This window comes from Microcystis sp. Msp_OC_L_20101000_S702, from assembly GCF_007095705.1.
Taxonomy (GTDB): domain Bacteria; phylum Cyanobacteriota; class Cyanobacteriia; order Cyanobacteriales; family Microcystaceae; genus Microcystis; species Microcystis ichthyoblabe_A.
In genome coordinates this window covers 1-46213 of the sequence record NZ_SFBO01000071.1, presented here as the reverse complement: position 1 = coordinate 46213, position 46213 = coordinate 1, and the positions used below count along the sequence as shown (strand labels likewise).

The window sequence follows — 46213 nt, the reverse complement described above, 5'->3', positions numbered from 1 at the left end:
ATAACTACAAAAAAGCTAGTCAAAAATACGCCAAGGGACATTTAAAAGTAAGTAGGCAACGAGAAGAGTTTGCTAAAAAATTGGCACTCCGTTTAATTCAGTCAAACGACTTGATAGCCTACGAGGATTTAAAAGTCAAGAACCTTGTGCGTAATCGAAAACTAGCCAAGAGTATTAATGATGCTGGTTGGTCACAATTGAGAAAATGGATTGAGTATTTTGGCATTAAATACGGCCGATTAACTATTGCAGTTAATCCAGCCTATACAAGTCAAGAATGCCTTAATTGTGGTCGGTTAATCCAAAAGTCTCTATCAGTCAGAACTCATGTTTGTTCCTGCGGATATGTGGAAGATAGGGACAAGATGGCGGCATTAAATATACTCAAAAAAGCTACGATAGGGCATATCGGAAGCTGGTCGTCAGACCTAAACGCTTGGGGAGATTTAAGCTCTATTTTGGTTGGTAGAAATACCTGCTAAGACAACTTGAGTCAGTGAACCAAGAATCCCTCGCATAAGCGCGACGGGAGTGTCAATATCTCAAGTAGTCAAATTTTTGCTCACCATTTTTCGCCTAGACTTCTTGGGGTTAACCGGATTGTTGGGGAAATTAGGCAAGGAGTCTAGGTTGATCTAATGCTCAAGGACACCTCGAATAAAAGATTTTGTTAACAAAGTGTTGGTCGAGGAAATCTCCTTGATCTACATTGATGAAGAGGGAATTATTTTCAAGAACTAACAAGGCGCTCCGTCCCTCAAAATTCGATTTTTCGAGGTAGCCTAGACATAACGCCTTGGTTATTGGCTAAAATTAAACTTTTTTTGCCCATCAATTTAAAAACTTGCGTTTTTTTGATCATCTTAGCCTAGAGGACTGAGTAGTATGAGTTACAGCAAAGTTGATTTGTTAATTTTGTCCATCAGTGTAATCTGGGTTAAATCTCTCACTTTTTCCCGTTATCAATTACTCAAGGGGTAGCTCGATCAATTGGACTTATTGAGAAAATCTTCGCACTAATTGAGAGTAAACCAAGGTTTGATCAGGGTTTCAGGCGGTGCAATGCTGAAGTAAATCTATTTTTCGAGGTACCCCCAAGAGGATCGATAACCACTGATTCCGAGCCAGTAATGATACACTAGGCATGATTTAATTACAAACCTCGATCGCAAAAGGAAATAAATATCGATGAAAGCCATGATTTTGGCGGCAGGCAAAGGAACTCGTGTCCGTCCGATTACCCATACGATTCCCAAACCCCTGATCCCGATTTTACAAAAGCCGGTGATGGAGTTTTTATTGGAACTGTTGCGACAGCATGGCTTTGATCAGATCATGGTGAATGTCAGTCATTTAGCCGAAGAAATTGAGAGTTATTTCCGCGATGGTCAGCGTTTTGGGGTGCATATCGGCTATTCTTTTGAGGGTAGAATCGAAGAGGGCGAGTTAATCGGTGATGCCCTAGGATCGGCGGGCGGTTTACGACGAATTCAAGATTTTAATCCCTTTTTTGACGATACTTTTGTGGTTCTCTGTGGTGATGCGCTGATTGATCTCGATCTAACCGCAGCCGTTAAATGGCATCGAGAAAAAGGAGCGATCGCCACTATCGTCACCAAAACTGTCCCCAGAGAGGAAGTATCCAGTTATGGGGTGGTAGTTAGCGACGAGGAGGGACGGATTCTCAGTTTCCAAGAAAAACCGGCCATCGATGAAGCTTTAAGTACCTGCATTAACACGGGGATCTATATTTTTGAACCAGAAATCATTGATTTTATTCCCCCTAATAGTAAATACGACATCGGGGGCGAGTTATTCCCCCAATTAGTCGCTAAAGGTGCGCCTTTCTACGCTTTAAACATGGATTTTGAATGGGTGGATATTGGTAAAGTCCCCGACTACTGGCAGGCAATTCGCGGGGTGTTATCCAGGAAAATTAAAAATGTTGCTATCCCCGGCATCGAAGTCAAACCGGGCATCTACACGGGCTTAAATGTGGGGGTAAACTGGGATCGAGTCGATATTACCGGACCTGTGTATATCGGGGCAATGACGCGCATTGAAGACGGGGCGAAAATTGTCGGTCCGAGTATGATTGGCCCAAATTGTTGGATTTGTGGCGGCGCAACAGTGGATAATAGCGTTATTTTTGAATATTCTCGCCTCGGTTCAGGGGCGCGTTTGGTGGATAAGTTGGTCTTTGGGCGCTACTGTGTTGATAAAACCGGCGCGGCGATCGATGTGGAAGCGGCAGCCTTGGATTGGTTGATTACCGATACCCGCAAGGTTCCCCCAGAATTTGATCACCCTAAACATCAGGCAATTCGTTCTTTATTCAATGGCAAGTAGGCAACACCGCAACGGGGAACTTTTTACTTGATAAGTACCTAAGCAAAATTAATTACACATATCTAACCACTCCTTGCATGAGTGCCTTTTGCCTTTTGCCTTTTGCCTTTTGCCTATCCTAACCAAGACATTAATTTTGCACGACTACTTATCATGTTTGATTCTCCAGTTGATCTTCTCATTCTCTCCAATGGTCCTGGAGAAATATCTACATGGGTGCGTCCAGTTGTCAAGAGATTGCGACAAAACTTAACAGAAGATCGATCGCGGTTGCGGATTTCGGTGATTCTTTCCCCTTGTACTCATTCTATGGGGGCGGAAACGGAAGTAGTTAGGAAATATCCGGAAGTCGATCGAGTCCAGTCGCCAGAAAACTTCTTTAATTTTTTTTTCTGGGGAAAAACCGCCGATAATTGGGATTGGCACCCCAAGGGCATCGTTTTATTTTTAGGGGGCGATCAATTTTTTGCCCTCACCATCGGTAAACGTTTGGGTTATCGCACCGTTATCTATGGGGAATGGGAAGCGCGTTGGTATCGGGGGATCGATCGCTTTGCCGTGATGAATACAAGTGTATTAAATAATATTCCCCAACAATATCAGCATAAATTTACTGTTATCGGCGATTTAATGGTGGATTTGCCCACTGCTATCACCCCTGATGATGCTACCTTAATTGCACTCCTCCCGGGTTCCAAACCCTCGAAATTAGCCCAGGGTGTACCCCTAACCCTAGCCATTGCTGAAAAGATACACGCGCAGGCTCCCCAGACTAAATTCTTAATTCCCGTCGCTCCTACCCTAAATTTAGCTTATTTGGCGAAATTTGCCGATCCTAGCTATAATCCGATGATCACTAAAACCGGTTGGAGTGCTGCCCAATTAAAAAACGGCGAAAAACCCTATCTAGAAACAGATAAGGGGGTAAAAGTTGACCTAATTACCGATTTTCCCGCCCATAACCAGCTTTCTCGCTGTCATTTAGCTTTAACGACGGTGGGTGCTAATACTGCTGAATTAGGGGCGCTGGCAATCCCGATGATTATTTTACTACCGACTCAGCAACTCGACGCGATGAGAACTTGGGACGGTTTACCCGGTTTATTAGCTCAACTGCCGGGGGTGGGTTCTTTATTTGCTAAGATAATTAATCTCTATATGTTGCGGAAAAAGCGTTTATATGCCTGGCCAAATATTTGGGCCGGTGCAGAAATTGTTCCGGAATTATTGGGGGAATTACAACCAGAGGAAGTGGCAAATATGGCTAGATCTTGGTTAGAAAATCCCGAACAATTAGAGGCTATCCGGCAAAAATTGCGGGCAGTGCGCGGGCAAGCAGGAGCAGTGGATAAGTTAGTATCTATTATTGCCGAACAATTGTCTAGTTTTTAATCAATTAGATAATTAAGCTTGTTGGTAGTGAGGATCAATTGCGATTAATTTATTAACAGTTTGATAGAATTCCTGCTGATAAAATTCCCGTTGATTGCCGTCGAGAGCATTAATTAATTGTTCTTGACAGTAGCGACGATATTCCATTAAACTAATTTTTTCCATAGCTATAATAGCATCTTTAATTTGTTCCTCTGGTTGCAAAATTTCCTGACTGGTATGTTCATTTAAGTGAAATAAAGAATTAAAATCACGATTTTTGTCTGTAGTTATCATCAATAAATGATTCTGTAAAGCTGACATCAAATCTCTTGGTTTAGTAATTTGGTTTTCTAAATCTAGAATTACTTGCCATAACCAACGATAATCAGGGACATTAAAAATTAAATCTTTTTCATCCAAAAGTTCACAAATGAGCCTCCGATATTCGGGAGAATGGAGATAGATTAATAATAATAACCATTCGGCTTTTTCTGTGCCATTTTTTTCGGATTTATCTAAGATGTTTTTACTCTTAATTGCTGGGGATTTTCCTTGAGGTTTATTAACCTGTTTGGAGAGATTTTTTAAAATATAAGGCAAACGAGTCGCATCTTTTTGAGCCAAAATTTCAGCACAATAATCGAGGTAAAAAGTGCGTTGATTGCTATCGATTAACTTTTGCAGTAAACTCACCATACTATTAGCTATTTGTTGAAAATGTAGTCCCTGTTTTAAATCTTTATTAACCAACATTTGCGAGATTTGCCAATCAATCCAAAAAGGAGATTTTTCGATTAATTCTCGATAACTATTTACCCCGTCAGTATGGGATTTAAGAAATTCATCGGCATCTTTACCATCGGGAAGATTAAGGATTTTTAGGTTAACTTGTCCCGAATAAACTAGGGAGTTAATTTCCTCGATCGCTCTTTGTGTTGCTTTAATTCCCGCTTGATCGGCATCAAAATTAAAGATTATTTGTTTACTTTCACTGTAGCGCAAAAGTAGTTTAATTTGCTCTTGACTTAAAGCTGTTCCTAAACAGGCAACCACATTAGTAATACCGGCAGCATGGAGAGCGATTGCGTCAAAATAACCCTCCACAACTATCGCTAAATCTTGCTGAATAATTGCCTGTTTAGCTCGATCGAGAGCAAAGAGAGTTTTTCCCTTTTCAAATAGAGGAGTATCGGGAGAATTTAGATACTTTGGTTGTTCATTACCTAAACTACGACTACCAAAAGCGATCGCTCGTCCTTGACTATCAAAAATAGGAATCATTAAACGATCTCGAAATTGATCGTAATAACCGCTACCATTTTGACGCGCTTTAATTAATCCCGCTTGTTCTACTAAAGCCACAGGATAGCGCTTTTGTTCCACTAAATAACGATAGAGAGTTTCCCAACCTTCCGGAGAATATCCCAGTTGAAAAGCTGCGATAGTTTCCGCGGTTAGTTGTCGTTGTACCTTGAGATAATCTAACGCTTTTTCCCCTTGGGGTTGACTAAGAGCGTGTTGATAAAAACTCACCGCCACGGCCATTATCTCGTATAATTGTTCCTTGAGGGATAATTGCTGTTCTAATTCCTGACGCTGTTCTACTGCTAGAGTTTTAATCGGGATTTGATACCTTCTAGCAAGATCGAAAACCACTTCACTAAAAGATTGTTTCCCCACCTCCATAAAGAATTTAATCCCGTTTCCCCCCGCACCACAGCCAAAACAGTAATACATTTGTTTGGCAGGACTAACCGTAAAACTAGGGGATTTTTCCTCGTGAAAAGGACATAAACCGACGTATTCCCTTCCCCTTTTTTTGAGGACGACTCTCTCGGAAATTAAATCCACAATATCAATTCTTTGTTTAACTTCTTCGATCGTATCTGGATGTAGTCGCGGTGTATCCATAATCAGTTATCAGTTATCAGTTATCAGTTATCAGGAGATTTGCTTTTATTTATTCTCCCCGTCTCCCCAATTCATCATTCATCATTCATCATTCCCACTCCCCTCTCCTTCTCCCCCATCTACCCACTGCGATGGCGGCATTTTGTCCTCCGAAACCGAAACTAAGACAGAGACAATTGTGCAGGGAAAAATTAACAGCCGATCTAATTAAATTTAATTGAAAAGGCGACTCGCGCACACCGACACAGGGGGGAATTAGCTGATTTTTCAGAGCCATTAAACAAAAAGCCACACCTAATGCCCCCGAAGCCCCTAAAGTGTGTCCTGTTGCGCCTTTTGTCGAGCTTACAGCCACTTGCGAACCAAAAATGCTGGCGATCAGGTTTGCCTCCCGTTCATCGTTTAAACGGGTGCTAGTGCCGTGGGCGTGAATGTAATTAATTTCATCTTTTCTTAATTGACTTCTGTGCAAACATAGTTCTATGGCTTTGGTAGCGCTACGATTATCCACCGCCGGGGCGCTAACATGATCGGCATCGCAGGTAAAACCATAGCCCAAAATTTGCCCGTAGATGGCGGCATTTCTGCTTAAAGCCAGTTCTTCCGATTCAAGGACTAAAATCGCGCCACCTTCGCCCAAAACCAAACCCTCTCTAGCTCTATCAAAAGGATAACAGCCCGTTTTCGCCAAAGCTCCCATCTGTTCAAATCCCACCAGAGTTAAGGGAGTGATCGGAGTTTCGATCGCCCCGACTAAAACTCGATCGCATTCTCCCATTTTGATTAATTCTACAGCCTGTGCGAGCGACCAGATGCCCGTGGCACAGGCCGCCATGGGTGCTAAGACTGGGGCGCTGGTTTCTATCAATCTAGCGGTCAATACCGAGGCGCGATCGGGTAAACTATGTAACCAGTTTTCTACTATTCCCGTCGCTGCCATCCGTTCCCATAAACCCTGACAACCACGACTAGAACCGATAGTGACACCACAATCCTTTAAGGGAGGGGTTAATTGAGCGTCTTCAAGGGCAGCAATCAGGGCAATTTTGGTTAAATCCTCTAAAAATGCCGGTTTGTGACCGATTAAAGCCAAGGGTAAAGTGGGTAAATCAGAAAATGGTTGTTGTCTAGTTATACCAGTTTTGCCCTCTAGTAATCTTTGCCAACTCTGACTTAAATTTCCCAGAGAACTGATCAACCCAATTCCCGTCACCACAACATTCATTTATCAGTTATCAGCTATCGGAATATTAAATGATTGGGTGGGTTAGGGGGAAAATTAAATTATCGTCCCGCGAACCCACCCTAACCGATCGCTATTTTTTCAGATTTTCTGCACCAGAAATAACTTTGGCCGAGTCAATTTTATCCCCTTGTTTAATCGTATCGATCACTTCCATTCCCTTAGTGACATAACCAAAAACGGCATAATCACCATCGAGGAAATTGATATCCGACAGGGCAAAATAAAACTGAGAAGAAGCGGAATTAGGTTGTTGAGAACGGGCCATCGCGATCGCACCGCGTTTATGGGGTAAAGCGACGATGGGAGTGCGGGCCGTGGCCTGTTGACCGATTGATTTCCCATAAATCGGCTCTTTTTCGTCTTTAAGGAGAATTTCCAGGGGAACATAACGGGATTGCTTGGTTTCTGGATCAACAAAACCACCGGTTCCGCGACCTTGGGGATCACCACCTTGGGCGACAAAAGGCTGCGGTTCTGTAACCACGCGATGGAAAGTTAAACCATTATAAAAACCTCTCTCCACCAGATCCACAAAATTACCGGCAGTAACTGGGGCCGCATTGCCATCAATTTCGATCGTTACCGGGTTACCTTTGATGATCATCTCGACGACAGCAGTTCCATCTAAGCGGGGTTTGTAATTATCCATGTTGACACTGCCCGAACTGGCAGGTTGAGAGGTTTGGGTGATACTAGAATTATCGGGGGTGGAGTTAGCTTCTGGGGAAGAACAGCCGAAAAGTGTGGTCGTTGTGATTAAAAAAACACAAACCACAGACAGCCAGCCAGATTTTCTTATCTTCATCATTTTATAGCCAAAAAGAGCGAAAAAAGGCCTACAATCCCTCTAGAGGAATTTCCAGAAAACGAGCGAGTTCCGCTCCTTGATTTTCCAATTCCGAGAGGGACATCGGATCACCGACGCGAGTTAAAGGAATATCGCGACGCTGTTTAATCCGTAGGAATAGTTCCCGTTTCGGGTTGAGTCCTTCTCGCACTTCGGCCCGCACAGCTTGCACATCTTCCAGGGGCCAATCGAGATCAACGCGACGATTTTTGCCGGGGTAGCCCCAACGAAAGATTTTAAGTTTGCCAGTTTCCTTATTAAACTCGTTGTAACCACCTCCGACATTCCAGAGGAGAGATAACCAGAGATAGATGGCTAAGAGGGTCCCCGCAGTGCCATAAAAGAGGAGGGCGACCCCTTGGGGAATAAATTGTAAGGCACTGGTATCGCTAACGAGAAGTAGATTGACCTTCAAATAACTGGAAAGACCGGCAAGGAGAAACCCTAGACCGCCAATAGAGACGATTACAGCCCAAAAATAGTTACTAGGGCGACGCGCTCCCACTACTTCTTGCCGTAGGATCAGGCTATCTTTACTTGTTGTTTGCGCTTTCATGAATTCTTTTTAAGGTTGCCTAGAGTTATTTTACCAGCTTTTTTCTCGCCACTTCCCCAACCCCGACCCAGGGATGCAGCCGTTGATTTTTCTGGGTGTACCCATGTTTATCATAATATTTACTTATAGGTGAGTGGGGGAAGTTTAGGGGAAAATTCCCTAATCGTAATTCTCCTCGGCAACAATCATGCGTTAGATTTATTCGGGGTTTCCTTAATTTGTACCCAGTAAAGGCACATTCAGATACAGCACGGGTTATGGTCTTTTGTCAAGGGGGAAGTCCAATAATTAAATCTCTACTGTCAAGGGGGAAGTCCAATAATTAAATCTCTACTTTTTAAAATACAAATGGACTATTAAAAGTAAATTCGTAGTCAATTACTCATAACTTCGGTGGCCGATTGTAACCTTTAAGGTGTTTGTCCAAAGACCATATATAGACGCGGCGGCTTGGATTTTGATCACAAATTTTCTGCCAATCATGAATGATAGAAAGGTCTCCCAGTCCCCTACCTCGCATCGCTTCATCAGGAAACTCTTTTAACCATCCTTGCAGGTCTTCTTTCTTTAGAAAATTAATAGGGGTGAAGGGAGATTTTCCTTCAAGAGCTTGTGTTACCTGATTTACAAATTTTTCTGCACAAATACGTCGCTGATTGCCATCTACCTTTTTGGCCTTGGCAATATGATTGCCAGTTTCCAGAATGGTTGCCATTGGCAAAAAAAGAGATTCCCTAGCTTTAATTTTCTCTTCTAATTTTTGAAGTATTAACTCAGATTGACTCGCTTTGTGGGGGACATTAAGTATCTCTAAAAAGATCGAAGTATCGATCAGACAAATAGCTCCCATCAGGCTACTTCTCCCTGTTTTAATTGCTCTAACCAACTTAGCGCGTTTTGTTGACGTTGTTCTGCTGTGGACTTATCCTTTAAGAACTTATCTAATACTTGTTTAGTCATCAACTGACCAAGAGTTCCCTGCACAATTAATTCGGGGAAACGCTCTAAATCAGCTAATCGGACAATACGACTATCTCCTGCTTGCGGATCTCGGTAACAACAAAGTACATTTCCAATATCACTATCGGGTACTGCATCTAGTAACGCCGGGTTATGGGAGGTGATCAGTACCCTCAGTTTTCTTTCTAAGGCGATCTCCCGAATTTGCTTAACTAAATTATCTGCACGACTGGGATGAACACCATTATCGATCTCTTCAATAATTACGAAAGTTCCAGGATTTACACTTAGTAGAGTTGCAGCAATCGCTAAAACTCTCAGAGTACCATCAGACAACAAAGGAGCATCTATCTGATGTTCTTTGTTCCCAAAAGACTCTATTAGTTTCACCATAACATCCTTGCGGTCTGTAATGATAAAGCGAATATCGGTAATATCCTGTTCTGGTAATGAACGAATGAAGTCAAGCAACTTGTTTTTTTGAGTCTCTCCCTGCTGACAAACTGCGTAAAGAACACTAGAAAGGTTAGAGCCATCTTCTTTAATATCATCATCTTTAGCGTAAGCATAATCCCGCATTACTGCTGGACGAGGATCAAGAAAGACGATATTCCTCAAGGTTTCTCGAATTACTTTAGTAACTGCTGGAATAATTTTTTGTGATTTAGTATGACTTTGCTGGAACCGACTGGGAGTTTCCAATTGATAAAAAATGGCTTGTCGGTTAGAGCAAGGTATGTGGGGCTTATTTTTACCTTTGTTAAAATTGTTATACATCACCCTAATTTCATCGGTGTGTGAGTTGGGATCGCCATCAATTTTGTAAAGTGTTAATTCCTGATCTTTACTAGCTTTACTGACACTTTCTCCGATTATAATAAGTTGGTCTGATAATAGCCCAATTTCAATCTCGAAATCAGTCCAACCGTCAGGAGCGTTATCAATGTGTGTTCCCAAGGTAAAATACTGTTTTTCTGCACCGAAAAGATCGATCGCTTGTCCACGAGCAATTGCATTCCCGCTTTGAATGTTGCGTTCAATGTCATCTAACCTGCTGCCTTTCGCTAACCACGAAAGTAAGCGAATTGCTTCTAGTGCATTACTTTTACCTGACGCATTAGCACCGATTAAAAAGGTGATGGGAGCTAGAGACAAGGTTGCCTCCTGATAGCTTTTGAAATTCCGAAGAGTCAGCGATGTTAACATACTTTTCACCCATTAAATCTTGACTGGTGCAGTTTGAGCATTTGTACTAAAAGTTCCAATACCGGCGCAGCTTATAGACTCTAACAAGTACCGAAAACTAGCACCCATAACCTTGAAAACTCAAACTGTAGGGCAGGGCATATCCGAACAGTATAATCTAGGCTTGGGGAGATAAGATCGCTGTTTATTGGCATTAGGGCGGAACCCTTACCCTTACTGCATGGGGCTTCTCAGAAAAAATTGAAAAGACGCTACCGGGTACATTTTTCCCTTGAAAATGGCTGTACCGTTGACTGTATCTAGAGTAGAGCGATTCGGTGGAGTTGGCTGTATGGTGATCGCTAACCTTATGATCACAGATGATGTCATTAATCTTTAGAGTAAGCAATTCCCTCTTTAGCCATGTTTTTGCTGGTTTTCTGCCCCGAAACAAGCTATAATGGTCGAAAGGTCAAATTTGAAAATTTTTGCCGCAAACCCTATCTGCGTAAAGACTTCAGGATTTTGTGTTCAGTAGCTCATTGGTATTATATGGCTTTAACTCAGGCTCTGTAAGACTTTTAGCCATAGCTAGTATTTTTGTACGGGTAAAGTCCAGAGCTAAATGGTTGCCTTTTTTAACTTTTTTATTGATCTCATTAAGCATTTCTACTTATTGCAAGGGTGAGATGCTCCCTTATGAAATATGAAACTAGAGGCAAAGTCAAAATTAATAATCGTCTTAATTCCAATGAAATTAAAAGATATTGTCAACAAAGTCAAAATAGATTCTAGAAAATTAACCCAATATGCTCTCAATTTAGACAATCCAAAAGGATTAAATAAAGCCATCATGTTTCAACGCCACTTAGGATATACTCAAGATAATTATGAGCCACTTCTACAACAAATCGCTAACAAATCCCTTGAAGCAAAAGCTGTTTATCAAAGTACAGATCGACATGGCAAACGCTATCAAGTTGACCTAGAAATTACAGGAATTGAACCAGGGCAACAAGAAATAGTGAGGACTGGATGGATTGTTGAGCCTGATAGTGATACAGCTAAATTAGTAACTTTATATGTGAGAAAAAGACCATGATTAAACCAGAATTATTTGACCTTGTGGAATTATTAGTTGACTTGCCTGAACATAACTTAATGATGGGAGAACAAGGGACAATTGTTGAAGACTACAATGATGGTTGTTACGAAATTGAATTTAGTAATAATCTAGGGGAAACTATCGCCCTTTGTTCTCTCCCAATGCAGCAATTTATTGTAATCTGGAAAGCTCAGAACAAAACTTGGTTATCTTTAACAGAAAAGCTAACAGCTTTAATCGATAAATTACCCAAAGAAAAGCAACAAAAAGTTTTAGATTTCACCCGCTCTTTGTATCAATAAAATCGGAAAAATAGGCTATTCCAGAATTGTTATGCAAATAATTAACTTAAAATAAAAGCTAAAATTCATAGAGGGAGAGACTTACGGCACAAACAGGTTAATACCAAAAGATAGACAATAGAGTTAAGATTTGATATAATCGCCAAAAACGAGAGTATTTTACCTATGATAGTTGACAAATTTTTGAACCTAAAAGGAACCTCTATTCAAGGCTATCGACACCTAGAAAATATCGGTATAGTTTGACGAATCGAATCAAAAAATAAAAAAGCAGCCTGTCCTCGTTAAGGATTAGTCTAGGGCGTATCGATATTAAAACTCCTGCCAAACCAAACCTGGCGAAAGCCTAGTAAAAACACAAGTTTACAAAGCTTGGAGCCGAATAATTCACTGTGTGATAAATCCCAATTCCAAAGACTATATACCAGGAGTTGAAGTTCATGATTCATGGCGTGATTTTAAGCGGTTCCTACAAGATGTTGGTCATCCCCCTGAAAAAAATATGGTATTTTCTAGGCTAGATAAAAACCAAGGATTTTTTCCAGAAAATTGTGCTTGGCTTACGAGAAGTGATGCAAGTAGGCTCAATGCCGAACAAACCCAAAAGAAAGGTAAGCTTAGGAAAAACAAAGATAAAAATAATCGGGAAATTATGAATCACAAAGTAAAAAGTTTATCTGATTGTATGGAAATACAACTCGAATTACCTTTAGATCTATCAGTAGGTACAGCAGATAGAATTATTGTTGAAGGTATTCAAACTCAAGACCGGAAACCTACGAAAACTTTTTTTCAAACCGCAAAATCTTTACAATTGCAAGGAGATCCGGATTGGTCGGTTCAAATCGACGATCGATAATCAGGTTTCCCTCGATCGCTCGAAATCCTGACAGATCGATCGCTTCCTCGTGAAAATTATCCTAGAAATCTATTCCCAAGTAAAAGCGAATCGAGAACATTTTTTAACCCGCTCTCAAACAAAGTCGGATTTCCAAATATGAACCGCTCGTCGGGCTAAACTTTCTTGACGTTTAGCGATCGTGTCCGGTGTCCATTCCTCTGGTACTATATTTCTCGCTAGAGCATAATCGCTTTGTTGGTAAATCTCTTGTTTATCTGTATAGTATTGATTGCCGATTTGACGATTCAAATTAGCTTCTAAAGGAATCAAGTTACCGATCCGATAGGTCATTTCCTCGATCTCGTTATCGAGAAAGTCAACGCGCCATCGATCGCTCGGCGATTCTGGTAGAATATGCTCGATCGAGAATCCATCTTCCGCTATATTAGATCGACCCGATTCGTCCATTTCTAATTTCCAGAGAATATATCGAACCAGTTTTTTCTTTTGACCTCTGGTAGAAATCGAAAGAATCGAAAAATCCTGCACGAACTTAGTATCCGTGACATAAACCGATCGCAAGCCCTCGAAAACTTGCCTCGGAGTCGTCATTTCGCCATTATTTATGGCGATCGCTATCTTATTATAAATCCCTTCTAGCTCGTTCGGGTTAAGACTACTGACAATCGTGTATCGAAACGAAATTATACAAACCAATTTTAGTACGCGAGTGAAGTTCTCGATTGAAAATTTATGATATGCCGCAAATAAAACTGGATAGGCTTGTTTTACGCCAAATAGTTCAATTTCTCGAATATAAGGGATATTATCTGGAGTATCTTGCCAAAATTCATCATTGGGATTATTAAGAGCGATAAAAAGACCACTATATTCTTCGAGTTGTTCGAGTAATTCAAACGCGCTTTCAGCGTTTTGTATAGACTCTCGAACCCCTTTAAATAAACGTTCCCGTCTTACTCTCGTCCGCGTGAGGCTGAGATAGTAACGTAGGAACTCGGGGAATTTTTCCATTGTAACGGTATCAATAATTCCTCTCCACTGTCGTTGTCCTTCTCGCAAATCATCCGCCCCTCGGAAAAGAGAAAACAAATAATTTTTTAATAGATCGGTTGAACTTAGCTCTATCCCTCTAGCGTTTAGGGTCTCGAAAACCGTATACGCATTCAATTCATCTTCAACATTAATCTGAATAAATAAGAGTCTTTTGGCAACGGTATCCGTTAAAAAAATTGCCAGTTCTTTTCCACTGTTAACTACGCTTGTAAGCTTTTGCAATGAATCCGAAAAGTATTGAAAAGCTTTCCATAGGAGTTGGTTGGATTTTGCGAGCGATCGAGGATTGCGAGGAGGTCTAAAGTTAATGAGACGACTTTGATAAAAATCATTATTATTTTCATTCAAAATTAATTTACTAGATTCTTTTAAAGAACCCAGATCTTTATTACTCAAATAACCGCTTTTGAGAAGCCGTTGTCGTTCTCTATTCGCTTCCGCTTCTTCCCCCCGATCGATTAACGTTTGAATTTTTTCGATAATCGCTATAGCGAGAATACTAATCGTTACCAATCGTTGTTGTCCGTCAATAATTGTAAAATCCGTATCCGATCGCTGGGAACCCTGTAAAACGATCGCTCCCATGTAATGACTAGAATCGGGGTTTTCATAGAGCGTTTTAATATCCTGCCAGAGATCTTCCCAATTTTCTTCCTTCCACGAATAATCTCTTTGAAAAGGGGGAACTCGGTAGATTTTGCCATTGCCGATGAGATCGCTAAAATTGCTGGTTCGGGTATCTAATAGATGAGTACGGGGCATAGGTTCGATCGGCAGTCAGTTCATCACTTCTAACTTACCAAATATCGGCCGATCGGGTTCTTCGGGAATTGTTATGCAAATAATTAACTTAAAATAAAATTCGATGAGAGCAACTACGCTCAAAAGTAGCTAAAATTCATACAGGAAAGGACTTAAGGCACAAATAGGTTAATACCAAAAGATAGACAATTGAGTTAAGATTTGATATAACAGCCAAAAACGAGATTATTTTACCTATGATAGTTGACAAATTTTTGAACCTAAAAGGAACCTCTATTCAAGGCTATCGACACCTAGAAAATATAGCTATAGTTTGACGAATCGAATCAAAAAATAAAAAAGCAACGGCTCAAAGGCGTTAGATTTATTTGGGGTTTCCTTAATTTGTACCCAGTAACGGCACATCAGATACAGCACGGGTTATGGTCTTTTGTCAAGGGGGGAAGTCCAGCTATAGCAATCCTAAATAAATAGATCACTTATGATAATACCCGCTTTTTATTGACTTTATTAGCTATGAAGTCTTAGATATAGCGTTTTTAAATATTGCTTCTAGCTTGAACTTCAAGTTGTGCCATGATATTCTGAACTTCCACATAAACATCTGCTGTTTGTGTCGTATCTTCAAGGCGTACAACTACCGCATAAGGTACAGGATCAGGATTTTCACGATTCCATTTTTCGTAAGCAGCAATAGCTAATGTGTAGCAGTTTTGACTATACTCAGATTTGTGCTGCTTCCACTCGCATATTCCATGTTGAACTGTTCCTCTAGAACGTAGAGTAATACCGGGTTCAAATTTTAATTCTTTGGGATTTTCTCCAGTCTCCTCATCATTCTCCTCTTCTTCTACAGACATATACTTAATAACTTCTTCTTGGTCCACATTGCCTCTAAACATTCGCCATTTAAGGGTTGTTCCTAAGTAGGTTTCTAATCCCCATCGCTGAACTTCAGGAGCATAAACCACTGTAACAGTTAACCGTTTTACTTTTGTTGGTGGTGTTTCTACTAAACACTCAGGAACAGGAATCTCAAAAAACTTGACAGTATTAGGTTGAATTTTCTCCTGGAATATTAGAATTGCCGTGTATTTATCACATTCCGTTGCTCTGATATCATCTGGTATTCCGTAACCAACCACATTTAACCAATGTTTAGGTTTTTTCTCATCCATTGCCTGCTTAAAATTGTCAAAATTTCCATAATAGGGAGGGTAAGTAGCAGAATTAACGGTTAGTGCTTTCAATAAAGAGGCAGAAATATCATCAAAACCAAGAGACTGCATATCATAGAGAATACGAGCCATTTTATGAGCAACACGAGGAGCAGCAAAACTTGTCCCTGACTTATGAGTAATTGCAGGTGTCAGTTGATGACTTGCCATTATTACATTCATCCCTGGATTTTCTCTTACTGTGCCATTTTGATCTAATAAATAATTGCCACCATATTCCACTAACTCAGGTTTAATTTCACGGTTAATTCCAGGTCCACAACGAGTAAAAGGAGAAGGTTGATGTTTTTCTGCTATTGCCATTGCTGTTGTTATTTGTCCTACTGCTTGAGTAGTAGGACTCATAGAACCTACTGTAATAGCGAGTGATGCTTGTCCAGGGTCATAAATTGAGGCTTCATCGTCTATAAAATATTCTGGATAAGCTAATCCATCCCCATAATAGTATTTGACATTAGAAGTTGATATATTGCCTGTAACTGTAATAAAAACTATGTTATGTTCCCTGGAAAGTTTATCAATCGTTCTAGCTATCCAAGAACGACGAGGAATCGTTCGCTTTGCTTCTTCATGCCATTTTCGATTGATAAATTGAATAGATAAATTAAAAATTTTAATTCCAATTAAAGTAAAAGTTTTAACAACTTCTTCCAAGATTTTGGAAAATAATCGCTCATCTTCAATTTCATTATCTTGATTTAAAACTCTAGCACTAGCAATCCAAATCTTTCCTCTATTTTCTGCATTTTGGTATAAATTTAAAGCATAATAAGAAGCTAAAGAAGCCACACCAGAACCATGTCCACACTCATCGTTAGGATTATCTTTATCTGATTCAGTCCTAAGAAAAGAAAGGATTAAATCTTCTCTCACCACAGGTTTTAGAAAAGGATTTTCAATCGTAACGCCTGAATCTACAATACAGACCATTGGTGCATCTGAGGGAGGACTGATAAATTCACCTAATTTTTCAACACTAAAGTTTCTTAGTGTTTGATGAAATGTTTCAAAGGCTGGACGAGCATCAAAATAGACTATTTTAGTTTGCCACTTCCTATCTTCTACTAATTCTTGAAAAACTTCTCCGGTACATCGAATTACAGCACGACAAGTTCCTTTGATTTCTTCTTGCTCAAATAAATTTCCTTTAGTCCCACTCTCAAATAGTTTGGGCTCTTCGGTTTGTAGCGATTTTTGTCAATTATTTTCGATCTAGAGCGAACTAATCAATTAAATCCCTTGCCAGATAAGGATTTAGTCGATTTATGCCCCCCTATCGAACCATACCAAGTAACGAAGAGCCATAGTTTGCTTATTTCTTCTCGTATTTTTAATAACTCCTGTCTCTGCTGCTTTTCCCCCCTTTCTAAAGACATCATTTCAATCTCAAAAATTATCCAATCCTTCTGAATTAATTCATCATATTGCTCAAAAAACACTTGACAAAGACGGTCTTGGGGAGAAGCTTCTTCTATCGTATTAAGATAGGCAAAATCTTTATTAGGGGGTTGCCCTCTTTTTAAGTCTCCTTCCCCAAATTCCTCAATTTTTTCTTCAAGTTTATCTAATTTTTCAGTTCGAGGAACAGCAAGAGTAAAATGTTGCGTAGATTCAGCAATTGGTTTTAAACCTGTACCACTTAAATTAATTTTTTGTTCATGTTCCAGTTTAATTAATACGGCCTTTCTTTCCTCTTCAGACATTTCTTGTAGTTGACGAGAGATCCTTCTAACTTGCTGTCTTAAATTATCAGCTTTCTCTTTTCGCTGTTGGATTTTCTCTGGTGAAAGTGGCAGCAAACGAGGTCGTTCCTTACCACGTTTAGCCGTTTGAGGTTGAGTGAGAGATAAGAGGGGAAAATCTGGGTTCATTACACAATTATCCTAGTTTTTGTTCTTGCTTCAGATGAGGCTTTTTTAAAAGCTTTAAGTTGCTCGGAAATATCTTGACTTTGAAGTTGTTCTCGACCTTCAAGAATCATCGTTTTAATAGCTTCTATCGTGATACGTTGAATATCTGCATACGATAGTGAACTCATATTCTTAGCGATATATTCCAGTGAGCCATCAAAATAAACTCCATTTAAAAGACTTTGAAGATAAAACTCTCGTTCGGTTTTAGTGGGTAAGGAAAATTCAATCAAATCATCAAATCGTCTCCACAAAGCAGGGTCTAGTAAATATTGATGATTACTCGCTGCAATGACAATACTTTTGGATGAATCAAAAGAATCCATAGCTTGCAGTAAACTATTAACAACTCGTTTGAGTTCCCCTACATCATTAGGGTCATCTCGATTCTTGCCCACTGCGTCAACTTCATCTAAAAGCAGTACCATTGGAGTTGTGTTAGCTAAATTAAAAACACGCTGGAGATGAGAAGCAGTATCTCCTAAAAAACTAGAAATAACAGCACTTAGTCTTAATAAACCTACTGGAAGCCCAAGTTCATACGCCAAATATTTTGCGGTAAACGTTTTACCACACCCAGGAGGCCCCCAGAAAAGAAGTTTAGTCTTTGGTAAGTATCCATACTTAGCTAATTTTTGTCTTTGACGATGCTCATCTAAGACTCTCTCTATTTTAGCTTTAGTTTCTTGATTAAAGACAATTTGAGTTGAATCTATAGAGCTTTCTTCAAGTATAACTAAATCCTCGCCACTGCGACGATCTTTAGGGAGTAATCTTAATCCATTCTGTGGAATCTGTTTCAACGGTTGCTTTCCTAAAACTTGCTGTAGCTCTTGAGCAAGAGCATGATGATTAGCGGCTAATTCATCGGCAATAAGAGACTCCGCCGCTCTGTAAAAAGCAACATCGTCACGCTCTTTGAAGGCTTGAAATAGCCTTTTAAGTTGTTTTTCAGCTATCATCATCTCATGTCATGGCTCAAGTTTACACTCAGAGACTCGCCCAACAAGCCAAATGTGTCTCCGATTATCTAAAGGTTCTCTCCACAAGTTATATTAAAGTCGCCTGTTTAAAATTTATTCAATCTTAATAATATTATTGTACTAACTCTAGACCTTCTAAAGCAGCTGAGGTAAATTGTAAATTAATATTATGCCGTGAGACTGTGATACACCTCAAACTTAAACAAGTCTCATTTTTTTTTATTTGTTAATCTTTTCTTTTGCCTAGACAGGTTTAACTATATCTTTTTGTCGAAAATGCCACTAATTACTTTTTGGGATAAATTTACCCTTTACATAGTAACTTTTATATTCTGACTTTTTCAGCCAACAATATGTAACCCAATTAATTGAAGACGGGTTGACTGACCGAGAAAATGACAGTGAACCGCATCCCTAACCATCGATCGCTGGGTTTCTAGCTCCTCCGCTTATCCAAAAAACGATTTCTCTCAGAGTATTTCTAGCTCGGATTCACTCTTGTTAAAAATTGTACCAGACAAATAAAAAAAAGGGAGGTCTAAGAACCCCCCTCAATAGTTAATAATTAGATGACAACCAAATTAGTAGCGGCCGGCATTGGGTTTATGAACAATAAAGCTCATGGTTTGACATTGTTTGATGTTGTCAAAAGCGATAACGCGGATATAGCAATCAGAATACTCGGTGCGGCACTCGCGAACTTCATTAAGAACTTCTTGGGGGCCAGAAACAGAGAATAAAGGCAGTTTCCACATCGTCCAATGATAATCTGCGGGTTTGGGATCTTTTTCAAATTCCACAGCAGGAATATAACCCTGATCGATCATGTATTGAATTTGTTTAGCAATTTGTTGATCGGTGAGGGGGGGCAAGTAGGAAAGAGTTTCGTAACGCTTCTCTTTAGGTAAAGTTTTCATGGGTTTCTTGATTCCTTATGGGTTGGGTAGATCATCAACATCGAGATTTAATTCCGATGTCTCTGGTTGACTTATAGCAGTACGGGTGAGACGTTCCAAAAGTTGCCGACGATGTTCGGTATTGTCATTAATAATTCCCGTTTTTACCATCTCTGGCAAGAACTCTAAAACCTGTTCGGCTAGATGTTCTCTTACCGTCATGATCCGCAAAACTAACTCTTTATTCTCAGTCATCAACCCCGCAATATAGGCCTCGCCATCCTGAATGGAATGGCTAGAAGTATAGTGACTCAGCCAAATAGCCAAAGTGGGATTAGTTTCTGACAATTGATCGATAATCGTGCGAACCGCTTGGTAAGTTAGGTAACTTTGTAAGACTTTCGCGGTATCTTGAACAACTTTTTTCGGATACATTTTATACAGTTTTCAGTTATTGGCTAGACAGTTATCAGTGTTGAAATTCTAGCGACTGCTTCCCGATTTTGGGCAAGTCCCCGGCATTATTTTGCACCGATAACTGCTAACAATCTTCTGAAGGGCTGTATTAGAGGGTATCCATAGCCTCGAACTCGAATTTGATTTCTTTCCAGAGTTCGCAAGCGGCAGCCAGTTCAGGACTCCAACGGCAAGCTTCCCGGATAACGTCGTTACCTTCGCGGGCCAAGGAGCGACCTTCGTTACGAGCTTGGATACAAGCTTCCAGAGCCACACGGTTAGCGGTGGCACCCGGTGCGTTACCCCAGGGGTGGCCGAGGGTTCCACCACCGAACTGTAAGCAGGAATCGTCACCGAAGATTTCCACCAGCGCCGGCATATGCCAAACGTGGATACCACCAGAAGCAACCGGCATTACCCCGGGTAAGGAGGCGTAGTCTTGGGTGAAGAAAATACCACGAGCGCGATCTTCTTCTACATAGTCTTCACGCATCAGGTCAACAAAACCCATCGTGATTCCGCGTTCACCTTCAAGTTTACCGACAACGGTTCCCGAGTGCAGGTGATCACCACCAGAGAGACGTAAGCACTTAGCTAAAACGCGGAAGTGGATACCATGATTTTTCTGACGGTCGATAACCGCGTGCATTGCCCGGTGAATGTGGAGCAGTAACCCTTTGTCGCGGCAGAATTTCGCCAGGGTGGTGTTAGCGGTGAAACCACCGGTGAGGTAGTCGTGCATGATGATGGGGGTTTTGATTTCGGCGGCGAATTCAGCCCGTTGCATCATCTGCTCGCAGGTAGGAGCGGTTACGTTGAGGTAATGTCCTTTAACTTCGTTGGTTTCTGCTTGGGATTTAACGATCGCCTCTTGGACGAAAAGGAAACGATCGCGCCAACGCATGAAGGGTTGAGAGTTAATATTTTCGTCGTCTTTGGTGAAGTCTAAACCACCGCGGAGACATTCATAAACGGCACGACCATAGTTTTTAGCGGAAAGGCCGAGTTTGGGTTTGATGGTGCAACCGAGTAGGGGGCGACCGTATTTGTTTAATTTGTCCCGTTCAACGGTGATACCGTGGGGAGGACCTTGGAAGGTTTTGATTAAAGCGACGGGGAAACGGATATCTTCTAAACGGAGACCGCGTAGAGCTTTGAAACCGAAAACGTTACCAACGATCGAGGTGAGGATGTTGGTGACGGAACCTTCTTCAAATAGATCTAAAGGATAGGCAACGAAACAGAAGAACTGGTTATCTTCGTTGGGTACGGGTTCGATATCATAACAACGACCTTTATAGCGATCAAGGTCGGTTAAGTTATCGGTCCAAACGGTGGTCCAGGTACCTGTGGAAGATTCCGCCGCTACCGCCGCACCTGCTTCTTCAGGAGGAACTCCAGGTTGGGGTGTTACCCGGAAGCAAGCTAGTAGATCGGTATCTTTGGGGGTGTAGTCGGGGGTGTAGTAAGTCAGGCGGTAGTCTTTTACGCCGGCCTGGAAACCTTTGGATTTGGCTTGCACCATTGGGATTATTCCTCCATAAACTGCATGATTAGTCGCACCTGTAAAATCTCGCCGTCAACCGACATAGATTTTTCTTAAGCTCCTTTCCCCTGCTGCTAGGAGCGAAGTTAGGGAGCAATTTTCACTAATGTTTTTTTCAACTGATCATCTTAACACGAACTTTATCCTATTCTGATCATTTTTTTTCTCTATCCCCAAAATTTTGATTGTTTTTTTTTCTCGGGGGGATTAGTTTCTTTAATCTGTCGTCATCTAACTTTGACAATCTCTACAAAAACACAAAAAAATCAACAAAAATTTACCTGATTGACACGCAGAAACTTCTGCTCATCAGGCTTTGAGCGATTAAAGCTAATCCTTAATTGAGGAAGATTATCAATAATTACAACCTCAAAAAATGTCGGCAATCGCTAAAGATGAATTAGATTTCTAAGCAATTATACCCAGTACCTAGAGGACAGTTAGACAGCAGTGAACTCTAGATAAATTAGGTCTAATTACTCAGTAATTATTGTTGAGATTTTTGGCTTATGAACGATTATTTTCCCCTTCAAGAATTAAGGTTATTGTTGCCATTAAAACGATGACGTTCTGGAAATAGCGTGACCAATAACTGATTGATATAGACCTTTCCGACCACCGATGCTTGATTCGGTCGGTTAGTAGTAGATGCTGGTTCTCTGGTTTCCGTAGGACCTGCCTCGGCGACCATTTCCTCGCCATCCCAAGGACTGGCCACGGTTTCGGAGACCACTTCCTCCACTGACGGCACTGGGGACACTTGACTGACTACGGGTTGCGGTTCCGGTAAAGGGGGTCTTTCCGGTTCCGATCGGGTCGCTGACACTTCGATGGTAATTTGACGGGAAGTATCTCCGATCAGGGAACCGGACGGCACGAGCGACATCGCTGCCACAGAAGCATTAAAAATCGTTGTGGTTGACCCAATACAGGCATTTTCACCGATTTCACCCCGACCGACGACGAGAACACCTGTACCTAAAATTGCTCCCGCACCGATAGCAATAACACCCTGATAGGCGGTTAAAATTGTTCCCATACCCAGGCAAGCACCCGCACCGATAATTATTTGGCTATTGGGGGCTGCTCGGAGAATCACCCCCGGAGCCACGATCGCACTCTCATCAATGGTTACATCACCATTGACATAGAATTCCGAGCGGCTAATAGGTTGAACGGGGGGTAAGGACATAATTGACAGTTATTCAGTGATCAGTGATCAGTGATCGGGGGTTAGGGGGTAGGGGTTAGAGTTTCCGGTATTTTTCCCGGTCTGCCAACACCTAACACCTATCTCCCTTCACCGATCGCCGAGTCCTGAAATTAAGGGCGTTGAATAATCGATTCGAGAACACGACGTTTCGCTTGGGAGTCAATCCCGATCAGACGAACGTATTCCCCTTGATGGTCGCGCAGACAGGTTTCTAAAGCGGCCACCACATCGGATTCGCGACTGCTCTCGATCGGGGTGCAGCTTTGCCAAGAACTGGTTTTAAAACGACGTTTATCCGCGTGTTCGGCCCCGATTTTGTGACCTTGGTTCAATAAAGAGCGAATTTGAGTGATCGTTTCTGCGGTTAAGGTACTGGTTAAAGTGGCAGTACCGCCGCCAGAAGAACCAGAAGCATAGCTTTTGAAACTCGGTTCAGCAACGGTGGCGGTTTTACTGCTGCCATTGCTAGCCACCGAACCATCGGGACGCTGGATCACCGTTTCTAAAACCCGTTTTTTGGCCTTAGCATCGATACCGAGTAAGCGGACGTATTCGCCGCTATGTTCGCGTAAACAATCTTCCAAAGCAGTAATTACATCAGATTCGCGATTGCTTTCGATCGGGGCGCAACTCTGCCAAGAACTGGTTTTAAACCGGCGTTTATCCGCGTGTTCGGTGCCGATTTTGTAGCCTTGGGCGAGCAGGGAACGAATTTGAGCGATCGTTTCCCCACTTAAGCTACCACTGCTGCTATGACTGGCTCCGTTACTAGCGGGGGCGCTGTAGCTGCTGGCTTTGCCGCTGCCGTTACTAGCGGGGGTGCCGCCGGGGCGGTGAATAATCATTTCGACGACCCGTTTTTTCGCTTGCGGGTCGATCCCGATCAGGCGGACGTACTCATCGCTATTTTCAGTCACGATCGCTTCAATATCGCGAATGATGCCCGCTTCGCTCTTGGTTTCGATCGCAGGTCCAGTTAACCAAGAACTGGTTTTAAACCGGCGTTTATCCGCGTGTTCGGTGGCGATTTTCAGTCCTTGGGCCAGCAGGGAACGCACTTGTACCGACAGGTCGGAATGGCCGTTACCGTTGCCATGACCGCCGTGGACGGCGGTGGTGGTGCGGGCTGGTTCTCCGGGGGTGTCTTCGGGGCGTTGGATAATCATTTCCAGTATGCGCCGTTTAGCGGCGGGATCGACTCCGATCAGGCGGACGTATTCGCCTTGCAGGTCTCTCAGGGAGGCTTCTAGGGATTGGGATACCTGTTCTTCGCGGCCGCCGTCGATAAAGCCGGCACTTAACCAAGAACTGGTTTTAAAGCGGCGTTTGTCAGCGTATTCGATGCCGATCTTGTAGCCTTGGGAGAGGAGGGAGCGAACCTGCGCTCGAATGTTTGTATTTAAACTCATAGGTGTCACCGAATTTCTATATAGCGTCTCATTAGCGATGTTTATAGCGGCTGCTGGTGCAGGAGTCGCTGGGCTGTGGGCTTTGACCGGGACGCTGGGGGCGAGGTCGATATCGACAATGTGACGAGTGAAGGCTCGATCGATTTCTGTGACATCGGGTAAGCGATCAGCCTGTTGTTGGCTGGTGATCACGGAACCGGATGGCACGAATTTACCGGCGGGGATTTCCACGTCTTGAACGAGGGCGTGCATCATGACGATGCAATCGGCCCCGATGCGGGCATTAAAGACGGTGGAGCGAAAACCGATAAAACAGCGATCGCCCACATAGGCTGGCCCGTGAATGAGTGCCATGTGGGTGATGCAGCTGCCCCGGCCGATCCACACCGAATATTCTCGGCCGTCATCTCCCACCACACGGCTTTTTTCTAAACCGTGGATGATTGCTCCGTCCTGAATTTTGCTGTCGTCGCCAATGTGAAAGGGTGTTCCTTCATCGGCGCGGATGGAAGTCCCCGGAGCAATCACCACTCGCGCCCCGATCTCGATAGCGCCACTGAGGTTAGAGAAGGTGTGGACTTTGGCACTCTCGTCTATGTGCGTTTCCTCTGGGGATTTGGTCCGCTTTTTCGGACTAGCCGCCGTTGTGCGGACGACCATAGTTAGTCTTCCTCCATACTGAATTTGGCTGGCTGGTTGTTACTTAACTGTGTTTGGGTTCTATCGATGTTTAACCGGATTGACGAAATTCGTCCCTCTTGCTGTAGAGGGTGCGATTTTCTACGGTTATAGTGTCAATAATCCCCACCACCATCGCGTCAAGGGGGCGATTGTTCTGTCCGTCTTCGATACGGGCGGCTCCTCCCCGGGACACTAGCACCCATTCATTAATCCCCGCTCCGACAATATCACCCGCTACTTCGTATTTAGGCAAAAGTTGCCCTTGCGCGTCGATGAATTGCAAAAGCAGAAGTTTCACTCCCGTCATACTGCGCGGTTTCAGGGAGCTAACGACGGTGCCGCAAACTTTGGCAATTTGCATGGAATTTGTTTACACTAAAAGTTAGTTGCGCTCTAGATTCGTCTTAAAGGTTGTGGGTTAACACTTTCACGAAACTGTTCCACGGCTTCTGTATAACGAATGGGAAGAACGTATTCGAGGTTTTCGTGGGGACGGGCGATGATGTGGGTCGAGAGGACTTGACCACCTTTAACACGATTAGATGCCGCTTCTGTCCCCGCCGATACGGAGGCCTGTACTTCCGAAACGTCCCCCCGGACGATGACGGTGACGCGACCACTACCAATTTTTTCGTAACCTACTAGGGTTACGCGGGCGGCTTTTACCATGGCATCAGCCGCCTCGACGACGGCTGGGAAACCCAAGGTTTCCACCATGCCCACTGCAATTGACATAATATTTTTGTCTCCTAATGGTTGGCTTTCTTCGACTCTATAGATGCTGACCCCGATTAACGGTGTTTAATAGCTGCGGAATTGCTCTACTTCTTCGGTGTAGCGAATGGGCAGCACGTATTCGAGGTTTTCGTGGGGACGAGCGATGATATGGGTAGATAGCACTTGTCCTCCGTTAACCCGGTTGGCGTTTTCCACTCCGGCAGCCACAGAAGCTTGCACTTCTGAAACGTCTCCCCGGACAATGACAGTGACGCGACCACTACCGATCTTTTCGTAACCCACTAGAGTCACCCTGGCGGCCTTGACCATGGCATCGGCCGCTTCCACAACGGCGGGAAATCCTAGGGTTTCAATCATTCCTACTGCAATTGGCATTTTTTTGTTCCTCGCTTGTCAAGCCAAACTAAACTATTAATTTCGTTAGCGTTATCAACTTTGTTTCAGTCAAATTCTTTCCTTGTTACTTTTCCTGCTCTAGCTTTGGTGGCAGTCGGGATCGTGGCAAGGTGGGGGTAAGACCATCCTAGATTTTATCTCGATCGTGACCGTTTTCATCCACTAATTTTATTTTCTAGGGCTGGTTGGTAAAAATTTGACGAGTCAGGCAAAATTATCAACCTAAAAAAAGCATAGGAAACTATGACACCTTTGACAATATAAAACATTATGATTATTTCTCATCTTCCGGTTAACGAAAGTTAATCATTCCTTCCCTTCGTCCATCAGCCTCAGCAATTCTCAGGACATTGACAGCTAAAACCTTTGCTATGACTGCATTTGCCCTTTAACTTCTCTCTTGGCAGCTCAATTGTCTCTGCTGGATTTACTGGCAGATAAAAGCCTATTTTTCCCTGATTTCGGCTTTTTTATAATTTTTTTATACTATATACGGCTGGGGTTGGGGAGAGAGGAGTGGGGAGAATAAATAAAAATAATCTCCTGACTCCTGACTCCTGACGGCTAAAAAACTGATCACTGATTCTAGCGATCGATCTCACCTTCGTAGGGTTGGACACCGATCGAGGGATAATTATCGTGGTTAGGACTGAAAACTTCTAACACTGCATGAGCTAACTTTTGGAAAAAGTCGGGACTCTCGTGCAAGGATTTAAGTGCCGCTTCTAATTCCGGACGGGAGAAATCGAAGCCTTGAGAGCGAGCTATCTCTAGTAATTGCTGAGGATCTTGGGTTGAACGCATTTTTTTACCCAATTCTTCGTTTTTAGCGGCTAAGGCGAAAAAGTCGAACACTTGATTTTTAGACATATAAATACTTTTCCTTTGATGATTAAAGGTGTGGCCTCGGCGGCGTGGAGGTTAAACTGCCTAGTATGGTTTATTTTTATCCTACCAGTCAGGAGATATCCTCAAAGCAAAAGTTTCGTTTTTATTTGCTTGTATGGCTGAGTATGCTTTTTCTGGGAAATGGGGTGTGGGGTGTGGGGTGTGGGGTGTGGGGTGTGGGGACAATAAATAAAAATAATCTCCTGAATCCTGAATCCTGACTCCTGACTCCTGAATCCTGCCGACCGCCGACCGCTTCTTTCAAGTCAGAGAATAAATAGCCTAAAATAGAAACCTGCACTCTTGTTTCTGTAGCCAGCATCATGAATAAGTCCCCACGTCGTTACCATATCACCACCTTTGGTTGTCAGATGAATAAGGCTGACTCCGAACGCATGGCGGGTATTTTAGAAGATTTGGGGTTTCAATGGTCCGAGGATGCCAACGAAGCCGATTTAATCCTCTACAATACCTGTACAATTCGCGATAATGCCGAACAGAAGGTTTATTCCTATCTCGGCAGACAGGCTAAACGCAAACAAACTCAACCCGATCTTACTCTAGTGGTCGCTGGCTGCGTGGCCCAACAGGAAGGGGAACAATTGTTAAGACGGGTTCCCGAGGTGGATTTAATTATCGGTCCGCAACACGCAAACCGCTTGGGAGACTTATTACAACAAGTTTTTGACGGTTCCCAGGTGGTGGCCACCGAACCCATCCACATCATGGAAGATATCACCAAACCGCGCCGGGATAGTAATATTACCGCTTGGGTGAACGTCATCTATGGTTGTAATGAACGCTGTACCTATTGTGTGGTTCCGGGGGTGCGCGGGGTGGAACAATCTCGCACTCCTGCGGCAATTCGAGCAGAAATGGCACAATTAGGACAACAGGGTTATCAAGAAATCACCCTTTTAGGTCAAAATATCGATGCCTACGGACGGGATTTACCCGGAGTGACGGCAAGCGGCCGACATCTGCACAATTTTACCGATTTACTGTACTACATTCACGATGTGGCCGGCATTGAACGTCTCCGTTTTGCCACCAGTCACCCCCGCTATTTTACCGAACGTTTGATTAAAGCTTGTCAGGAATTACCTAAAGTTTGTGAACATTTTCATATCCCTTTTCAATCGGGGGATAATGATATCCTCAAGGCCATGAAACGGGGCTATACTCAGGAAAAATACCGACGGATTATTGCTAATATTCGCGATTTAATGCCGGATGCTGCCATCAGTGCCGATGCGATTGTCGGATTCCCGGGAGAAACAGAGGCACAGTTTGAGAATACTTTAAAATTAGTCGATGAGATTGGTTTTGATCAATTAAATACGGCGGCCTATTCTCCCCGTCCCGGCACTCCGGCCGCTATTTGGGATGATCAATTAAGTGAGCAGGTAAAAAGCGATCGCCTACAAAGATTAAATCATTTAGTGGCCACCAAAGCCGCCGAACGTTCCCAAAGATATTTAGGCAGAATTGAGGAAATTTTAGTGGAAGACGTTAACCCTAAAGATGCTAGTCAAGTTATGGGAAGAACTAGAGGCAATCGCTTAACTTTCTTTACGGGAAATATTGAGGAATTGCGAGGCACATTTGTTAAGGTTAAAATTACCGAAGTCCGTCCCTTTAGTTTGACGGGAGTGAGCTTTTAAGTAGTGGTGCAAAACTAATTTCTTGGTTAGGAGAGGCAAAAGGCAATAGGCAAGAGGTTGTTAAATATGTGTAACTAATTTTGCTTAGGTACTTAATAGTTAAGAGTGACCCCTCTTATTCAGGGGGATCCCCCCGCCTATCGGCACCCCCCTTATCAAGGGGGGCAGGGGGGATCAAAGGCAAAATCTATCTTCAATTTAATTATAACTAATTACTTATTTTATGGATATTATCGCTATTTTGCAGCAAGATTATCAAAGATTTCCCCTGGATCAAACCTATGATATTTATGCTGATAACGTTTATTTTCAAGACCCTCTCAATCAATTTCGGGGGATTAAACGCTATCGGGAAATGATTGGTTTTATGAGTCAATGGTTCCAAGCTATCAAGATGGATGTCCACGCAATTGAACAGCAGGGAAATATTATTAATACCCGTTGGACATTGCACTGGACAACCCCTTTACCTTGGCGGCCTCCCATCGCTATTTCTGGCCGCAGTGAATTAACTCTCGATGACAATAATCTGATTATTTCTCATATCGATTATTGGGATTGTTCGCGCTGGGATGTGCTGCGTCAGCATTTACCTTTTCCCGGTTCTTAACTAGATTTTTTAACCGGAAAATGCCGACCAACGAGCGCTCGTTTGCTTGACAAAATCCTGTAAAAATGCTAGGCGCTGATTTTGTTCCCAGACCTGTTTAACTTTATTCTGCAAACTCGTCCAATTCCAATCATTATTCAGTTGCTCGTTAATTTCCTGTTCTTGGAAATATTCAACTAAACTTAAACCAGCTAAACGAGTTAAATAGGCTGCTCCAATTCCCTGCACAGTACCACCGGCGATATAAGTAATCGCATTTCCCTTGAGAATCGTTCCTAATGCTTGGGTTGTCACCTCTACCATGCCTAATTGTACCATCATTTTCCCCAGGGTAGTCATGGCTGTTTTTGCTTGTTCAAGGGACATTTTTTGTTGATAAATTGCCCCTAAATCCACTAACATTTGAGCGTTAGTGGCTGCCGCCAAAACTAAATCTAGGGCCGCAAGAGGATTAGCAAAAGTGGCGGTAGCGGCTATCCATTGGTATTGTTCGATAACAGGTAAAGCCTTTTTGCGTCGGGATTGATTAAGTAATTGTTTGGTTTCCTTGGCTAATTCGAGCGCTTGTCTCCAGATAGTTCCGAGAACTAATTCGGACTTTTCTTGTTCGATAATTTTTCGGAGATGATTATCTAAAGGATCGATAACTACGGTTTGGGGTTCCGTCCATTCCTTGATTTCTCCATTGCTTTGATGTTGACGAACTTTTAGGGGTTCAGGGGCAGCGGCTATGGCTAAAATATGATGAGAGGGAATAGTTTCTTTCAGTCTTTGTTTCAGGGAAAGGAGTATTTCTTCTCTGGTTTCGGCGGGTAAACGATCCTGTTTATTCAGTAACAGGATAACACGCTGGTGCATTCGATCGAATTGCTGGAGGATTTGCCATTCGGAATCGCTTAAATCCCCATTGATGAGATACAAAACTAGGTCGGCTGCCAGAGCCTTTTTCTGGTTAGCGGTGCAGTTGAGAGTTAGAAGCGGTTCCGTTTCCAGAAAAGCGATAGATTCTCCAAGGTTGCCGCTTTCTAGTAGTTTTTTTAAGGCAGTTTTACCAGTTTTTCTAGCACCAGTAATGGCAATTTTGAGGTCTTGGCGACTAAATTCTTGATTTAATTGGCTTAAACTGGTTTTGAGTGGAGTTAAGTCTTGATTAGGGTCTTCTTTGGCCAGATAATTAATTATCTTCTCGGCTTTGCTAATCGCTTGTTTAACCTTTTCTAGACTCAGGGGAGTGGGATGGGAAAAATCGATTTTCGTGTTGGGTTTTTGCCAAAACCAGATACCAGCACCAAGAGCAATCGCACCGAAAATACCCCAGGAACTGATTTCGCTCAGTGTACTATTGAGAGTTTCCCCCAGGGTGAAAGCGATGGTAATGCCTATCCCCGTCACTAAAATCGGTTTACCCAATCTTACCGTCATTTTTCCTCATCCTCGCCAACTGCTGTGATTATTCTAGCTTTTTTGTGCTGGATTTCATCCCAAACTCAACTTTTTAGCCGACAATTCCCCTGGTTCGTCCCGGCCGCTCTTGCCTAAAAAGCCCTAGATATGTCATAATGATCGATTGCGTGTAAATTTACCCGATCCCCTGTTGTTATGGCTAGTAAAAAAGGCGTTCGCCTAATCATCACTGTAGAATGCACGGAATGCCGCAGTAATCCCGATAAGCGTACCCCCGGCGTTTCTCGCTACACCACCAGCAAAAACCGTCGCAATACCACCGGCAGACTGGAAATCAAGAAATACTGTCCCCACTGCAATAAGCACACCGTCCACAAGGAAATTAAGTAAGCACACTTTAGTTAAAAAGTCAAGCAATCTTTACAAATCTATGAGCTACTATCGTAAACGTCTCTCCCCCATCTCCCCCAGTCAACCGATTGACTACAAAGACACCGAACTCCTCCGCAAATTCATCACCGAACGCGGCAAACTCCTACCTAGACGCATCACCGGTTTAACTTCTAAACAACAGCGAGATTTAACGGAAGCGGTGAAACGGGCCCGTTTAATGGCTTTATTGCCTTTTGTCAACCAAGAAGCCTAAATTCAGTGATCAGTAATCAGTAATCAGTGAACAGTGATCGCTGAAAATAACACATATAAGTAATAGGACAAAATTAACTTCTTGGTGAGGATAGGCACTCATGGAAGAAGTAATTGGATATGTGTAATTAATTGTATCTAGCTACTTAACTTAAAACTTAAACCTGATCACTGATAACTGGTCACTGATAACTGATAAGCGATCTCAGTATATTGGGGTTGCTTTCTCGTTTTTGCAAAGAAATATATCGAAATCGGCAGCGGATAGGAAAATTCGTGCGAGAATCTAAAGAAATAATTAAATCGCTCTAGGAGTAGCCGACGATTTTGTGATTATCGATCCAAATCCACCAATTAGCACAATGGGAGGCTCTTATGGAAAAGCAGCCATCAGAAACCGAGATCGAGCTAGATAAACAGCTAAAAGAGGAGTATTCCGAGCAGTTTCTGCGTAGTATATTTAATTCCGTGCAAGCGTCGATTTTTGTGGTGGACGTGCTGGAAAATAGAGATTTTCGCTATGTGGGAGCAAACCCCGTTCATGAACGCTGGACAGGATTGCGTTCATCAGAGATTAAAGGCAAAACTCCCGAACAAATCCTTCCCCCCGATGATGCGCGTAGTGTGCGGCAACACTATAGTGATTGTGTGCGTTACGGAACGACTATTTCCTACGAACAGTATTTACCTTTTCAAAATATACCCTACTGGTGGCTAACGACTTTAACACCCCTACGGGATAACAATGCGCGCATCTATCGTTTAGTGGGAACCAGTACCAATATCACCGAACGTAAACAGGCCGAAGAAGCTTTAAGATTACAAGCAGAACGGGAACAACTATTGGGGGTAATGCAGGAAAGAATCCGGCAATCGTTGGATCTTGATCGCATTTTGCAAAGAACCGTTAAAGAGGTGCGACAATTCCTCAACTGCGATCGAGTGTTAATTTATCGTTTATTCCCCGATCATAGTGGCATGATTGTGGTGGAATCCCATACTGCGAGGATTAATTCCGTCTTAGGAAACAGCATCGAGGATCCCTGTTTTAATTTATCCCCAGAACGTCTGGAAAATTATCGTCGTGGGAGAATTCAAGTTATTGAAAATGTCCATAATTCGGGACTTGATCCCTGTTATCGCAACTTACTCACCTCTTTGCAAGTACAGGCTAACTTGGTGGTGCCAATTATCTGCGATAACCAACTCTGGGGGTTACTAATTGCCCAAAACTGCCAAAAAACTCGCTCTTGGCAATCCCAAGAAATCGATCTCCTTAAACAATTAGCCATTCAAGTGGGAATTGCCATTCAACAAGCGGAACTGCACCAACGGGTAAAATGCTTGAATACTGCCTTAGAATCGGAGGTTCAGCAAAGAACCGCCGAATTGCAGATGACTTTGAAGTATGAAGCATTAATCGGACGGATTACCGAAAAAATTCGCGATAGTCTCGATGAAAATCATATTCTGCAAACCACCACTAGGGAATTAGTGCAGGTTTTACCCGCAGAACGGGCCCAAATTGAGCTTTACAATCCCAGTCGCAGCCAAGCTACTATTGTCCACGAATATACCACTCAAGAGCTTATCTGTCAGGGAATTAGCTGTCAAATTAGCGATTTTCCTGAAATCTATCAACCGCTGCTGCACAAACAAATTTTACAATTTGTTGATCGTCTTCCCCTTGGCAATCCGCAAATCTGTCGTGTTAACCGTTGCGCTTGTCCTATCTTTGATGATCAGGGTTTTTTGGGCAATATTTGGCTAATTCGGCCAGCTAATCAGATTTTTAACTCCTTAGAAACTAATTTGATTCAACATATTGCCACCGAATGTGCGATCGCTATTCGCCAGGCGCGACTTTACGAATCTTCCCAAGCACAAGTGAGGGAATTAGAAAAACTGGAAAGATTAAAAAGCGAATTCCTGAAAACCCTTTCCCATGAACTGCGAACCCCGATCACCAGCATCCGTCTAGCGGTGGAAACCCTAGAAAGTCTCCTAGAATATCAAGGGATCAAGATCGATCCAGAGGATTCGATCGGTCAACTGTTGCAAATTCTTAACATTGAATCTCAGCGTCAGAGTAAGTTAGTTAATGATCTGTTGACTTTAACCTATCTGGATGCGGAAAGCGAACCCCCAGCGATCGAAACAATCGACTTACTTTCTTGGCTACCCTTATTAGTGGAACCTTTTCGCACTCTCACCCGCGAGCGACAACAGCAGTTAATTTTAGATATAGATGGGGATATACCGGAGATTAACAGCAATCTTTGTGATATCGAACGCATCATAGCGGAATTACTGACCAATGCTTCTAAATATACCCCAGAACAAGGGATAATTAGGGTAAATGTCTGGCGTGCAGACGAGCAAATATTAATTAATGTGAGCAATTCAGGAGTAGAAATCCCTCCAGAGGAATTATCAAGAATATTTGCTCCTTTTTATCGCATTCCTCACCACGATCCCTGGCGCTACAGTGGCACCGGTTTAGGTTTAGCTTTAGTCCACAAACTGATTAAACCCCTGAATGCCACCATCGATGTCACCAGTGCCAACGCTGTCACCACTTTTACCCTCACCCTGCCAATCTAGTCGAGCAGAAAACTTTTTAGAAAAAAACCTTGCAATTATTTCGAGGGCGTGCTATATTGAGAAAGGACTAAAAAAAGCCGAGATAGCTCAGTTGGTAGAGCAGAGGACTGAAAATCCTCGTGTCCGCGGTTCAAATCCGCGTCTTGGCATCGGAAAAACGCTAGAATTTGCCCTGTATTTACTTTCTAATCTGCTAGGTTTTGTAAATGCAGCTGACTCTCTTAGGTTTGGTGGGTAAAATGTATTCTAAGATACAGTCTTGCGGGCGAACGACTGGAACGAACCACTCCAGACACAAAGGACACAAAGATTGATCGATACTATATCAGTTAAACTTATCACACAAAGAATAAGAGAGCCTGCAGCCTTTCTCGTCAAGATGAAGTGTAACCTAATTTGGTAAGCTAAAAGCTTTGATGTACTTAGTTTCTGACCTTGTTTTTAGGTGGGAGAATTGCCAGATTCTTTCTTTTGCCTGTTGCCTGTTGCCTCTTGCCTATCTTCACTAGGAAATTAATTTTGCACGACTACTTACTTTTTGATTTTGGGCTTGACGTGAGCGGTCACGGATTAAGATAATCTAACAAGTATGTACGACAATGAAATCCTAGACTCTAGCAATTCCTTAAATAATCCTCTCGATGCGAGCGATCCGGATCAAGCAGCGGAAATCCCTCCCGATCCCGAGGAAATGCTCTTATTGCTTACTTCTGCTCATGTTAGCGAGAGAATGATCGCCGCTCGCGCCTTTTGTGAATTGCGGGACGAAAGAGCGATCGCCCCCTTACTAGAGATGTTAAACGATGTCTGTCCCCTGGTGCGTGTCAGTGTCGCCTACGCTTTGGGACGAAATCCCAGTCTTAGCTCTGTGGCTCCCTTAATCGATTTACTGGCCAGGGATTGGAATGGTTACGTCAGAAAAGGGGTAGTTTGGGCCCTGGGTAACTGTGGTGATCGCAGAGCGATCGAGCCTTTGGTTCATGCTCTCAAAACTGATATTTCGGCGGTGCGATTATGGGCCGCCAGTAGTTTGGCCCAGATTGCCAAGGTCAATTATGAAGATATCATCACTGTGTTGCCGCCTTTAATTGAAGGATTGCGCCGGGATTTAATCGCAGCGGTGCGGAGTAATTGCGCTTGGTCGATCGGTCAATTATGCCGAGAATTGCCCTTCAATGTGATTTATGCCACGGCGATCGATGCTTTGATCGAGGCCTTGGTGGAAGACGAGGATTTAGGTGTCAAGGAAGATGCGAGAGGTGCTTTATTAAAAGTGGGCGACCCAAGAGGATTACAATTGATCGAGGAATTAGAGCTTGAAGGAATTATCTAAACCGCTAATTTTGGGCGTTACGGGGGCATCAGGGCTGATTTATGCCGTGCGTACTCTCAAATATCTACTTTTAGCCGACTACACGATCGATCTAGTGGCTTCCAAATCAGCTTACACTGTCTGGCAAGCGGAAGATAATATTCGGATGCCTCCAGAACCGGAACTGCAAGAACAATTTTGGCGCAGCCAATGCGGGGTGATGGAAAGGGGAAAATTACGCTGTCATCGTTGGGGTGATGTGGGGGCAACGATCGCCAGTGGTTCCTATCGCACCCTTGGTATGGTAATTATTCCCTGTAGCATGAGTACAGTGGCCAAATTAGCGGGGGGATTAAGTTCCGATTTGCTAGAAAGAGCGGCCGATGTGCAGATTAAGGAGGGCAGAAAATTGGTTTTAGTGCCGCGAGAAACCCCTTTTAGTTTAATTCATCTGCGTAATTTAACCACTTTAGCCGAGGCGGGCGTTAGAATCGTGCCAGCAATACCGGCATGGTATCATCATCCCCAATCGATCGAGGATTTGGTCGATTTTGTCATCGCTCGTACTCTCGATCAGTTAGATATCGATTGTGTGACAATTAATCGCTGGCAAGGACATTAACAGTTATCAGTGATCAGTTATCAGTTATCAGTGGATAGTGGACAGTGGTTAGTGGTTAGTGGGAAAGCATCTCATTTATGCAAGTGAGTAATTATACTTATCCATAAAACTGGTTTCTAGCAAGACTTTCAAAATAGCTTGACATAAAAACCTGATTTAGGGGTTACAAAGGTGAGATGCTCCCGTGGTTATGTACCTTTTGGGCGAACGCAGTTCGCCCCTACATTGTGGACAAAATCCGTTACTGTAGGGGCGCAAAGCTTGCGCCCTCCGATCGATTGGGATATTATTCCCACGCAAGTCCCTTAGTGATTGATCACTGATCACTGTTTACTGATCACTGTTTACTGAATCACTGTATCAAGGGAGGTAAAAATGGGCTGGATTATGGTCTTATTTGCGATCGCTGTAGGCGGATTACTGATCTGGCAGAATCTGGGGGTGATCACTTTGGTCTTTTTTGGCGGTATTATGACGGTAAAACTGCCCCTAGCAGTCTGGGTGTTACTTTTCACCCTAGCGGGAATTATCAGTGGTTTAACCCTGCAATTTCTCTATAGTTTTGGTCGTCCTTTGGCTGCCCCAAAAGCCTCCCCTCGTATAGCGAATAATCCTACAGTACCACCGCCATCTCCCCGACCTACCTATATTCAAGATACTGCTCCGTCTGCACGGGGTAACGATTGGGAAAGAGATAGCGGTGATGATTGGAATTTTGATACACCCCCCGAAAAACCGACGACCATTCAGGATCGGGAAGAATTTTCGTCTAGGCTTGCAGATGAGGAAAAAGCAAATTTTGTCAAGCCTCCTAGTGACAGTTCTCGAACCGGCTCGGTTTATTCCTATAGTTACCGCACAGCCAAACAGACTCGCGGGGAAAAAGCCGATCAAGTGTACGATGTCAATTATCGGATTATTACGCCCCCCGCCCAAGATCAAAACGAAGATCGGGAGGTAAACAAAGGGGATGAAGAGGAGTGGATTTAACTTTGACAGAGACAGAACCGGTGCTGATCAGCTAAAATTTGCTAAAAAGACGGTAAAAAAAGCCTAAAAAACTTAATAATGCCCAAAACAGCTAATTGGGGCTTGCTCAATAAATCTAAAAACCTTGTTGGGTAAGACTTTTAGACTTTTTGGAAACCAAAAAGTACCAGCTCTGGGAGTGATCGGGTGGAAAATTCAGGTACTTTTTCCCTGAAAATTAGGTAATTGACCAGATGAAAATCGCTAAAACCCTACACCCTACACCCCACACCCCACACCCTGCCCCCACCGAAAAACTTTTTGCCGCAAACCCTGATTATGTCCCTCGTTGGCTCTCTGGTTAGTTAAAGAAAAATCTCGGCTAATCCGATAATACCTGCTGGCAAATCCTGCTAGGGGGGGTTTATCTGTTAAAATTTCTTGTCGTCGTGAAGTGAAGCGGGAAGAGTATGCGAATTCTATTTGTGGGTGCCGAGGCCGCTCCAATTGCCAAAGTTGGGGGAATGGGGGACGTAATTGGGGCATTACCGAAAGTCTTGCGTCAGCTAGGTCATGATGTGCGGATTTTTCTACCTTACTACGGTTTTCTTCAGGAAAAAATGGACATCCCTTCCGAACCCATTTGGTCAGGATTCGCCATGTTTCAGGATTTTTCAGTCTATGAAACGGTTTTACCCGATACAGATATTCCTCTCTACCTCTTTGGTCATCTAGCTTTCTCTGGACGCAGTATCTACGGAGGCGAAGATGAGGCCTGGCGATTTACCCTTTTTGCCAATGGTGCGGCGGAATTCGCCTGGAATTACTGGAAACCACAAGTTATTCACTGTCATGATTGGCATACGGGCATGATTCCCGTCTGGATGCACCAAGACCCCGATATTAGTACCGTTTTTACGATCCATAATCTCGCCTACCAGGGTCCTTGGCGCGAAGCATTAGAAAAAATGACTTGGTGTCCTTGGTATATGCAGGGCGATAATACCATGGCCGCGGCGGTTCAATTTGCCAATCGCGTCACGACTGTCTCTCCCACCTATGCCCGTCAAATACAGACCCCCATTTATGGCGAAAATTTAGAGGGATTATTGTCCTATATTTCCGGCAATCTGGTGGGGATTGTCAACGGCATCGATACGGAGGTGTATAACCCGGCTAAAGATGTTTATCTTAAGCAGAATTTTACCCCAGAAACCATCGAAAAACGTCTGGCTAATAAAATTGCCCTGCAAGAAGAAGTGGGGCTACAGGTCAGCAGAAATGCCTTTGTCATGGGGATGGTGACGCGTTTGGTAGAACAAAAAGGTATTGATCTAGTGATGCAAATTTTAGATCGCTTTCTCACCTATACTGATGCTCAATTGATTATTTTGGGTACAGGAGATCGCTATTATGAAACCCAACTATGGGAGATGACTTCCCGTTTCCGGGGGCGAATGTCCCTGCATCTTCTCTATAGTGATGCCCTTTCCCGTCGCATCTATGGGGGGGCCGATGCTTTGTTAATGCCTTCCCGTTTTGAACCCTGCGGCATCTCCCAATTAATGGCCATGCGTTACGGTTGTATTCCCATGGTACGCCGCACCGGTGGTTTAGTCGATACGGTGTCTTTCCACGACCCAATTCAGGAAAGAGGAACAGGATTTAGTTTCGATCGCTATGAACCTTTAGACCTGTTTACCTGTATGATCCGGACTTGGGAAAGTTTCCGTTATAAACAGGATTGGCAAAAACTACAGCAACGGGCAATGACTCAAGATTTTAGTTGGTATAAATCCGCTTTGGAATATCTCAAAATCTACAAACAAATCACCGGACAATCCGATCAATTATCCGATGAAGAAAAAGATAAATTTGTCGCCCTGACTAGCAGTTAAATCCTCGTTGAGTAGGGGTGAAGATATATCACCCCTACTCCGGTAGAAATTAATCGGTAATGGCGTTGAGAAGAACTTCCGCTAGGGTCATATCTTCCATATCATCGATAGTAATTGTGTCAACAATATCGAATTTGGCCCCCGCCGATTCTAGTTGATCGTCTAAAGCTTTGAGAAATTCTGTCGCTTGTCGATCATGGCCTACTTGAATCAGAGAAATGGCTAATTCTTCATCCCTATCGAGTTTTCGAGAAGCTTCGATAATTTGACGCATCACCGCTTTGCGATCATCTGGTTCTCCGTCGGTAATCACCAGAATAGTTTCTCCGTTGGGTTTAGTTTTGCCGGCAGTTTTGCGCTGAAAATAATTATTGAGGGCATCTTGGAGAACAGCTGCTAGGTCTGTCCTCCCCATGGGTTCATTTTCTTGATAAATTTGTGTCACCTTATCGGAAGTAACATTATCATAGCGTCGGAAACGTCCGGAAAAAAGATAGATAGTGATGCCGTCGGGATCGAATTCCTCGCACTTTCTAGCCAAGGCGAGGGTGGATTCTTGGGCAATTTGCCAACGGGTTTTCTCGCTGGGTTTATCAGCAGTGGACATACTGCCACTTTTGTCAATAATCAGAGTATAATCTCTGTTTTCTACCATAGGGGCTATACCTCCAAGCAATTTGCGCTCGTCCTAGTCTAATAATTATTAAACTCTAGGATGGAAACTCTACCTCGATCGACTAGGGTTTTTTAACTATTGGGGGAAGGAGACAGCGTAATCAACAGCAGAAACTATCGCCAGAAAACCAGTCGGGCTAAAATGAAAAAAGTATGAAAATTATTTCTTAACCTGATACTGTTAAATTAGCCGATGAGTGATAGTAAATCGATCGCCTCAACCGAGAAAAAGCCAGATCATCCACCTTCTTGGAGTTTTTGGACGGTGTTTAGTTCCACCTTCCTAACCATATTTTTTGCTGAAATCGGCGATAAAACTCAATTAGCCACCCTTTTGATCAGCGCCGAATCCCAATCCCCCTGGGTGGTTTTTGCCGGGGCAGCCAGCGCTTTAATCGCTACCAGTCTCCTCGGTGTCCTGATCGGTTATTGGATTGCGCGTCGTCTTTCCCCCAAAACCTTAGATATCGGTGTCGCTATTCTTCTCCTTTTGATCACTGGTTTACTCATCGGCGATATTCTCTAAGCAATCAGTGATCAGTGTGACTGTTTACTGTTTACTGTTCACTGTTCACTGAAAAAAGCTTCCCATCTCCCCAGAATTTATGAATTGGCAATTATTCGGACTGACATTTATCACGGTTTTTTTGGCAGAAATAGGCGATAAAAGTCAATTAGTAGCGATCGCTCTCGGTGGCAGTTCCAAATCACCCAAAGCTGTCTTTTTTGGCTCAATTACCGCCTTAATCTGCACCAGTTTCTTAGGAGTCCTTGCGGGCGGCAGTATGGCGCAGTTATTCCCCGCTAAGATATTAAAAGCGATAGCGGCCATTGGTTTTGCTCTGCTTGCTGTCCGGCTGCTTTGGCCAGATTCGGATTGATCATTGGGTTGGGCTGAATATGACTGGAAGCCTTACTAGAAAACGGTTTTGGCACTTTTTCCAGGCACGCAAGGCTATTGTGTTATTATAAACCTCTTGCGTAATTAATTTTTGATGGTTCAAAAACGTCAAAAATAAGGATTAAATCGCATAAAATCTGTAAATAGATCATTTAATTGATTATTATTCATTCTTAATTCTCCTGACTACTGACTACTGGCTACTGGCTCCTAACCCTAACAACAATTTTTGATTTTTACAAGAGGTCTTATGACTTCCCCAACCGACGACCGGCGACCGACTCCTGATAGCTAAAAAACTGAGGCAAATTCCAGAAAAATAATTAATTTTTTGGAAAAAAGTAGCTAAACTTACAAAAAATATCCAAAAAGTAGCGAAAATCACAAAAAATCTGCTAACCTAGCCGTAATATCACACAGATATTTGTAGAAAGATTCCCGAAAATCTCCTCAGCAAAAACGTCCGTGTGAAGTAGCTAATATTGTCAGCGAGGTTAGTTCAAGATCATCATGTCAAATTTAGGACGACGTAAATTTCTCCTGTACGGTTCTGCCACTTTGGGAACCAGTATTCTGTTAAAAGCTTGTGGTGGACAAAACCAAACCCCCACGGCTAGTCCTAGCCCAGCTGCTAGTCCCGCCCCGGCTTCTGGAGAGACGATTAAGGTGGGTATTCTGCACTCCCTCAGTGGCACCATGGCCATCAGTGAAACCAGCGTAGTTGATGCGGAAAAACTGGCGATCGAGGAAATCAATGCCGCCGGTGGTGTTCTTGGTAAACAGATCGAGGCAGTGGTGGAAGATGGCGCTTCCGATTGGCCAACTTTTACCGAAAAAGCCACCAAACTGATCGATCAGGACAAAGTTGTGACTGTCTTCGGTTGTTGGACTTCCGCCAGTCGTCAGGCAGTTTTACCCGTGTTTGAAGCCAAAAACCATATGCTCTGGTATCCTGTCCAGTACGAGGGTCAAGAGTGTTCTAGAAATATCTTCTACACTGGTGCTGCCCCCAACCAGCAGATCGAGCCGGCAGTGACTTGGTTGCTGGAAAATAAAGGGAAAAAATTCTTCCTCGTCGGTTCCGACTACGTTTTTCCCCGCACTGCCAACACGATTATTAAAGAGCAGTTAAAGGCGAAAGGCGGCGAAACCGTGGGCGAAGACTACCTACCCCTAGGTAACACGGAAGTTACCCCGATTATCACCAAAATTAAGCAAGCTTTACCCGATGGCGGCGTTATTTTCAACACCCTTAACGGTGACAGTAACGTGGCTTTCTTTAAACAACTGCAAGCGGCCGGTTTAACTCCCGATAAATATCCGGTCATGTCGGTGAGTGTTGCCGAGGAAGAAGTTAAACAAATTGGTAAGGAATATCTCCTCGGTCAATACGCTTGTTGGAACTATTTCCAAACCGTAGATACCCCCGCTAACAAGAAATTTGTTGCGGCTTTTCGAGCTAAATATGGTGAGGATCGCGTCACTAACGACCCCATGGAAGCGGCCTACATCATGGTCTATCTCTGGAAGCAAGCGGTAGAACAAGCGGCAACCGCCGATGATCTCGACAAAGTTCGCGCCGCGGCCGTGGGACAAAAATTCGATGCTCCCGAAGGACCGGTGGAAATGTTCCCCAATCATCATATCTCCAAAACCGTCCGCATTGGTCAGGTGAGAGATGATGGTCTATTTGACATCGTTTGGTCAACTCCGGGGGTAGTGGATCCGCAACCTTGGAACCAATTTGTCCCCGAAACTAAGGGCTTTGCCTGTGACTGGACGGATCCGGCCAAGGGCGGTAAATTCAAAATGGAAAAATCCTAGTTTTAGGAATTTTTCCAGACAGTAACGAGAGTGAGGTGGGCATTACTGCTCACCCCACTTTTTAAAGCTTAAAGATGCAGGGGAATAACGAAAAGTGTCAGCATTATTGGAAGGATTGTTTAATGGTATTAGCATCGGTTCTGTGCTATTGCTGGCCGCTTTAGGACTAGCGATTGTTTTCGGACTGATGGGGGTGATTAATCTCGCTCACGGTGAGTTAATGATGTTAGGGGCTTATACTACTTTTGTGGTGCAAAATGTCTTTAAAGGTTTCGGTTCTCCCCTCTTTGATACTTATGTTTTATTCGCCCTACCGATCGCTTTTTTAGTGTCGGGATTGGCGGGATTATTATTAGAAAGGGGGGTGATTAGGTTCCTCTACGGCAGACCCCTAGAAACGCTGCTGGCCACTTGGGGAGTCAGCTTAATTCTGCAGCAATTTGTCAGAAGTGTCAACGGGTTATTAGTAATTAGTTTAATAGTTTTCTGTCTGTTATTTTTTGGGGCGATGACTCTGTTAACTCGTCGCTTAGATTGGGAGAGAATTGGCAATTTAGCTATCGGTGTCACCCTGCCTTTATCCCTAGCTATCGCTGGATTATTAGGGTATCTTTTATCTTTTAATCCCGTTCTCGCTCGACCCTGGTTTAGTGCCAGAAATGTCGATGTCACCGCTCCTGTTTGGTTACGCGGAGGTTTACCTTTACCCGGGTTTCAAATGCCCTACACCCGTCTATTTATTATCATTTTAACTGCCCTTTGTTTGTTAGGAACCTATTGGTTTTTAAATAAATCTTCTTGGGGTTTACGCATTCGTGCCGTCACCCAAAATCGCCAGATGAGTGCCTGTTTAGGCATTCCGACAAATCAAGTGGATGCTTTGACTTTTGCCCTCGGTTCGGGATTAGCTGGAGTTGCCGGTTGTGCGATTAGTTTTTTGGGTTCCGTCGGTCCAAACGTGGGACAAAATTATATCGTTGATACCTTCATGGTAGTGGTGGTGGGGGGAGTGGGTAATCTCCTGGGAACTATTATCGCGGCTATGGCGATCGGTGTGGCTAATTATTTAATTGGTTCGGGAACTTTTGCTCTGATTTTTGGTTCTGTAGAAGCCCTAAAACCCCTAACGGATTTCTTCACCTTTTTCTCCACCACTAGCATGGCAAAAGTGATGATTTTTGCTTTAATTATTGCTTTCTTGCAATTCAAACCTGCGGGAATTTTTCCTCCTAAAGGACGTACTGCCGAGTTATAGATTATGATTACCGAAACCATCACTAGAAACGAATCCCGACAACGGGAAAAGAAAAAGTTAATCACGGAAATCGCTGTTATTGTTGGTTTAGTGGTCATCTTTGCGGTGTTACTGCCCTTAGCTTTGTCGGCTTTCCGCTTGCGTTTATTGGGGCGATTTCTTTCCCTCGCTATTGTTGCTTTGGGGATAGATTTAATCTGGGGTTATACGGGTTTATTAAGTCTTGGTCATGGCATCTTTTTTGCCCTCGGTGGTTACGCTTTGGCCATGTACCTAAATCTTCAGTTACCCCCCGGACAAATGCCCGAATTTTTTACTCTCTACGGGGTGACAGAATTACCTTTTATTTGGCAACCTTTTTATTCCCTACCTTTGACAATTCTAGCCCTAATTATCGTACCAGCGATCGTGGCAGGATTATTGGGTTATTTAATCTTCCGCAACCGCATTAAAGGGGTTTATTTTTCGATTTTAACCCAAGCGGCTTTACTGGTATTTTTTAACTTTTTTAACGGTCAACAGAAGTTAATTAACGGCACTAATGGCTTAAAAACCGATACCCAAACAATTTTCGGTTTGCTGGTAGGTTCCGATGCCGTTCAAGTGGCCTTTTATTTACTCACAATTGTCTGTTTACTGGCTATTTATCTGCTCTGTCGTTGGTTAACTACCGGCAGATTTGGGCGCTTGTTAGTCGCCATTCGCGATGATGAGGTGCGTGTCCGTTTTTCCGGTTATGATCCTACTTGGTTTAAGGTGTTAGTTTTTGCCATTTCTGGGGCGATTGCTGGTGTTGCCGGCGCCCTTTATACCGTGCAAACGGGAATTATCACCCCTAACTCTATGGATGTGGCTTTTTCCATTGAAATGGTGATTTGGGTGGCTGTGGGGGGACGTGCTACCCTTGTGGGGGCAGTTGTCGGTACTTTATTAGTACGCCTAGCCCAAACTTTTTTAAGCGAACAATTTCCGGAAGTCTGGGTATTTTTCCAAGGGGCCCTATTCCTAATTGTGGTGACAGTGCTTCCCGATGGTCTTCTCGGTGGAATTAAACGTTTGCTGACTCATTTTGGTTTCCGCAAAACTTTAATTACCTATCCTAGTATTGAGGAAGCTCCGGAAGTGCAACTGGAAAGAGAAGAATTAGAGCATAAGTGATCTTAGCTATCAGTTATCAGTTATCAGTTATCAGATGTGAGTTTTCAGTTCACTGATTACTGCTGACTGTTCACTGAAAATACTTCCCAATTCCCTCTTAGAAATTATGACTGGAAAAATCTTAGAAATCGAGAATCTTACCGTTAGTTTTGGGGGTTTTAAAGCTCTCAATAATCTTAATTTCAGTATGGATACGGGAGAATTACGGGTGATTATCGGTCCCAATGGTGCGGGAAAAACCACTTTTTTAGATGTGATTACGGGGAAAGTGCAACCCACCATCGGACGGGTATTATTTAAAGGTCGAGATCTCCGCAAAATTCCTGAATATGCGATCGCTCGTTTAGGTATTGGTCGCAAATTCCAAACTCCTAGGGTATATTTAAATCTAACTGTCCGAGAAAATCTCGATTTAGTTAGTAATCGCAATAAAAATGTTTTCTCAACTCTTTTCGGTCGTCCTCCGCTAGAAGATAGCAGAAAAGTTATTGGTTTATTGGAAACTATCGGGTTAACTGCTAAAGCTGATTTATCCGCTTCTTTACTTTCCCACGGCGAAAAACAACGCTTAGAAATTGGCCAATTAGTGGCCCAGTCACCAGATTTACTGCTAGTAGATGAACCCGTAGCAGGATTAACCGATGAGGAAACGGAAAACGTGGGTAATTTGTTATTAAATCTAGCGGAAAGTCATTCGATTATTGTCATTGAACACGATATGGAATTCGTCCGTCAAATTGCCCGCAAAGTCACGGTTTTACACCAAGGAACTGTTCTCTGTGAGGGGAATATGGAGCAAATTCAAAATGATCCGAAAGTTATTGAAGTTTATCTAGGTTCCTCGGAAGAATAAAAAGTCAAAGGATTAAAATTAGTTAAAAAGGGTTGACAATGTTACACATATCTGATCTCAATGTTTACTACGGAGAAAGTCATATTTTAAGAGATGTTGACCTTAACATTAATGCGGGAGAAATGGTCTGTTTAATTGGACGTAATGGCGTGGGTAAAACTACCCTATTAAAAACCTTGATGGGTATCTTAAAACCGCGAGCGGGAACAATTAATTATGAGCAAGAAAACCTGATTAATAAAACCTCAGATCAAAGAGCCAGATTAGGACTGGGTTATGTGCCGCAGGGTAGGGATATTATTCCCCGTTTAACGGTAAAAGAGAATTTAATTCTCGGTTTGGAAGCTTTACCCACAAAAAGAAAAAATGCCACAATTCCCGAAGAAATCTTCGATTTGTTTCCCGTTTTAAAAACCATGTTATCGCGGATGGGAGGAGATTTAAGCGGTGGACAACAACAGCAATTAGCCATCGCTCGCGCCTTAGTGGGGGAACCAAAATTATTAATTTTAGATGAACCCACGGAAGGAATTCAACCGTCAATTATTCTCGAAATTGAAGCAGCGGTGCGGCGTATTGTTGCCAGTAAAGGAATCGCCGTTTTATTAGTAGAACAACACCTGCATTTTGTCCGCCAAGCTGATCGATATTACGCCATGCAGAAAGGGGGAATTGTTGCTTCCGGTTTCACAAGCGGATTAAGTCAAGAAGTCATTCAGCGATTTTTGTCGGTTTAAACTTAACTTTTTCTTTGATAAGTAGGTAGGCGTTAAAAATTATCAGACACCCCCCTTATCAAGGGGGGATTAAGGGGGGATCGGCACCCCCCTTATCAAGCTATCCATTAGTCACATCTTTCTTAACATAAAATTTGACAAAAAGAGAAAAGTGTGCAAGATGGCTCAAGGGGGTTCTATGGGGGGACTAATTTGATGAGATAGTTTCCAAGTCTG

The 46213-nt window shown here is 43.1% G+C and carries 43 protein-coding genes and 1 tRNA gene; 23 read left to right on the top strand and 21 right to left on the bottom strand.

The window, feature by feature from the left end:
- From EWV60_RS07950 to EWV60_RS07940, 3 genes are all read left to right on the top strand, one after another.
- Positions 1-482 (top strand): RNA-guided endonuclease InsQ/TnpB family protein (locus tag EWV60_RS07950; RefSeq protein WP_287231771.1); only part of this gene is annotated, 482 nt, incomplete at its 5' end.
- Positions 483-1188: 706 nt separating this feature from the next.
- A complete protein-coding gene (locus tag EWV60_RS07945; RefSeq protein ID WP_287231769.1) occupies positions 1189-2349 on the top strand; it encodes a nucleotidyltransferase family protein in 1161 nt (386 codons plus the stop codon).
- Positions 2350-2502: 153 nt separating this feature from the next.
- Positions 2503-3741 carry a glycosyltransferase family protein gene (locus EWV60_RS07940; protein ID WP_287231768.1) on the top strand — a complete coding sequence of 413 codons (1239 nt, stop codon included), beginning with the start codon at positions 2503-2505 and terminating at the stop codon, positions 3739-3741.
- A gap of 12 nt (positions 3742-3753) precedes the next feature.
- Here the strand turns inward: EWV60_RS07940 and dnaG are convergent, their stop codons facing one another.
- The 6 genes from dnaG to EWV60_RS07910 all read right to left on the bottom strand — a co-directional run bounded on the left by dnaG (position 3754) and on the right by EWV60_RS07910 (position 10449).
- The gene (dnaG, locus tag EWV60_RS07935) at positions 3754-5634 is read right to left on the bottom strand and encodes a DNA primase (protein ID WP_287231766.1); all 1881 of its coding nucleotides are present in this window, start codon (positions 5632-5634) and stop codon (positions 3754-3756) included.
- Between the two features lie 88 nt (positions 5635-5722).
- Positions 5723-6859: a beta-ketoacyl-ACP synthase gene (locus EWV60_RS07930; RefSeq protein ID WP_287231764.1), complete on the bottom strand. Its 1137-nt coding sequence runs from the start codon at positions 6857-6859 to the stop codon at positions 5723-5725.
- A 91-nt stretch (positions 6860-6950) separates the two neighbouring features.
- Positions 6951-7688: a peptidylprolyl isomerase gene (locus tag EWV60_RS07925; protein ID WP_287231762.1), complete on the bottom strand. Its 738-nt coding sequence runs from the start codon at positions 7686-7688 to the stop codon at positions 6951-6953.
- 28 nt (positions 7689-7716) lie between these two features.
- Positions 7717-8283, bottom strand: coding sequence for a photosystem I assembly protein Ycf4 (locus EWV60_RS07920; protein WP_002733435.1), 567 nt, complete (start codon positions 8281-8283; stop codon positions 7717-7719).
- A 382-nt stretch (positions 8284-8665) separates the two neighbouring features.
- Positions 8666-9133: a hypothetical protein gene (locus EWV60_RS07915; RefSeq protein WP_069474421.1), complete on the bottom strand. Its 468-nt coding sequence runs from the start codon at positions 9131-9133 to the stop codon at positions 8666-8668.
- Positions 9133-10449, bottom strand: a complete 1317-nt coding sequence (locus EWV60_RS07910) for an AAA family ATPase (protein WP_002733337.1) — start codon at positions 10447-10449, stop codon at positions 9133-9135. The genes EWV60_RS07915 and EWV60_RS07910 overlap by 1 nt, the downstream gene beginning before the upstream one ends.
- Before the next feature lie 730 nt (positions 10450-11179).
- Here EWV60_RS07910 and EWV60_RS07905 point away from each other — a divergent pair.
- The 3 genes from EWV60_RS07905 to EWV60_RS07895 all read left to right on the top strand — a co-directional run bounded on the left by EWV60_RS07905 (position 11180) and on the right by EWV60_RS07895 (position 12694).
- Positions 11180-11530: a DUF6883 domain-containing protein gene (locus tag EWV60_RS07905; RefSeq protein WP_002777278.1), complete on the top strand. Its 351-nt coding sequence runs from the start codon at positions 11180-11182 to the stop codon at positions 11528-11530.
- Positions 11527-11835, top strand: coding sequence for a DUF4926 domain-containing protein (locus EWV60_RS07900; protein WP_002777279.1), 309 nt, complete (start codon positions 11527-11529; stop codon positions 11833-11835). The genes EWV60_RS07905 and EWV60_RS07900 overlap by 4 nt, the downstream gene beginning before the upstream one ends.
- Positions 11836-12229: 394 nt before the next feature.
- Complete coding sequence (locus tag EWV60_RS07895; protein ID WP_238142427.1) at positions 12230-12694, top strand: hypothetical protein; 465 nt, start codon at positions 12230-12232, stop codon at positions 12692-12694.
- 114 nt (positions 12695-12808) lie between these two features.
- On the opposite strand, the gene EWV60_RS07890 is transcribed toward EWV60_RS07895, so the two are convergent.
- The 13 genes from EWV60_RS07890 to EWV60_RS07830 form a co-directional block, all read right to left on the bottom strand.
- The gene (locus tag EWV60_RS07890; RefSeq protein WP_287231757.1) at positions 12809-14512 is read right to left on the bottom strand and encodes a DUF262 domain-containing protein; all 1704 of its coding nucleotides are present in this window, start codon (positions 14510-14512) and stop codon (positions 12809-12811) included.
- Between the two features lie 539 nt (positions 14513-15051).
- Positions 15052-16680, bottom strand: coding sequence for a S8 family peptidase (locus EWV60_RS07885; RefSeq protein ID WP_287231755.1), 1629 nt, complete (start codon positions 16678-16680; stop codon positions 15052-15054).
- Positions 16681-16976: 296 nt separating this feature from the next.
- Positions 16977-17621 (bottom strand): hypothetical protein, encoded by a 645-nt coding sequence (locus EWV60_RS07880; protein WP_287231753.1) that lies wholly within the window; start codon positions 17619-17621, stop codon positions 16977-16979.
- A complete protein-coding gene (locus EWV60_RS07875) occupies positions 17621-18622 on the bottom strand; it encodes an AAA family ATPase (RefSeq protein WP_287231751.1) in 1002 nt (333 codons plus the stop codon). Before EWV60_RS07875 ends, EWV60_RS07880 begins: the two co-directional genes overlap by 1 nt.
- A 602-nt stretch (positions 18623-19224) precedes the next feature.
- Positions 19225-19560 carry a ribulose bisphosphate carboxylase small subunit gene (locus EWV60_RS07870; protein ID WP_002741682.1) on the bottom strand — a complete coding sequence of 112 codons (336 nt, stop codon included), beginning with the start codon at positions 19558-19560 and terminating at the stop codon, positions 19225-19227.
- 15 nt (positions 19561-19575) lie between these two features.
- On the bottom strand, positions 19576-19974 hold the full coding sequence (rcbX, locus tag EWV60_RS07865) for a RuBisCO chaperone RbcX (protein ID WP_002732424.1): 399 nt from the start codon (positions 19972-19974) through the stop codon (positions 19576-19578).
- Between the two features lie 130 nt (positions 19975-20104).
- The gene (locus EWV60_RS07860) at positions 20105-21520 is read right to left on the bottom strand and encodes a form I ribulose bisphosphate carboxylase large subunit (protein ID WP_002753365.1); all 1416 of its coding nucleotides are present in this window, start codon (positions 21518-21520) and stop codon (positions 20105-20107) included.
- Positions 21521-22070: 550 nt separating this feature from the next.
- Positions 22071-22733: a beta-carboxysome scaffolding protein CcmN gene (gene ccmN / locus EWV60_RS07855; RefSeq protein ID WP_002777284.1), complete on the bottom strand. Its 663-nt coding sequence runs from the start codon at positions 22731-22733 to the stop codon at positions 22071-22073.
- Between the two features lie 131 nt (positions 22734-22864).
- Complete coding sequence (locus tag EWV60_RS07850) at positions 22865-24823, bottom strand: RuBisCO small subunit-like domain-containing protein (protein WP_287231750.1); 1959 nt, start codon at positions 24821-24823, stop codon at positions 22865-22867.
- Between the two features lie 70 nt (positions 24824-24893).
- Positions 24894-25205, bottom strand: a complete 312-nt coding sequence (ccmL, locus tag EWV60_RS07845; protein WP_002759323.1) for a beta-carboxysome shell vertex protein CcmL — start codon at positions 25203-25205, stop codon at positions 24894-24896.
- Between the two features lie 32 nt (positions 25206-25237).
- A complete protein-coding gene (locus tag EWV60_RS07840; protein ID WP_002733426.1) occupies positions 25238-25579 on the bottom strand; it encodes a carbon dioxide-concentrating mechanism protein CcmK in 342 nt (113 codons plus the stop codon).
- Positions 25580-25645: 66 nt separating this feature from the next.
- On the bottom strand, positions 25646-25957 hold the full coding sequence (locus EWV60_RS07835; RefSeq protein ID WP_002734613.1) for a carbon dioxide-concentrating mechanism protein CcmK: 312 nt from the start codon (positions 25955-25957) through the stop codon (positions 25646-25648).
- A gap of 606 nt (positions 25958-26563) precedes the next feature.
- Positions 26564-26848, bottom strand: a complete 285-nt coding sequence (locus EWV60_RS07830) for a Nif11-like leader peptide family natural product precursor (protein WP_002731728.1) — start codon at positions 26846-26848, stop codon at positions 26564-26566.
- A 341-nt stretch (positions 26849-27189) separates the two neighbouring features.
- Here EWV60_RS07830 and miaB point away from each other — a divergent pair, with 341 nt between their 5' ends.
- Positions 27190-28530, top strand: coding sequence for a tRNA (N6-isopentenyl adenosine(37)-C2)-methylthiotransferase MiaB (miaB, locus tag EWV60_RS07825; protein WP_271938535.1), 1341 nt, complete (start codon positions 27190-27192; stop codon positions 28528-28530).
- 223 nt (positions 28531-28753) lie between these two features.
- Positions 28754-29140 carry a C6orf136 family protein gene (locus tag EWV60_RS07820; RefSeq protein WP_002777287.1) on the top strand — a complete coding sequence of 129 codons (387 nt, stop codon included), beginning with the start codon at positions 28754-28756 and terminating at the stop codon, positions 29138-29140.
- A gap of 9 nt (positions 29141-29149) precedes the next feature.
- On the opposite strand, the gene EWV60_RS07815 is transcribed toward EWV60_RS07820, so the two are convergent.
- On the bottom strand, positions 29150-30562 hold the full coding sequence (locus EWV60_RS07815) for a slr1306 family protein (protein WP_287231745.1): 1413 nt from the start codon (positions 30560-30562) through the stop codon (positions 29150-29152).
- Positions 30563-30739: 177 nt separating this feature from the next.
- On the opposite strand from EWV60_RS07815, the gene rpmG reads away from it, so the two are divergent.
- The 8 genes from rpmG (at position 30740) to glgA (ending at position 38594) form a co-directional block, all read left to right on the top strand.
- A complete protein-coding gene (gene rpmG, locus EWV60_RS07810; protein ID WP_002734724.1) occupies positions 30740-30934 on the top strand; it encodes a 50S ribosomal protein L33 in 195 nt (64 codons plus the stop codon).
- A 40-nt stretch (positions 30935-30974) separates the two neighbouring features.
- Positions 30975-31190 (top strand): 30S ribosomal protein S18, encoded by a 216-nt coding sequence (gene rpsR / locus EWV60_RS07805; protein ID WP_002732313.1) that lies wholly within the window; start codon positions 30975-30977, stop codon positions 31188-31190.
- A gap of 374 nt (positions 31191-31564) precedes the next feature.
- Positions 31565-33793 (top strand): sensor histidine kinase, encoded by a 2229-nt coding sequence (locus EWV60_RS07800; protein ID WP_287231744.1) that lies wholly within the window; start codon positions 31565-31567, stop codon positions 33791-33793.
- Positions 33794-33869: 76 nt separating this feature from the next.
- Positions 33870-33942 (top strand) — tRNA-Phe (locus tag EWV60_RS07795).
- 440 nt (positions 33943-34382) lie between these two features.
- A complete protein-coding gene (locus EWV60_RS07790; RefSeq protein WP_002741704.1) occupies positions 34383-35126 on the top strand; it encodes a HEAT repeat domain-containing protein in 744 nt (247 codons plus the stop codon).
- Positions 35110-35727, top strand: a complete 618-nt coding sequence (locus EWV60_RS07785; protein WP_287231741.1) for a flavin prenyltransferase UbiX — start codon at positions 35110-35112, stop codon at positions 35725-35727. The genes EWV60_RS07790 and EWV60_RS07785 overlap by 17 nt, the downstream gene beginning before the upstream one ends.
- Positions 35728-36102: 375 nt before the next feature.
- Positions 36103-36717: a LapA family protein gene (locus tag EWV60_RS07780; protein ID WP_002734877.1), complete on the top strand. Its 615-nt coding sequence runs from the start codon at positions 36103-36105 to the stop codon at positions 36715-36717.
- A gap of 449 nt (positions 36718-37166) precedes the next feature.
- Positions 37167-38594 carry a glycogen synthase GlgA gene (gene glgA / locus EWV60_RS07775; RefSeq protein WP_002741723.1) on the top strand — a complete coding sequence of 476 codons (1428 nt, stop codon included), beginning with the start codon at positions 37167-37169 and terminating at the stop codon, positions 38592-38594.
- 49 nt (positions 38595-38643) lie between these two features.
- On the opposite strand, the gene EWV60_RS07770 is transcribed toward glgA, so the two are convergent.
- The gene (locus EWV60_RS07770) at positions 38644-39249 is read right to left on the bottom strand and encodes a vWA domain-containing protein (RefSeq protein WP_002800734.1); all 606 of its coding nucleotides are present in this window, start codon (positions 39247-39249) and stop codon (positions 38644-38646) included.
- Positions 39250-39462: 213 nt separating this feature from the next.
- Here EWV60_RS07770 and EWV60_RS07765 point away from each other — a divergent pair, with 213 nt between their 5' ends.
- The 7 genes from EWV60_RS07765 (at position 39463) to urtE (ending at position 45997) form a co-directional block, all read left to right on the top strand.
- A complete protein-coding gene (locus EWV60_RS07765; protein WP_002741725.1) occupies positions 39463-39795 on the top strand; it encodes a TMEM165/GDT1 family protein in 333 nt (110 codons plus the stop codon).
- Positions 39796-39874: 79 nt separating this feature from the next.
- Positions 39875-40150, top strand: a complete 276-nt coding sequence (locus EWV60_RS07760; RefSeq protein ID WP_002732425.1) for a TMEM165/GDT1 family protein — start codon at positions 39875-39877, stop codon at positions 40148-40150.
- 530 nt (positions 40151-40680) lie between these two features.
- Positions 40681-41994, top strand: a complete 1314-nt coding sequence (urtA, locus tag EWV60_RS07755) for an urea ABC transporter substrate-binding protein (RefSeq protein ID WP_103112868.1) — start codon at positions 40681-40683, stop codon at positions 41992-41994.
- A 94-nt stretch (positions 41995-42088) separates the two neighbouring features.
- Complete coding sequence (locus EWV60_RS07750; RefSeq protein WP_287231739.1) at positions 42089-43249, top strand: ABC transporter permease subunit; 1161 nt, start codon at positions 42089-42091, stop codon at positions 43247-43249.
- Positions 43250-43252: 3 nt separating this feature from the next.
- A complete protein-coding gene (gene urtC, locus EWV60_RS07745; RefSeq protein WP_016514599.1) occupies positions 43253-44407 on the top strand; it encodes an urea ABC transporter permease subunit UrtC in 1155 nt (384 codons plus the stop codon).
- Between the two features lie 106 nt (positions 44408-44513).
- On the top strand, positions 44514-45260 hold the full coding sequence (gene urtD, locus EWV60_RS07740; RefSeq protein WP_002732385.1) for an urea ABC transporter ATP-binding protein UrtD: 747 nt from the start codon (positions 44514-44516) through the stop codon (positions 45258-45260).
- A 38-nt stretch (positions 45261-45298) separates the two neighbouring features.
- Positions 45299-45997, top strand: a complete 699-nt coding sequence (gene urtE, locus EWV60_RS07735; RefSeq protein ID WP_004163060.1) for an urea ABC transporter ATP-binding subunit UrtE — start codon at positions 45299-45301, stop codon at positions 45995-45997.
- Positions 45998-46213: the final 216 nt, after the last annotated feature.

Bases quoted from the DNA above. Each gene is read 5' to 3' on its own strand.
- EWV60_RS07945 (WP_287231769.1), top strand. From the start codon at position 1,189: ATGAAAGCCATGATTTTGGCGGCAGGCAAAGGAACTCGTGTCCGTCCG.
- EWV60_RS07940 (WP_287231768.1), top strand. From the start codon at position 2,503: ATGTTTGATTCTCCAGTTGATCTTCTCATTCTCTCCAATGGTCCTGGA.
- dnaG (WP_287231766.1), bottom strand. From the start codon at position 5,634: ATGGATACACCGCGACTACATCCAGATACGATCGAAGAAGTTAAACAA.
- EWV60_RS07930 (WP_287231764.1), bottom strand. From the start codon at position 6,859: ATGAATGTTGTGGTGACGGGAATTGGGTTGATCAGTTCTCTGGGAAAT.
- EWV60_RS07925 (WP_287231762.1), bottom strand. From the start codon at position 7,688: ATGATGAAGATAAGAAAATCTGGCTGGCTGTCTGTGGTTTGTGTTTTT.
- EWV60_RS07920 (WP_002733435.1), bottom strand. From the start codon at position 8,283: ATGAAAGCGCAAACAACAAGTAAAGATAGCCTGATCCTACGGCAAGAA.
- EWV60_RS07915 (WP_069474421.1), bottom strand. From the start codon at position 9,133: ATGGGAGCTATTTGTCTGATCGATACTTCGATCTTTTTAGAGATACTT.
- EWV60_RS07910 (WP_002733337.1), bottom strand. From the start codon at position 10,449: ATGTTAACATCGCTGACTCTTCGGAATTTCAAAAGCTATCAGGAGGCA.
- EWV60_RS07905 (WP_002777278.1), top strand. From the start codon at position 11,180: ATGAAATTAAAAGATATTGTCAACAAAGTCAAAATAGATTCTAGAAAA.
- EWV60_RS07900 (WP_002777279.1), top strand. From the start codon at position 11,527: ATGATTAAACCAGAATTATTTGACCTTGTGGAATTATTAGTTGACTTG.
- EWV60_RS07890 (WP_287231757.1), bottom strand. From the start codon at position 14,512: ATGCCCCGTACTCATCTATTAGATACCCGAACCAGCAATTTTAGCGAT.
- EWV60_RS07885 (WP_287231755.1), bottom strand. From the start codon at position 16,680: ATGGTCTGTATTGTAGATTCAGGCGTTACGATTGAAAATCCTTTTCTA.
- EWV60_RS07880 (WP_287231753.1), bottom strand. From the start codon at position 17,621: ATGAACCCAGATTTTCCCCTCTTATCTCTCACTCAACCTCAAACGGCT.
- EWV60_RS07875 (WP_287231751.1), bottom strand. From the start codon at position 18,622: ATGATAGCTGAAAAACAACTTAAAAGGCTATTTCAAGCCTTCAAAGAG.
- EWV60_RS07870 (WP_002741682.1), bottom strand. From the start codon at position 19,560: ATGAAAACTTTACCTAAAGAGAAGCGTTACGAAACTCTTTCCTACTTG.
- rcbX (WP_002732424.1), bottom strand. From the start codon at position 19,974: ATGTATCCGAAAAAAGTTGTTCAAGATACCGCGAAAGTCTTACAAAGT.
- EWV60_RS07860 (WP_002753365.1), bottom strand. From the start codon at position 21,520: ATGGTGCAAGCCAAATCCAAAGGTTTCCAGGCCGGCGTAAAAGACTAC.
- ccmN (WP_002777284.1), bottom strand. From the start codon at position 22,733: ATGTCCTTACCCCCCGTTCAACCTATTAGCCGCTCGGAATTCTATGTC.
- EWV60_RS07850 (WP_287231750.1), bottom strand. From the start codon at position 24,823: ATGGTCGTCCGCACAACGGCGGCTAGTCCGAAAAAGCGGACCAAATCC.
- ccmL (WP_002759323.1), bottom strand. From the start codon at position 25,205: ATGCAAATTGCCAAAGTTTGCGGCACCGTCGTTAGCTCCCTGAAACCG.
- EWV60_RS07840 (WP_002733426.1), bottom strand. From the start codon at position 25,579: ATGTCAATTGCAGTGGGCATGGTGGAAACCTTGGGTTTCCCAGCCGTC.
- EWV60_RS07835 (WP_002734613.1), bottom strand. From the start codon at position 25,957: ATGCCAATTGCAGTAGGAATGATTGAAACCCTAGGATTTCCCGCCGTT.
- EWV60_RS07830 (WP_002731728.1), bottom strand. From the start codon at position 26,848: ATGTCTAAAAATCAAGTGTTCGACTTTTTCGCCTTAGCCGCTAAAAAC.
- miaB (WP_271938535.1), top strand. From the start codon at position 27,190: ATGAATAAGTCCCCACGTCGTTACCATATCACCACCTTTGGTTGTCAG.
- EWV60_RS07820 (WP_002777287.1), top strand. From the start codon at position 28,754: ATGGATATTATCGCTATTTTGCAGCAAGATTATCAAAGATTTCCCCTG.
- EWV60_RS07815 (WP_287231745.1), bottom strand. From the start codon at position 30,562: ATGACGGTAAGATTGGGTAAACCGATTTTAGTGACGGGGATAGGCATT.
- rpmG (WP_002734724.1), top strand. From the start codon at position 30,740: ATGGCTAGTAAAAAAGGCGTTCGCCTAATCATCACTGTAGAATGCACG.
- rpsR (WP_002732313.1), top strand. From the start codon at position 30,975: ATGAGCTACTATCGTAAACGTCTCTCCCCCATCTCCCCCAGTCAACCG.
- EWV60_RS07800 (WP_287231744.1), top strand. From the start codon at position 31,565: ATGGAAAAGCAGCCATCAGAAACCGAGATCGAGCTAGATAAACAGCTA.
- EWV60_RS07790 (WP_002741704.1), top strand. From the start codon at position 34,383: ATGTACGACAATGAAATCCTAGACTCTAGCAATTCCTTAAATAATCCT.
- EWV60_RS07780 (WP_002734877.1), top strand. From the start codon at position 36,103: ATGGGCTGGATTATGGTCTTATTTGCGATCGCTGTAGGCGGATTACTG.
- glgA (WP_002741723.1), top strand. From the start codon at position 37,167: ATGCGAATTCTATTTGTGGGTGCCGAGGCCGCTCCAATTGCCAAAGTT.
- EWV60_RS07770 (WP_002800734.1), bottom strand. From the start codon at position 39,249: ATGGTAGAAAACAGAGATTATACTCTGATTATTGACAAAAGTGGCAGT.
- EWV60_RS07765 (WP_002741725.1), top strand. From the start codon at position 39,463: ATGAGTGATAGTAAATCGATCGCCTCAACCGAGAAAAAGCCAGATCAT.
- EWV60_RS07760 (WP_002732425.1), top strand. From the start codon at position 39,875: ATGAATTGGCAATTATTCGGACTGACATTTATCACGGTTTTTTTGGCA.
- urtA (WP_103112868.1), top strand. From the start codon at position 40,681: ATGTCAAATTTAGGACGACGTAAATTTCTCCTGTACGGTTCTGCCACT.
- urtC (WP_016514599.1), top strand. From the start codon at position 43,253: ATGATTACCGAAACCATCACTAGAAACGAATCCCGACAACGGGAAAAG.
- urtD (WP_002732385.1), top strand. From the start codon at position 44,514: ATGACTGGAAAAATCTTAGAAATCGAGAATCTTACCGTTAGTTTTGGG.
- urtE (WP_004163060.1), top strand. From the start codon at position 45,299: ATGTTACACATATCTGATCTCAATGTTTACTACGGAGAAAGTCATATT.